General features: G+C 73.6%; 48 protein-coding genes, 6 pseudogenes and 1 riboswitch (1 of these 55 only partly in view). Of the genes and pseudogenes, 19 read left to right on the plus strand and 35 right to left on the minus strand.

Annotation, left to right across the window (positions count from 1 at the left end; all coding sequences use genetic code 11):
- Positions 1-148: 148 nt before the first annotated feature.
- The 5 genes from ACH4DX_RS20410 to ACH4DX_RS20430 all read right to left on the minus strand — a co-directional run bounded on the left by ACH4DX_RS20410 (position 149) and on the right by ACH4DX_RS20430 (position 5,307).
- On the minus strand, positions 149-1,426 hold the full coding sequence (locus ACH4DX_RS20410; protein ID WP_398156232.1) for a phytase: 1,278 nt from the start codon (positions 1,424-1,426) through the stop codon (positions 149-151).
- Between the two features lie 241 nt (positions 1,427-1,667).
- Entirely contained in the window at positions 1,668-1,838 is a 171-nt protein-coding gene (locus tag ACH4DX_RS20415; RefSeq protein ID WP_398156136.1) for a hypothetical protein, read from the minus strand.
- A gap of 205 nt (positions 1,839-2,043) precedes the next feature.
- Positions 2,044-2,931: a hypothetical protein gene (locus ACH4DX_RS20420; RefSeq protein WP_398122944.1), complete on the minus strand. Its 888-nt coding sequence runs from the start codon at positions 2,929-2,931 to the stop codon at positions 2,044-2,046.
- Positions 2,915-3,820, minus strand: coding sequence for a sigma-70 family RNA polymerase sigma factor (locus tag ACH4DX_RS20425; protein WP_398122945.1), 906 nt, complete (start codon positions 3,818-3,820; stop codon positions 2,915-2,917). Before ACH4DX_RS20425 ends, ACH4DX_RS20420 begins: the two co-directional genes overlap by 17 nt.
- Before the next feature lie 623 nt (positions 3,821-4,443).
- Complete coding sequence (locus ACH4DX_RS20430) at positions 4,444-5,307, minus strand: hypothetical protein (RefSeq protein WP_398156137.1); 864 nt, start codon at positions 5,305-5,307, stop codon at positions 4,444-4,446.
- A gap of 771 nt (positions 5,308-6,078) precedes the next feature.
- On the opposite strand from ACH4DX_RS20430, the gene ACH4DX_RS20435 reads away from it, so the two are divergent.
- Both ACH4DX_RS20435 and ACH4DX_RS20440 read left to right on the plus strand, forming a co-directional pair.
- Complete coding sequence (locus ACH4DX_RS20435; RefSeq protein WP_398156138.1) at positions 6,079-6,333, plus strand: hypothetical protein; 255 nt, start codon at positions 6,079-6,081, stop codon at positions 6,331-6,333.
- A 3-nt stretch (positions 6,334-6,336) separates the two neighbouring features.
- Positions 6,337-6,714, plus strand: coding sequence for a toxin Doc (locus ACH4DX_RS20440; RefSeq protein ID WP_398156139.1), 378 nt, complete (start codon positions 6,337-6,339; stop codon positions 6,712-6,714).
- Positions 6,715-6,771: 57 nt separating this feature from the next.
- On the opposite strand, the gene ACH4DX_RS20445 is transcribed toward ACH4DX_RS20440, so the two are convergent.
- The 16 genes and pseudogenes from ACH4DX_RS20445 to ACH4DX_RS20520 all read right to left on the minus strand — a co-directional run.
- Complete coding sequence (locus ACH4DX_RS20445) at positions 6,772-7,908, minus strand: serine hydrolase domain-containing protein (protein WP_398156140.1); 1,137 nt, start codon at positions 7,906-7,908, stop codon at positions 6,772-6,774.
- Positions 7,905-8,837 (minus strand): DUF6895 family protein, encoded by a 933-nt coding sequence (locus ACH4DX_RS20450; RefSeq protein ID WP_398156141.1) that lies wholly within the window; start codon positions 8,835-8,837, stop codon positions 7,905-7,907. The genes ACH4DX_RS20445 and ACH4DX_RS20450 overlap by 4 nt, the downstream gene beginning before the upstream one ends.
- Complete coding sequence (locus ACH4DX_RS20455; protein WP_398156142.1) at positions 8,834-9,697, minus strand: hypothetical protein; 864 nt, start codon at positions 9,695-9,697, stop codon at positions 8,834-8,836. Before ACH4DX_RS20455 ends, ACH4DX_RS20450 begins: the two co-directional genes overlap by 4 nt.
- Complete coding sequence (locus ACH4DX_RS20460; protein WP_398122952.1) at positions 9,694-9,876, minus strand: hypothetical protein; 183 nt, start codon at positions 9,874-9,876, stop codon at positions 9,694-9,696. Before ACH4DX_RS20460 ends, ACH4DX_RS20455 begins: the two co-directional genes overlap by 4 nt.
- A 197-nt stretch (positions 9,877-10,073) precedes the next feature.
- Positions 10,074-10,949: an energy-coupling factor ABC transporter ATP-binding protein gene (locus ACH4DX_RS20465; protein WP_398156143.1), complete on the minus strand. Its 876-nt coding sequence runs from the start codon at positions 10,947-10,949 to the stop codon at positions 10,074-10,076.
- Entirely contained in the window at positions 10,946-11,695 is a 750-nt protein-coding gene (gene cbiQ, locus ACH4DX_RS20470) for a cobalt ECF transporter T component CbiQ (RefSeq protein WP_398156144.1), read from the minus strand. Before cbiQ ends, ACH4DX_RS20465 begins: the two co-directional genes overlap by 4 nt.
- Positions 11,696-11,701: 6 nt before the next feature.
- Positions 11,702-12,079 (minus strand): energy-coupling factor ABC transporter substrate-binding protein, encoded by a 378-nt coding sequence (locus ACH4DX_RS20475; RefSeq protein WP_398122955.1) that lies wholly within the window; start codon positions 12,077-12,079, stop codon positions 11,702-11,704.
- Positions 12,080-12,240: 161 nt separating this feature from the next.
- Positions 12,241-12,909: pseudogene (locus ACH4DX_RS20480) on the minus strand (energy-coupling factor ABC transporter permease); the annotation flags it as partial.
- A 29-nt stretch (positions 12,910-12,938) separates the two neighbouring features.
- Positions 12,939-13,120: riboswitch (cobalamin riboswitch) on the minus strand.
- Positions 13,121-13,278: 158 nt separating this feature from the next.
- Entirely contained in the window at positions 13,279-13,953 is a 675-nt protein-coding gene (locus tag ACH4DX_RS20485; RefSeq protein ID WP_398123019.1) for a GntR family transcriptional regulator, read from the minus strand.
- A 195-nt stretch (positions 13,954-14,148) separates the two neighbouring features.
- Positions 14,149-14,544, minus strand: a pseudogene (locus ACH4DX_RS20490) (aldehyde dehydrogenase family protein); the annotation flags it as partial.
- An 8-nt stretch (positions 14,545-14,552) separates the two neighbouring features.
- Positions 14,553-15,557: a proline racemase family protein gene (locus ACH4DX_RS20495; RefSeq protein ID WP_398156145.1), complete on the minus strand. Its 1,005-nt coding sequence runs from the start codon at positions 15,555-15,557 to the stop codon at positions 14,553-14,555.
- Between the two features lies 1 nt (position 15,558).
- Positions 15,559-16,500, minus strand: coding sequence for a dihydrodipicolinate synthase family protein (locus tag ACH4DX_RS20500; protein ID WP_398156146.1), 942 nt, complete (start codon positions 16,498-16,500; stop codon positions 15,559-15,561).
- A 275-nt stretch (positions 16,501-16,775) separates the two neighbouring features.
- The gene (locus tag ACH4DX_RS20505) at positions 16,776-18,362 is read right to left on the minus strand and encodes an FAD-dependent oxidoreductase (RefSeq protein WP_398156147.1); all 1,587 of its coding nucleotides are present in this window, start codon (positions 18,360-18,362) and stop codon (positions 16,776-16,778) included.
- Complete coding sequence (locus ACH4DX_RS20510; protein WP_398156148.1) at positions 18,343-18,663, minus strand: (2Fe-2S)-binding protein; 321 nt, start codon at positions 18,661-18,663, stop codon at positions 18,343-18,345. Before ACH4DX_RS20510 ends, ACH4DX_RS20505 begins: the two co-directional genes overlap by 20 nt.
- 735 nt (positions 18,664-19,398) lie before the next feature.
- Positions 19,399-20,562: an NAD(P)/FAD-dependent oxidoreductase gene (locus ACH4DX_RS20515; RefSeq protein WP_398156149.1), complete on the minus strand. Its 1,164-nt coding sequence runs from the start codon at positions 20,560-20,562 to the stop codon at positions 19,399-19,401.
- Positions 20,563-20,640: 78 nt separating this feature from the next.
- Positions 20,641-21,162 (minus strand): annotated as a pseudogene (locus ACH4DX_RS20520) (M24 family metallopeptidase); the annotation flags it as partial.
- A 456-nt stretch (positions 21,163-21,618) separates the two neighbouring features.
- On the opposite strand from ACH4DX_RS20520, the gene ACH4DX_RS20525 reads away from it, so the two are divergent.
- Positions 21,619-24,009, plus strand: coding sequence for a collagenase (locus ACH4DX_RS20525; RefSeq protein ID WP_398156150.1), 2,391 nt, complete (start codon positions 21,619-21,621; stop codon positions 24,007-24,009).
- A gap of 48 nt (positions 24,010-24,057) precedes the next feature.
- On the opposite strand, the gene ACH4DX_RS20530 is transcribed toward ACH4DX_RS20525, so the two are convergent.
- The 6 genes from ACH4DX_RS20530 to ACH4DX_RS20555 all read right to left on the minus strand — a co-directional run bounded on the left by ACH4DX_RS20530 (position 24,058) and on the right by ACH4DX_RS20555 (position 30,215).
- Entirely contained in the window at positions 24,058-25,278 is a 1,221-nt protein-coding gene (locus tag ACH4DX_RS20530) for a glycosyltransferase (RefSeq protein WP_398156233.1), read from the minus strand.
- A 144-nt stretch (positions 25,279-25,422) separates the two neighbouring features.
- The gene (locus tag ACH4DX_RS20535) at positions 25,423-25,659 is read right to left on the minus strand and encodes a phosphopantetheine-binding protein (RefSeq protein WP_398156151.1); all 237 of its coding nucleotides are present in this window, start codon (positions 25,657-25,659) and stop codon (positions 25,423-25,425) included.
- A gap of 5 nt (positions 25,660-25,664) precedes the next feature.
- The gene (locus ACH4DX_RS20540; RefSeq protein ID WP_398156152.1) at positions 25,665-26,297 is read right to left on the minus strand and encodes an isochorismatase family protein; all 633 of its coding nucleotides are present in this window, start codon (positions 26,295-26,297) and stop codon (positions 25,665-25,667) included.
- A gap of 26 nt (positions 26,298-26,323) precedes the next feature.
- On the minus strand, positions 26,324-28,027 hold the full coding sequence (locus ACH4DX_RS20545) for a (2,3-dihydroxybenzoyl)adenylate synthase (RefSeq protein ID WP_398156153.1): 1,704 nt from the start codon (positions 28,025-28,027) through the stop codon (positions 26,324-26,326).
- Positions 28,024-29,232 carry an isochorismate synthase DhbC gene (dhbC, locus tag ACH4DX_RS20550; RefSeq protein ID WP_398156154.1) on the minus strand — a complete coding sequence of 403 codons (1,209 nt, stop codon included), beginning with the start codon at positions 29,230-29,232 and terminating at the stop codon, positions 28,024-28,026. The genes ACH4DX_RS20545 and dhbC overlap by 4 nt, the downstream gene beginning before the upstream one ends.
- Before the next feature lie 125 nt (positions 29,233-29,357).
- Complete coding sequence (locus ACH4DX_RS20555) at positions 29,358-30,215, minus strand: 2,3-dihydro-2,3-dihydroxybenzoate dehydrogenase (RefSeq protein WP_398156155.1); 858 nt, start codon at positions 30,213-30,215, stop codon at positions 29,358-29,360.
- A 393-nt stretch (positions 30,216-30,608) separates the two neighbouring features.
- Between ACH4DX_RS20555 and ACH4DX_RS20560 the strand changes: the two are divergent.
- Positions 30,609-31,507 (plus strand): annotated as a pseudogene (locus tag ACH4DX_RS20560) (FecCD family ABC transporter permease); the annotation flags it as partial.
- A pseudogene (locus ACH4DX_RS20565) lies at positions 31,487-31,981 on the plus strand (cation diffusion facilitator family transporter); the annotation flags it as partial. The pseudogenes ACH4DX_RS20560 and ACH4DX_RS20565, both read left to right, overlap by 21 nt.
- 119 nt (positions 31,982-32,100) lie before the next feature.
- Here the strand turns inward: ACH4DX_RS20565 and ACH4DX_RS20570 are convergent.
- Positions 32,101-33,633: an aspartate aminotransferase family protein gene (locus ACH4DX_RS20570; protein ID WP_398156156.1), complete on the minus strand. Its 1,533-nt coding sequence runs from the start codon at positions 33,631-33,633 to the stop codon at positions 32,101-32,103.
- 87 nt (positions 33,634-33,720) lie between these two features.
- On the opposite strand from ACH4DX_RS20570, the gene ACH4DX_RS20575 reads away from it, so the two are divergent.
- Positions 33,721-34,641: a LysR substrate-binding domain-containing protein gene (locus ACH4DX_RS20575; RefSeq protein ID WP_398156157.1), complete on the plus strand. Its 921-nt coding sequence runs from the start codon at positions 33,721-33,723 to the stop codon at positions 34,639-34,641.
- Between the two features lie 113 nt (positions 34,642-34,754).
- Positions 34,755-35,396 (plus strand): annotated as a pseudogene (locus ACH4DX_RS20580) (ABC transporter ATP-binding protein); the annotation flags it as partial.
- On the opposite strand, the gene ACH4DX_RS20585 reads toward ACH4DX_RS20580, so the two are convergent.
- Complete coding sequence (locus ACH4DX_RS20585) at positions 35,389-36,357, minus strand: alpha/beta hydrolase family protein (protein ID WP_398156234.1); 969 nt, start codon at positions 36,355-36,357, stop codon at positions 35,389-35,391. The pseudogene ACH4DX_RS20580 and the gene ACH4DX_RS20585 overlap by 8 nt on opposite strands.
- A gap of 394 nt (positions 36,358-36,751) precedes the next feature.
- On the opposite strand from ACH4DX_RS20585, the gene ACH4DX_RS20590 reads away from it, so the two are divergent.
- Positions 36,752-37,354 (plus strand): TetR/AcrR family transcriptional regulator, encoded by a 603-nt coding sequence (locus ACH4DX_RS20590; RefSeq protein ID WP_398156235.1) that lies wholly within the window; start codon positions 36,752-36,754, stop codon positions 37,352-37,354.
- Positions 37,351-38,229: a fructosamine kinase family protein gene (locus ACH4DX_RS20595; RefSeq protein ID WP_398156158.1), complete on the plus strand. Its 879-nt coding sequence runs from the start codon at positions 37,351-37,353 to the stop codon at positions 38,227-38,229. Before ACH4DX_RS20590 ends, ACH4DX_RS20595 begins: the two co-directional genes overlap by 4 nt.
- A 19-nt stretch (positions 38,230-38,248) precedes the next feature.
- Here ACH4DX_RS20595 and bla read toward each other — a convergent pair whose 3' ends face one another.
- A complete protein-coding gene (bla, locus tag ACH4DX_RS20600; RefSeq protein ID WP_398156159.1) occupies positions 38,249-39,259 on the minus strand; it encodes a class A beta-lactamase in 1,011 nt (336 codons plus the stop codon).
- A 172-nt stretch (positions 39,260-39,431) separates the two neighbouring features.
- On the opposite strand from bla, the gene ACH4DX_RS20605 reads away from it, so the two are divergent.
- On the plus strand, positions 39,432-40,331 hold the full coding sequence (locus tag ACH4DX_RS20605; RefSeq protein WP_398156160.1) for a LysR family transcriptional regulator: 900 nt from the start codon (positions 39,432-39,434) through the stop codon (positions 40,329-40,331).
- Positions 40,328-41,230 carry a serine hydrolase gene (locus ACH4DX_RS20610; protein ID WP_398122975.1) on the plus strand — a complete coding sequence of 301 codons (903 nt, stop codon included), beginning with the start codon at positions 40,328-40,330 and terminating at the stop codon, positions 41,228-41,230. The genes ACH4DX_RS20605 and ACH4DX_RS20610 overlap by 4 nt, the downstream gene beginning before the upstream one ends.
- On the opposite strand, the gene ACH4DX_RS20615 is transcribed toward ACH4DX_RS20610, so the two are convergent.
- Positions 41,227-42,030 (minus strand): PIG-L deacetylase family protein, encoded by an 804-nt coding sequence (locus ACH4DX_RS20615; RefSeq protein ID WP_398156161.1) that lies wholly within the window; start codon positions 42,028-42,030, stop codon positions 41,227-41,229. The two genes, ACH4DX_RS20610 and ACH4DX_RS20615, sit on opposite strands and share 4 nt — an antisense overlap.
- 33 nt (positions 42,031-42,063) lie before the next feature.
- Positions 42,064-42,432 carry a hypothetical protein gene (locus ACH4DX_RS20620; protein ID WP_398122977.1) on the minus strand — a complete coding sequence of 123 codons (369 nt, stop codon included), beginning with the start codon at positions 42,430-42,432 and terminating at the stop codon, positions 42,064-42,066.
- Between the two features lie 300 nt (positions 42,433-42,732).
- Here ACH4DX_RS20620 and ACH4DX_RS20625 point away from each other — a divergent pair, with 300 nt between their 5' ends.
- The 5 genes from ACH4DX_RS20625 (at position 42,733) to ACH4DX_RS20645 (ending at position 49,308) form a co-directional block, all read left to right on the plus strand.
- Complete coding sequence (locus ACH4DX_RS20625; RefSeq protein WP_398156162.1) at positions 42,733-44,139, plus strand: family 43 glycosylhydrolase; 1,407 nt, start codon at positions 42,733-42,735, stop codon at positions 44,137-44,139.
- A gap of 284 nt (positions 44,140-44,423) precedes the next feature.
- Positions 44,424-45,836, plus strand: a complete 1,413-nt coding sequence (locus ACH4DX_RS20630; RefSeq protein ID WP_398122979.1) for a family 2B encapsulin nanocompartment shell protein — start codon at positions 44,424-44,426, stop codon at positions 45,834-45,836.
- 35 nt (positions 45,837-45,871) lie between these two features.
- A complete protein-coding gene (locus ACH4DX_RS20635) occupies positions 45,872-47,296 on the plus strand; it encodes a family 2 encapsulin nanocompartment cargo protein terpene cyclase (protein WP_398156163.1) in 1,425 nt (474 codons plus the stop codon).
- Between the two features lie 5 nt (positions 47,297-47,301).
- Entirely contained in the window at positions 47,302-48,201 is a 900-nt protein-coding gene (locus ACH4DX_RS20640) for a geranyl diphosphate 2-C-methyltransferase (RefSeq protein WP_398122981.1), read from the plus strand.
- A 111-nt stretch (positions 48,202-48,312) separates the two neighbouring features.
- Positions 48,313-49,308: a helix-turn-helix domain-containing protein gene (locus ACH4DX_RS20645; RefSeq protein WP_398156164.1), complete on the plus strand. Its 996-nt coding sequence runs from the start codon at positions 48,313-48,315 to the stop codon at positions 49,306-49,308.
- A gap of 35 nt (positions 49,309-49,343) precedes the next feature.
- On the opposite strand, the gene helR is transcribed toward ACH4DX_RS20645, so the two are convergent.
- Positions 49,344-51,548, minus strand: a complete 2,205-nt coding sequence (helR, locus tag ACH4DX_RS20650; protein ID WP_398156165.1) for an RNA polymerase recycling motor ATPase HelR — start codon at positions 51,546-51,548, stop codon at positions 49,344-49,346.
- Between the two features lie 278 nt (positions 51,549-51,826).
- Here helR and ACH4DX_RS20655 point away from each other — a divergent pair, with 278 nt between their 5' ends.
- Positions 51,827-52,015, plus strand: a complete 189-nt coding sequence (locus ACH4DX_RS20655) for a DUF4236 domain-containing protein (protein WP_398156236.1) — start codon at positions 51,827-51,829, stop codon at positions 52,013-52,015.
- 42 nt (positions 52,016-52,057) lie between these two features.
- Here ACH4DX_RS20655 and ACH4DX_RS20660 read toward each other — a convergent pair whose 3' ends face one another.
- Entirely contained in the window at positions 52,058-53,515 is a 1,458-nt protein-coding gene (locus ACH4DX_RS20660; RefSeq protein WP_398156166.1) for a glycoside hydrolase family 5 protein, read from the minus strand.
- A gap of 471 nt (positions 53,516-53,986) precedes the next feature.
- Here ACH4DX_RS20660 and ACH4DX_RS20665 point away from each other — a divergent pair, with 471 nt between their 5' ends.
- Together ACH4DX_RS20665 and ACH4DX_RS20670 are read left to right on the plus strand one after the other, a co-directional pair.
- On the plus strand, positions 53,987-56,083 hold the full coding sequence (locus ACH4DX_RS20665) for a hypothetical protein (RefSeq protein ID WP_398156167.1): 2,097 nt from the start codon (positions 53,987-53,989) through the stop codon (positions 56,081-56,083).
- A 41-nt stretch (positions 56,084-56,124) separates the two neighbouring features.
- Positions 56,125-56,550 carry a hypothetical protein gene (locus ACH4DX_RS20670; RefSeq protein ID WP_398156168.1) on the plus strand — a complete coding sequence of 142 codons (426 nt, stop codon included), beginning with the start codon at positions 56,125-56,127 and terminating at the stop codon, positions 56,548-56,550.
- A 130-nt stretch (positions 56,551-56,680) separates the two neighbouring features.
- Here the strand turns inward: ACH4DX_RS20670 and ACH4DX_RS20675 are convergent, their stop codons facing one another.
- Positions 56,681-56,710, minus strand: the end of a protein-coding gene (locus tag ACH4DX_RS20675; protein WP_398122987.1) for an NUDIX domain-containing protein. It continues 438 nt past the right edge of the window; only the last 30 of its 468 coding nucleotides appear in the window; the start codon falls outside the window, past its right edge — the gene reads right to left on this strand; its stop codon occupies positions 56,681-56,683.

The following is a 56,710-nucleotide window of genomic DNA, read 5'->3' on the forward strand; positions in this document are numbered from 1 at the left end:
TTCAACGATAGCCTTACCCGGTCGGGTTTGCGGCGCCCCACCGCCTGACCCCGCGGGCCCCGGCCCGTTCCCGCGGGGCGCCGGCGGCCGCCCGCGCCGGGAGGCCGCCGGCGCCCCTCACCACGGTGACGGCGCGGGCGCGACGCGCTCAGTCCTGGAGCGCGTCGAGCACGTCGTCGAGCCGCACGAACTTGAAGTTCGTGGCCTCCCTGCCCCCGTCCCGGGGCGTCTCGTCGCCGTCCTGGACGACGAGGAGTCCGTGCGGGTAGGCGGCACCGAGCGGGGCGTTGAGCGCGGCGGCGCCGTCGCACTCCTGCGAGCCGTCGAGGGTCGCGGAGGCTGCGGTGACGCGGAAGCCGCCCTCGTACTCGTTGTCGTCGCCGCGTTCCCTGTCGTACGCGGCGAAGGTGTCGTCGCCCTGGCTGGAGGCGAGGACGTAGCCGTCCCCGTCCGGTTCGGTGACCAGGGTGAGGCCCTCGACGTCGGCGGCAAGCCGCTTGCCGCCGAAGCCGGGGTCGGCGCCCGGCGCGCACTCGTCGGTCTCCTCGTCGTAGGTGCCCGGTATGCCGTACTCACGCACCTTGTCCACGAGTTCCGGGCTGCCGGTGAGGTCGGCGCGCAGCCGCCAGATGCCGACGTCCTCCTGGCCCGCGTACAGCGTGCCGTCGGCGGGGTCCACGACCATGCCCTCGACCTGCGGCAGTTGGCCCGGTTCCGCGCACGGCGTCCAGGAGGTGCCGTCGGGAAGGCGGAAGGACGACGGCAGGTCCAGGGTGCGGAGCTTGCGGTAGCCGACGGTGCCCGACCGGCCCGGCAGGATCTCCAGGAGGGCGATGCGGGTCTGCTCGCGCCTGCTCACGAGCGCATACGAGCGGCCGGTGGCGCGGTCGGTCCAGGTGGCGAGCCCATAGGCGGTGCGCTGCTCGTTGATCTCGTCCTGGCTGCCGGAGAAGACGGGGGCGGCGGCGGGGTCCGTGACGTCGGTGAGCGGGCCGCCGGGACGGTCGGGGTCGATGCGGTAGAAGCGCAGCCGGTCGTTCCCGCGGTCGCTGGTCACCGCGAGGTCGGCGCGGCCGGAGGCGAGCTTGAGCCCGTGCACGAGGTCGACGTTGTTGAACCGCCCGGGGGCGTCGCCGGGGGTGGGGCCCGCGGGGGCCGGGACCGACTGGATCTGCCGCGCGCCGAGGTCGTACACGCGAAGGCCCCCCTCCTTGGCCGTGGCGACGACCAGGCTGCGGCCCGGCTGCGCGGCGTTGCGCCAGATCGCCGGGTCGTCGGCGTCGGCGTTGCCGCCCGCCTCGTCGTCGTACAGCGGCTGCGTCTCGGCCCGGGGCGTCAGGGCGGGCAGCTCGCGGGGCGCGTGGGCCTGCGCGGGTGCGGTCGCGAGGGGTGCGGCCAGGGCTGCCGCGAGGGCGAGGACGCTCAGGCTCCGGGTCTGGCGCCGGCTGTGTGAGTGGTTGCGGCTGTGGGAGTAGCTCCGGCTGCGGGTCTTGGGCACGTGGGACTCCTGGGGTTCGACGAGGCACCCGTGGGTGGGTGCGCACGGTCGTACGTGCTTAGCAATGTTCTCTGAACTCCGGGTGTCAGGCCGAGACTGCGGGATGATCTGCGGTGTGGGGGGTGACGCCGCACGATCGCTGGGGCTGCCGGAACGAGTGGTGTGCTCCTCACAGGAGGCGCTCCAGGACGAAGAAGCCGAGGCCGACGATCCCACTGCCGATCCCGTAGCAGGCGCCTCGTATCAGGTGCGCGAGGGCCGTGCGGCGTCGTCGAATCGAAGGTGTCGCGGTGTCGGTGTCCGCCTGTGCGGCAAGGGGACTGGAGACAGGGTTGTTCATGGACGTGTCCTTAAATTTGAGCGTCTTCGATGGGGAGTCCGCTCGGCCGACGACCTCGGAACCGGCGGCCGAGTGACGGACTCCCCCTCTTTCTCCTTCGTCCGTCATGTAGCGACGGAGTGACGCGCGGTCCGGCTGCGCCTCACTGGCGTGGGACGCACACGCGATCCACTGCACGCGCGCCTGGCCTTCGTCCACCCGAAGGTCAGCACGCGTCGCACGTCTTGAGGTTGTACTCGACGGTGTAGGCGCGATTGTTACGCCCGCGCGGCCGGTAGGTGGGGTGGCGCTGCCAGGGCCCGGGGCGCCAGGCCGTTGACTGCGCGGGCCGGGCGGGAAGGCCGTGATGGGCGGCGGTCTCCGGCGCCGGGGCGGTCAGGCGTCGGATACGTTCCCCGAAGTCGTGCAAGGGGAGGGGGAGTTCGAGGTCGTCGTCGACGAAGCGAACCGCGAGGGCTGTGAGCTCCATGACGGTCACGACGGTTGGTGGCCAGGACCGCCGCGAGGACTTCGTGGTCGCCTTGAGGATGTTGAGCATGCGCAGCGTTGCCGACACGCTGACCCTGGGGGGTTCGATGGGCCATTCCAGCTTCAGCAGCGGCCGTCCGCGGTCGGAGCGGACCTCTGGTTCCGGTTGGCTGTCGTGACCGCCGGCGGGCAGCGAGGCATCAGGGGTCTGCTGCTTCCACCAGGCAGCTTCGTTGGCCTCGCCCAGGGACAAGTGGTGCAGGTAGAGGCAGTAGGCAGCCGCGGCGGCCGAGGTCTCTCCGGCGCCCGCGGCATACTGCCACAGGAAGCGGGCGGTGTGCGCGCTGTTGCTGAGCTCCAGCATGCAGCCGAGGACGAGCGCGCCCGCCGGGGTGGGCAGGGTGTCGGTGAGGAAGTCGCCCACGCAGCTCAGGGGCGTGGCGGTCACGACTGCTTCGCACAGGACCCGCAGGTCCCGGTCGGCCGCCTGGCGCAGTGGGTCGACCGCGGCATCGGCGGCCGCCGGGGTGAGGTGCGGCGTCGGTTGTGGCGGTGCCGCGTCGTGCGGGGTGGTGTCGTCGAGCATCAAGGCGCCCGCGAGCAACTCGTCAATCGGTGAGGTCACCGGGGTGTCCCTCCTGGGTGGTGGAGCGGAGCATGGCCGTCAGGTGGCGTTTGGCGTGCCGGTCTGCCGCGCGGACGGTTGCGCTGGGGATGCCCAGCACGTCGGCGACGTCGCTGTCCTGCATCCCGCGCAGGTGCAGCAGCACGGTGACGTCGAGGTGGAGGTCGGGCAGGCGGCGGATGGCGTCGAAGAGGTCGAGGGTCTGGCACAGCTGGGCGATCGGGTCGGTGGCCTGGGATTGGGCGCGGGTGAGGAGGGCGGCCTCCGCGAGTGCCGGGTGACCGTCGTAGTGCGGAGTGCGCTCCATGACGGTCTGGCGCAGGAGCTTCCACGCGAGCTGTTCGGGGCGCTCGCTGGCCAGCGCGTCCTGCCACAGGATCAGCAGCAGGAACAGGGCGTCCTCGACGGACTGCCTGGCCTCACCGGGCCGGCGCAGGAACGTGGCCGCGTAGGCCAGGTAGCGCGTGCGGTAGGTGTCGCGGAAGGCCAGGTAGTCCAGGGAGGGTCGGCTGAACAGGACGTCGTTTCCCCGCTCCTTGGAGAGCGCCTTGTGGATCCAGCTGATGCGCTTGTCGGCCTCCTGGGCGGCGCGCACCCACTGGGCGCGGATCCTGGTGAGCGCCGGGTCGGGGAGTCGCAGGGCGACCAGGAGGTCCCGGGTGATCTCCCATCGGGGGTAGCGGCCGACGGCCCGCAGCAGTTCGGAGATCTTCGAGCGGGGTCGGTTCGCTTCCTTTTGCAGCTGGCTGAAGGTCAGGCCGCTGTCGTAGTAGGCGTCACGCAGCGATTCCAGCCAGGCCCGGTGGGCAGGTTTGGTGCCTTCGGCGATCGGGCCCAGCTTGCGGCCGGGCCGCGGGCGTGCGCCTTTCGGAGGAGGCTGCGCGCTCACCGAGCCTCCTCCCCCGAGGCCTCCCAAAAGGCCGGGAGGGCGCCGCAGCGCACGGTCAGCGGTTCGACGGCCCTACGCTCCCCCGGCGTCGCCGCCGACACTCGTGGCGGCCGCTGCGCGTGACGGTCCCCATAAGGAGCGCCGTAAGGCGCTGTCGTGCGGGCGGGGGCGTGCGGAGGCCGGGCAGATATTCCGGCCATCCGCAGGTGTGTCTGTCGCCTGGACATCAGGCTCCTTCGTCGTCAACGTCATCGTCGTGCTCCTGTCCATGGATCAGCTCCTGCGGCACTTGCCGGCGCCCCCGCCCCTCAGGAACCGCAAGCCAGCATGGGTCGCCCCTCCCCCTGTTGGCGAGACGAACGATCAGTTCGGGAACATTGCGGGCGACGTCCAATCGGCCACATGTGCGCAAGGTGGCCCGGAAGAAGCAAAGTTCCTGTTCCCCTTGCGCGATGGGCAGCGGGCGCGCGGTAATAGACACGGCGTCAGCTTCGTTGCTGCACCTGTCCTGGATCAGGGCCTTCCCGTTGCCGCGGGAAGGCTGCCCCACCCGAACCCCACCCGGCACTGCTCAGGCGGCACCGGTGCGAGCGATGCTCAGGCGGCACCGGTGTAGGTGACGGTCAAGCGGTACCGGTGTAGGTGATGCTCAGCGCGCCGTTGCCGGAGCGTACGCCGGTGTCGAAGACGGTTCCGGCCGGGCCGTGTCCGCTGCCTCCGCCGCCACCACCGGAGTCCTCGTGGTACCCGAAGCCGTACGAGATGGTGCCGCCTCCCCCACCTCCGCCGTACCAGCCGCCGCCTCCCCCACCTCCGCCGACGCCGTGGAAGCCGCGGTTGGACCACGGGCTGCCGCCTTCGCCGCCTCCGCCGTACCGGCCACCGCCTCCGTCGCCCTGGCCGTCTTCGTCGTCGTCGAAGCCGGTGCCCGCGGCCCCGCCCGCACCGGCGTTCCCGGCGCCGCCGCCGATGGCCCTGTTGGTCCCGTCGGCCCCGGCCGTGCCGCTGGTGCCGCCTCCGCTGCCGCCCGGCGGGATGACGGTGTCTCTGCTGCCGATCCGGTTGCCGCCACCTCCGCCGCCTCCGGCCACCAGCAGCCGGTCGCCCAGGCCGTTGCCGCCGGTGCGCACGTCCGACGCGCCCCCTCCGGCGCCCCCGTCGAGGTAGGAGCTCGCGCCGCGGCCGGCGGTCCCCGCCCCGCCGTAGCCGCCGGTGCCGCCGACGTTGACTTGCAGGGTCTGCCCCGGCGTGACCGTCAGGTCGGCCCTGGCCCGTCCGCCCAGACCGCCCGCGCCGCCGTCCGAGCGCCCGTCCTGCCCCTGGGCGCCGAAGGCGTCCACGCTGAGGGTTCTCACCCCGGCAGGCACAACGAAGGACTGGGCGCCGCCGGTGTAGGAGAAGTTCACGGTCGTGGCGGCCTGAGCCTGCGGCGCGAGCGCGATCAGGCCCGCACCGGCCAGCGCGAGCGCCGTCGTGGCGGTCAGCAACCGCCCGGCCGGTCGACCGAGCGGACCGCCCCGGCGCGGTCTCGCCGACGCTCCGCCGTCCCTTGCGTCCGCTCTCGCGGGAACACGGATGTGTGACATGGAGATTCCCCTCTCCGCCCGGCGCCGCCCCGGCAGCCCCGCCGGTCGGGACTGGCTCAGCGAGGCACGACGCCGCAGCCCGGACACACGCCCGCCCACATACCGGGCGTGCGGCACGACGATCCGCTCGGACCCCGCGGACCCGCGCGAGCACCCGGCGCACCCGCGCGAGCACCGCACGGCCTCGGCCCCCGGTGCGCCGTCGTCGACGGCCGCAGCCTCGCACCCGATACCGGTCGCCACCACGTACCGAAGCGGCCAACCCCCGAGGTCGCCGCATCCGCCGCCACGACCAGCCAGGACGCCCGGCGGCAGGTCCACCACCACCCCGGCCCCCGCGCTCCTGCCGCCCCCACCACCGGTGCCCCAGCCGCTCAGCCCCGCCCCACTGGCCAGAACCCGCCCGGTGTCGGCCGGCGGCGGGAGACGGCGAAGGACGCAAGGACCACGACGCCTACGCACCAGGAGCCAACCGGCCCCGCAAGCGGACGACGAGCCGCATCGCGCAGGCCCGGCGCGGGCCCGCCCCGCGCTCCGACGCAGAAGCTTCCCGGCTCGCCCAGCTCGGGCCTCGCGCAGCGTGGCGCCGCGATCTTCCTGACCGGGCATCTGTCCGTACGCGTGCCGCCGGGCTCCCGCCCTCTGTATGGCACGTGCCGTACAGTGGGGCGTATGGGTGAGAAGACAGAGAAGATCACCATCCGGGTGAGCCCGGAGACGGCCGAGCGGCTCAAGCTCCGTGCCGAGGCGGAGCGGACGACGGTCACGGCACTGCTCACGGAAGCTGCGGAGCGTGACCCGCGTCTGGAACTGGCGGCGGCCCGCTTCCGGGAGCTGATGAAGTCCGGCCTGGTCGAGGAGTTCGCGGCCGCCTTTCCCGACGAGGAACCCGACGCCGCTGACCGCTCCGGGTCGAAGGCCGCCTGAGCGATGCCGCCCGAGCTCTACGTCGACGTGGCGTGGCTCCTGGAGCAGCAGGCCGAGTTCCTTCCCAAGGCCCTCGACGTGAGCGACTTCTCGGGTCTGGTCGCCGCGGTGGCCCGCCACAAGGTCAACACGCCCAAGCTCGGGTACCTGCCCGACGCTTCGTGGCGTGCGGCCGCGCTGTTCCACGAGATCGTCAGTGTCCGCCCGCTGCCCGCGCGCAACCCCACCTTCGCCGCCCTCGTGGCGATCGCCTACATGCAGGCTTCCGGCGAGGGACTCGCCGAGCCCTACGGCGGCTTCATCGAACTCGCCCACGAGGTACGGGCCGGCCGAGCGGACGTGTTCACCTGCGCCGAACGGATCCGCCACTGGCGTGTCTGATCACGCCCGGTTCGGCATCCCCGCCTTCCATTGACCCGCGCGATAAGGGGCGGGGGCCTACGTATGGGGCCCCGGGTGCGCGCCGGGAGAGGATGCGGCCGCGGTGTCCTTCGCCAGGGTCCACAGCGCGAGGTACGCGCGCTGGATGAAGGCGCCGCTGCGTGCGGGGTGCGTGTTGGCCAGCGCGGCGAGTGCCACGTCCGTCTGCGGGCTGAAGCCGGCGAAGGTGGTGAAACCCCTGGTGCCGCCGGAGTGGTGGTAGAGGTCGCGGCCGGGCAGGGGGCGGATGTTCCAGACCAGGGCGATGCGGTCGCCCGTGCGGGGCAGGGCGATCCGGGGGATGGTGACGTCGGCGAGTGCGGTGCGCAGGGTGCGGGGGACGCCGGGTGGCACCGCGGCGGGGTCGAGGAGGGCGTCCAGGGTCGTGAGCAGGTCGCGGGCGCTCGACCGGCTCGCTCCCGCGCCGGGCAGCGCGGGGATCTCCCAGGCGGGGCGCGCCCTGCGGTGCCAGTACCCGGTGGCCTGCGGCCGGTCCGCGGCGCAGTCGGTGCGGGTCAGGCCGAGCGGGTCGAGTACGCGGTCGGCGAGCAGCCTGCCGTAGGCGCCGTCGCCCGGGCCGTCGGCGGCGCGGGTGAGCAGGTCGGCCAGGAGTCCGACGCCGAAGTTGGAGTAGTGCACGCGGGTGCCGGGGGCCGTTCGGGGGCGGGTGCGGGCCAGGGCGCGGTAGAGGTCGTCGGCGGAGTAAGGGGCGTAGGGGTTGCTGAACCAGGTGGGCATGCCGCGGCGCCTCAGGCCGGACGGCAGGCGGGGCAGGCCCGAGGTGTGGGTGGCCAGGTGGAGGAGGGTGATGGGGGCGCCGCGGGGGCGTGGGGCCGCGGCCCTCGGCAGGAAACGGGTGACCGGGTCGTCGTAGGCCACCTCACCGCGCGCGACCATCTCGGCGAGGAGCAGCGCGGTGAACGTCTTGGTGAGGGAGCCGATCTCGAAGCGCGTGTCGGGGTCGGCAGGCACACCGCCGCGCAGCGCCGTGTCGCCGGTGGCGAGGACGACGCGTGCGGAACCGCACCGGGCGGAGAAGGCCACGGCGCTCGCCCCGGGTGCGGCGGCACGCAGGTCTCCGAGCAGGCCGTCCGCCCAGGCGGGGTCGCCTGGGCCCGCGCCCGCCGCCCCGGGACGCTCCCCGTGCGCGCTCACAGGCGTCGCGCCGTGTCGCCCAGGGTGCGGGACACCGCCAGGGTGCCCGCGACGGCGGCGACGACGGCGGTGTGCTGGTGGTCGGTGAAGCGCTCGTCGGGGTCGTCGGGGACCGGGTCGCCGTCGCGCGGGACCAGGCCGTCCGCGTGCTGCGCCCCGGCGAGGCGCTCCCAGTCCGCGGACGTGCAGTACGGCTGCGGCAGGCAACAGCCGACGATCATCAGTTCGGCCACCAGGTCCCACTGCTCGATCTCGGCCCAGATGTCGATCCACACCGGCAACCAGGTGCTCACGTAGTCGGCGAGGTCCTCGGGCAGGCCGGACGGGCGGGCGCCCCAGTCGGTGAGGTGGAAGACCGTGTGGGTGACGCAGTAGCCGGTCATCCAGTCGATGAGCCAGGGCTCCGGGGTCGCCCCGAGCCACGTCGCCCGGGTCAGTGCCGCCCAGTCGTAGGCACGCCCGCCCCGGTCGAGGCCCACGACGCGGGCGGCGTTGGCGACGGCGAGCCGACGGTTGGGCACGCTCTCGGCACTGCGGACGGAACGCAGCGCGCTGGTGTGGGCGAGCAGGACGTCGAGCGCTTCGTGGCGCAGGCCGGTGCGCGCGAACGGGGCGTACGACTCCAGCGGGTCGGTCATCAGCGAGAACCGCAGCTGCCGTTCGTACAGCATGTCGCCCTCGCGGAACTGCCGCCAGCAGAAGTCCACCAGCTCGCGGGCCAGGCGCAGTTCGGTGCTGCCCGCGACCGCCTCCCGCAGCACGATCGAGGCGGCGAGCGCGGTCTCGCCCAGGGGTTTGTAGACGCCGTTGGGGTCACCGAGCTCCGCGGTGACGTCGGCGGGCAGGGCGCCGCGCTCGCGGTGGGCGTGCAGCCAGGCCAGGGCCCGCGTGCTCACCTCGTGCGCGGTGCGCGTCACGGATGACGTCATGCGTCCTCCACTGCGAGCAGCCGCCGGGCGATGGCGACGTCGAGGGCCAGGCGGGGGCCGCCGCCGTGCAGGCCGAGGTGTACGACCAGGGGCACCGGGTCCAGAGGCAGGCGCCGGCCCTCCGCGGCCAGCAGGGCGAGCCAGCGCGCGATGCGGGCGGCGGTGGGGAAGTCCCGGCGCAGCACGGCGCGTGTGGCACCTCGCGCGAGGGCCAGCGGCGCGGCGCGAGCCGTGGTGTGCACGGGCCCGTCGAGTCCGGGCAGGGCGAGCGGGGAGAGCTGCCCCATGCGCACGGACCAGGTCTGCCAGGTGGCGTCGGGCACGGAAGCGCCGGTGGGACCCACGCCCGCGCCGTCCGCTTCCTCCGGCTCGGGAGCCACGCCTGGCTGCGGGGCGAGCGCGCCGCCGATGTCGGTGGCGAGGGCGGATTCGGGGCCCCCGTCGTCGGCGGAGGGACCGTCCGCCGCCGCACCGGCGGTGTGGGGTCCGCTCGTCCCCGTACCCGCGAACCGGGCGAGCAGCGCCGCCGTGGCCCAGTCCCGCCAGGCGGCGAGCCAGGGCTCGGCGGGCCCTTCCGGGGGCGGGGGCGGCGTGCTGACCGGGGGCGGGAACACCGCGAAGGACTGGGCGACGGCCGCCGCGTCCGCCGGCTGGAACGCCGCGTCGGCCAGGAGACAGGGGGCGAAGAGGTCGGCGCCGACGATCCGGACGGCGGCCAGCGCCGCCTTGGGGTCGTCCGCCTGTTCGACATGGTCGGCGACCATGGCAGTGCCCCCGACGCCACGCAGGGCGTCGAGGGCACGGAGAGCCAGGTCAGCCGCCGACGCGGCATACGCGGCCTGCGACCGATCGGGACTCACTTGCCCTTCGGCTCCTTCGGCTGCTTCGGCGAAAGGAGTGCCGCGAGCAGCAGTGTCGCATCGGCCTCCGGCGCGTACGTCGGCGCATCGCTCAGAACCGCCTCGGGCTCCACCATGGCCGTACTGAGCGCCGATGTGTCCGTCGGAGTGATCAGAAGCGGTGTGTGCTGAGCAAGCATCAGTGCCTCCTCATATAGACGTCGCCACTCTGTCCAGTGGCGCCCACCCTCGGACCAGTCTAGGGCAATTAGTCACTATTGTCTGTTTAGTTGTGGACTGCGCACGGATCGGACGCCCCATGGCGTCGGCGTCAGGGGATGGAGTGCGACCGCGTCAGCGCCCGCGCACCAGGCACCGCGCACCCCCCGGGGGCACCTCACCCCCCGGGCACCGTCCGCGCGGCGAGCGCCGCCAGCTCGTCCGGAGTGCGGGGCCCCGCGTCCGACCCCGTCAGGAGCCCCCGCGCCCGCAGCAGCTCCGCCACGGCGATCCCCCACGGCAGGCCGAGACCCGCCCCGGCCAGGAGGTCGCGCCGGGCCAGCATCTCCGCCACCGGCCCCGTGCGCACCCCCTCGGGGGTGAGCAGCGCCGCGTCGTCGGCCCAGCGCAGGGCGAGGTCCACGTCGTGGGTCGCCATGAGCACGGTCGTCCCCCTGTCCCGCAGCCGCCCGAGGGTGGCGAGGAGACGCTCCTGGCCGTCGGGGTCGAGTCCCGCGGTGGGCTCGTCGAGGATCAGTACGCGGGGCCGCATCGCCACGGCCCCGGCGATGGCGGTCCGCTTGCGCTGGCCGTAGGAGAGCAGATGGGTGGGGCGGTCGGCCAGCTCGCCGATGTCGAGCGCGGCCAGCGCCTCGGCGACACGGGAGCGGACCTCGGCGTCGGGCAGACCGAGGTTCAGCGGCCCGAAGGACACGTCCTGGGCGACGGAGGCCGCGAAGAGCTGGTCGTCCGGGTCCTGCACGACCAGCTGCACCGTGGTGCGCAGCCGGGTCAGGCCCTTGCGGTCGTAGCGTACGGGGGCGCCCTCGACGCCGAGGGTGCCCGCGTCCGGGCGCAGACCGCCGCTGAGCAGCCGCATCAGGGTCGTCTTGCCGCTGCCGTTGCGCCCGAGCAGCGCGACGGCACGCCCCTCGACGACGTCGAAGTCCAGACCGCTGAGCACCGTGGGCCCGTCCTCGTACGCGTAGGACGCGCCGCGCAGCGCGACCAGGGGCGGGGCAGCCCCGTGCGGAGCGGCGCCCGGCTCGCTCATGGCAGAAACCTTTCCAGTACGAGGGTGAGGGCCACCACGCCGGTGAGGAGCGCCGCGCTCGCCACCACGAAGCCCCGCGAGACGCGGACCTCGGGCACGAGCACGCGCAGCGTCCCGTCGTAGCCGCGTCCGGCGAGCCCGGCCTGGAGCCTGCTCGCCCGGTCGAAGGCGCGCACGAACGCGGTGGCGCCGAGACCGGCGAGGGAGCGCCAGGCCGCTGCCCGGGTGGTGTGGCCGAGCCGGGCGGCCTGGGCCTGCCGGACGCGGCTCATGGAGTCCAGGAGCATGAAGCTCATCCGGTACGTCACCAGGGCGACGTCCACCACCGGCGCCGGCACGCCCGCCCCGACCAGGCGGGGCAGCAGGTCCGACATCGGTGTGGTGAACGCGAAGAGCAGCACGCCGAGCGAGGCCGCCGACGTCCGCAGGAGCAGGCCGCCCGCCCGTGCGGGGCCGCCGTCGGCGAACGTGACGACCCCTCCGGGCCCGCCGATCTGCACGAGCAGGGTCAGGGCGCCGGTGACGCAGAACGCGAGCGGTACGCGGTAGGCGCGCCACAGTTGGCGGGCCCCCACGCCCGCCGGGCCGAGCAGCAGCGTGAGCGCGACGGCAAGCACGAGGGCGGCGCCCGGCCAGGGCGGCAGGGAGATGGCGAGGACCGTGAGGCCGAGGCCGAGGACGGCCTTGTCCACGGGGTGGCGGCGGCGCCAGCGACTGCTGTGCGCCGCCGCGTCGATGGGGAGCACTCCGGGTCAGACCCGCTCGGTCCGGGGACGGGCGTCCTCCGCTTCGGTGGCGCTCCCCGCGGGGGCGGCCTCCTGTGCCGGCGCGCGCTCGGCGCCCTGGCGGCGGCCCCTGCGCAGCCCGAAGTAGTACGCGAGCACACCCGCGCCGATGGCTGCCTGGAGGGCGAAGAGCGCGGACTCGACCTCGCCGGACGGCGGTTCGTACAGCGGTGTGAACCACGGCTCGTAGTCCGGCTCGATCTCGGTGATCGCCGTCTCCGCCTGGGCGTCGGCGCCCGCGAACGGCTCGTCCTTGTGGTCGCCGAGACCGAGGGCCAGGGGCAGCACCGCGAGGGCGACGACGATGACGACGAGCAGAATATTGATCTTCGTGTTCCGGTTCATCAGGCGCTCGCCCCCGTCTCGGACTTCGCCGAGATCTCCGGGTTCTCCGGGTTCACCGGATTCTCCGGGCTCTCGGACGTCATCGGCTTCTCCGGCTTCTCCGGCTTTTCCATCATCACCGGCTTCTCGGAGGTCCCGTACCGATCCGTACGCAACCCCTGCTGCTTGCTCTGCACGAGCACGCCGAGCCGCGTCAGGTCGCCCTTGCTGGACTGCACGAGCAGGCGCATCACCAGGACGGTGAGCAGGCCCTCGCTGACGGCGAGGGGAAGCTGTGTCACGGCGAAGATGCCGCCGAACTTGCCGAGGGCGCCGAGGAAGCCGCTGCCCGGGTCGGGGAAGGCCAGGGAGAGCTGGACACTGGTGACGCAGTACGTCGACAGGTCGGCGACGAACGCACCGGAGAACACGGCGACCATGAGCGGCACTTCGTACCGTTTGAGGAGTTTGTAGGCGGCGTATCCGGCCCAGGGCCCGACGATCGCCATCGAGAAGACGTTGGCGCCCAGGGTGGTGAGCCCGCCGTGGGCGAGCAGCAGGGCCTGGAAGAGCAGCGTGATGGTGCCGAGCAACGCCATGATCGGCGGCCGGAACAGGATGGCCCCGAGGCCCGTTCCCGTCGGATGCGAGCAACTGCCCGTCACGGACGGAATCTTCAGGGCGGACAGAACGAACGTGAAGGCACCGGAGGCCCCCAGGAGCAGTGTGCTCTCCGGGTGTTCCTTGACCTCACGGGTGAGCGAGCGGACTCCGTGGACGACGAACGGCGCGGACGCTACGCCCCAGGCGATCGCGTGCGCCGGTGGGAGGAAACCCTCGGCTATGTGCATGGCTCAGCAGACCCTCTCCAGCACCTCGTGGATGGACAACGCGCCTTGGCCGGTCTCCTGGCTGACGGGTCGTACCGACCGGCTCCGCCTTCCCGGGCGCGTGTGCGCCCAGTGGCTGCCGTGAGGCTGGAGCCGGACTTCCCGATCACAGTGGCGAGGGCCGCACCGGCATCACACCGATTTCCCGTTCACCAAGGCGTGGTGACATTAGTGCGCGACAGAGACGTCTGACAACTGCGAGCCGGTGGCAGTAGGGGTGCGCGCACGCGCGCGTCAGCTTCGCGTACGCCCCTGGTCACGCCGTGTCCGCCGGGTTCGGGGGATGCTGCGGACTCGGCGGGCTCGACGGGTGCGAGGGGCTCGGCGGGTTCAGCGGCGGACCGCGTCCTTGGCCCATAGGGAGCGCACATGTCCCAGGTGCCGCAGCATGCACTTCTCGGCCCGCTTGGCCTCGCCCGCGATCATCAGGTCGAGCAGTTCGATGTGCTCCTCGGCGGACGGGATCAGACGGTCGCCCTCGTCCAGGGCGGTCAGGCCGTACAGACGGGAGCGCTTGCGCAGATCACCGACGGTCTCCACGAGCCGGTCGTTGCCGCCGAGGGCGAGCAGCGAGAGGTGGAAGCGGCGGTCGGCCTCCAGATAGCCGATGAGGTCGTGCTCGCGGGCGGCCCGTACGATCTCCTCGGCGACCGGTCGCAGCGCCCTCAGGTCCTCGCGGGCGGCGCTGCGCGTGATCCTGCCGACCATCGGCACCTCGATGAGCATGCGGATCTCCGAGTACTGGTCGAGGTCGCGTTCGTCGACCTCGGTGACGCGGAAACCCTTGTTCCTGACGGGCTCGACCAAGCCCTCGCGGGCGAGGTCGAGCATGGCCTCGCGCACGGGCGTCGCGGAGATGCCGAAGTCCTCGGCGAGGCCGGGCGCGGAGTACACCTGCCCGGGCTGGAGTTCGCCGGAGATCAGCGCGGCGCGCAGGGCGTGTGCCACCTGGTCGCGCAGGCGCTCCCGGGTGGTGATGAGGTTGCGCTGCTTGAGGTGCCCCATGCCCGTGGTGTTCCCTTCGTGCCCCGCGTCCCCGTGGCCGAGGGGATCACCAGCGTACAATGTCACGTTGCCTTACCGGGCTCCTGTGTCAGGTCCGCCTCGCGTGCCGGGCCCAGGGTGTAGGTGCGCTCGGAGGTAGAGAACTCCAGGGCGGCGCGGCCCTGTTCGCGGGGGCCGTGTCCTGACTCCTTAGTGGGGGGTGACGAGCCCGGCGACCCCGTGCGGGCGGCGTCGGGTGAGCAGCGGCCCGGTCCCGGCGGCCGGGTCGTGGACGGTACCGGTCGGCTCGTAGGGCGCCTGGGCGTAGTACCGCCGGATCGCGGCGGTACGGGCGACCTCGGCGCGGGCCTCGGTGACGGGCTTGCCCACTTCGCGCACGGCGAGGTCGGCGAGTTCACCGGCGGCCGCCTCGACGGCGGCGGCGACAGCGGTGAGCGCGGCGGAGCGGGCCGCGGCACCCTCGCGGTGCCGGCCGGGCTGTGCGTCGCGGGCGCGCTCGACGGTGTCGACGGCGGCGAACGCCCCCGGGGCGGGGGTCTGGACGAGAAGGTCTTCGGGGTCGGCCGGGTTGCGTGATTCCACCAGGGCCACGGTCGCGGTCACAGGAGGAAACCTCCGGGGAAGGGGTCGTCGGGGTCGAGGAAGTACTGGGCGGTGCCGGTGATCCAGGCGCGGCCCGTGATGCGCGGTACGACGGCCGGCACCCCGGCGACCTCGGTCGTCCCGGTGAGGCGGCCGGTGAACCGGGTGCCGATGAAGGACTCGTTGACGAAGTCCTGGTTCAGGGGCAGCTCGCCGCGGGCGTGCAGCTGCGCCATCCGCGCGGAGGTGCCGGTGCCGCACGGGGACCTGTCGAACCAGCCGGGGTGGATCGCCATGGCGTGCCGGGAGTGCCGGGCGTCGGAGCCGGGGGCGGCCAGATAGACGTGCTTGAGCCCGGCGATGTCGGGCCGCTCGGGGTGGACGGGGCGTCCGGGGGACGCGTTGACCGCCTCCATGAGGGAGAGTCCGGCCGCGAGCAGCTCGTTCTTGCGGGCGCGGTCGAACGGCAGGCCCAGCGCGTCGAGGTGCACGAACGCGTAGAAGTTCCCGCCGAACGCCAGGTCGTAGGTGACCGTGCCGTACCCCGGCACCCGCACCTTGTGGTCGAGGCCCGCGCAGAAGGCGGGCACGTTGGTGAGGGTGGCCGTCCTCGCGGCGCCGTCCTCGACCCGTACGTCGACGCGGACGAGGCCTGCGGGCGTGTCCAGGCGGACGGTGGTGACCGGTTCGGTGACGGCGACCATGCCGGTCTCGACCAGGACGGTGGCCACGCCCAGGGTGCCGTGCCCGCACATCGGGAGCAGGCCGGAGACCTCGATGTACAGCACGCCGTAGTCGGCGTCGGGGCGGGTGGGCGGCTGGAGGACGGCGCCGCTCATGGCGGCGTGTCCGCGCGGCTCGTACATGAGCAGGGTGCGCAGGTCGTCCCGGTGCTCGATGAAGTGCAGGCGGCGCTCGGCCATGGTGGCGCCGGGGAGCACCCCGACGCCGCCGGTGATGACGCGCGTGGGCATGCCCTCGGTGTGCGAGTCGACGGCGTGGTAGACGTGGCGGGTACGCATGTCAGCGGTGCCCTTCGGCCAGGGCCTTCTCGGTGGCCGAGCGGACGGTTGACTCCGCCGTTCCCGTGAGCGGGGAGCGGGGCGGGCGGCTCGGGCCGCCGCGCCGTCCCACGATGTCCATGGACAGCTTGATCGCCTGCACGAACTCCGTCCTGGAGTCCCACCGCAGCAGCGGGTGCAGGGACCTGTACAGCGGCAGGGCCCGCTTCAGGTCACCGTCGACTGCCGCGTGGTACAGCTCGGCGCAAGCTACGGGGAACGCGTTCGGATATCCGGCGATCCAGCCGACGGCACCGGCGACGGCGAGTTCCAGGAGTACGTCGTCGGCGCCGATCAACAGGTCGAGGTCCGGGGCGAGTTCGGCGATCTCGTACGCCCGGCGCACGTCGCCGCTGAACTCCTTGACGGCCACGATGCTGCCGTCGGTGTGCAGCCGGGCGAGCAGGTCGGGGGTGAGGTCCACCTTCGTGTCGAAGGGGTTGTTGTAGCCGACGACCGGCACGCCTGCCCGGGCGACCTCGGCGTAGTGGGACCGGACGGCCCCGGCGTCCGCCCGGAAGGTGTTCGGCGGCAGCAACAGGACGCTGCCGCAGCCCTCTTCAGCCGCGTGCTCGGCCCAGCGGCGTGCCTCCGCGCTGCCGTACGCGCCGACTCCTGGCATCACCCGGGCGCCGTCACCGGCCGCCTCGACGGCGGTGCGCACGACGCGGGCGCGCTCCTCGTCGGTCAGGGTCTGGTACTCGCCGAGCGAGCCGTTGGGGACGACGCCGTCGCAGCCGCCGTCGATGAGCCCGCGGACGTGCTCGGCGTAGGCGTCGTGGTCCACGGAGAGGTCGGCGCGCAGCGGCAGCGCGGTGGCGACCATGATGCCGCGCCAGGGGCGGTCGGGCTGCCAGGTGGCCCCGGGGGTGGCGTGACCGTCGGGGGTGGCGTGGGTGGTCATGAAGGTCCCTTCGGGGGGTGCGGTCTGTGGGGCGTGGTTCGTGGGAGGCGAGGGGGAGTTGTCTTTGGGGCGTGAGCGGAGGCACGTGGTCTGTGGGGCATGAGCGGGTGGGGCATGAGCGGGTGGGGCGCGATCTGTGGGGCATGAGCGGTGGAGCGGCAGCGATGGAGCGCGACCTGTGGGACGTGACCTGTGGAGCAAAGGCGGTAGAGCGGGGCCGCGGGGTCGGTGGGGTGCTGTCTGGGTGGCGGGCATGGTGCGGCGGGGTCTGGCACTCACCTCGGGTGGGGTTCGTCCTCGGCCGGTGGTTCGTCGGGGTGCAGGGCCGCGAGTGCCGCCAGTGACACCGGGACGGCCAGCGGGCGGCGTTCCGGTGCGGGTGTCGGCGCCTCGCCCGTGCTCTCCGTCCCTGCGGGGGATGCGAGGCAGGCCACGGCCGCCCCGCACATCCGGCCCTGGCACCAGCCCATGCCTGCGCGGGTGAGGAGCTTGACGGTACGGGCGTCACGGGCGCCGTAGTCGCGGACGGCCTCGCGGACGGCGCCCGCGGTGACCTCCTCGCAGCGGCACACGTCGGTCGCGTCGTCCAGCCACTCGGTCCAGCCGCGTCCTGGGGCGTGCGCGCGGGCCATGGCGGTCGCGAAGGCCCGCATCCGGGCACGGCCGCGCCGCAGCGCGCGGGCGCGGCTCCCACGGACGAGGGTCTCCCGTCCGCGTAGCCGGGCGGCCACGGCGATCCCCGCCAGCTCCCCCTCCACCCGCGCGAGTCGGGCGCCGCCGACACCCCCGGTCTCACCCGCCGCCCACAGCCCGCGTACCGAGGTCTCCTGGAGCGCGTCGAGGACGAGGGCGTGCGCGCCGTCCTCCGTGCGCCGGGTCGCGCAGCCGACTCCGATGGCGAGCTCGATCTGCGGGACCAGTCCGTGCCCCACGGCAAGCGCGTCGCAGTCGATCCGCCCGGCCGTCCCGGGCAGCGGCCGCCAGTCGCGGTCCAGGCGGCAGACCGTCACGCCCTCCACCCGGTCGCGGCCGTGGACTTCGGTGACCGCGCTGCGGGTACGCAGCGGGATCCGGTGCCGCAGCAGGGCCGTGCCGTACGTCGCGGCCTCGGCGAACTTGCGGGGGTTCGCGGCGAGCGCCGCGGGGTCCTGGGCGTAGCGGAGGTAGCCGGAGGCCTCCACGACGGCGGGTACGCGGGCGCCCGCGGCGGCGAGCGAGGCCGCGACGGCGGGCAGGAGGGGGCCGCTGCCCGCCACCACGATCCGCCGCCCCGGCAGCGCGAGGCCGGACTTCAGCATGGCCTGGGCGCCGCCCGCGCCCACCACGCCCGGCAGCGTCCAGCCGGGGAAGGGCAGTTGCCGTTCGCCGGCGCCGGTGGCGAGCAGGACCGCGCGGGCCCGTACGCACACGGGTCGCTCGTCGTCGCCGTCCGCGCCGGTGACGGCGTGCACGGCCCACAGCTCCGCGTCGCGCGCGAGTGCCCACACGTGGTGCCCGGCGAGGTGGACGACGCCGCCGGCCGCCAGCTCGCGGCGGAGCCGGGCGAAGGCGCCCCAGTCGTGGTGCAGGGCCTCGGGCCTGCGGGCGCCGAGGGCGGGGGCGGGGTGCCGGTAGAACTGGCCGCCGACCTCTCCGGAGGAGTCCAGCAGGGCGACGGAGAGCCCGAGCCGATCGGCGACGACGGCACCCGCGAGCCCGGCCGATCCGGCGCCGATCACTGCCAGGTCGTAGCGCACGGCGCGGGTGTCACCGGGCGCCACACCTTCGGCGGCGTCGCACGGCACCGAGCGCTCGTCGGGCGCCGGGGCGTCGGCGCCGTCGCGCGGTACGGCGCGGGCCTCCTCAGACGGCGAGTCCGGCATGCCCCTCCCCCTCCTGCGTCGTGATCGCGTCGCCGGGCCGGGCGGGTACGAGGCACGCCCTGCGGTTGGGGCGACCGTTGATGGTCGCGAGGCAGTCGAAGCACTGCCCCATGCCGCAGAAGGCACCGCGCGGCCGGCCGCCGACCCGGGTGGTGCGCCAGGCGAGGACACCGCCGGACCAGAGGACGGCGGCGACGGACTGCCCGGGCAGCGCGCTGAGCGTCCGGCCGTCGAAGGTGATCTCGAAGGCGGTCTCGGTGGCCGCGCCGACGAGAGCGGCGGGGCTGCGGTGACGCGTCATGACGCGGTTCCTTCCGGAGGTGGTGGCCGGTACGGGGTCCGGGCCGGGCCCGGGGGCGGGCGCGTGGTCGGCGCGCGTCGGGGTAGGTACGGGGTCCGGGGCGGGCACAGGTAGCGGGGCTGCCCGCCGGGCAACGCCCCTGCGGGACGAGGACCAGGAACGGACGCGCGATCGGCGCGCGTCAGGGACAGGTCCGGGCTCCAGGGCGGACACAGGTAGCGGGGCTGCCCGCCGCGCAACGCACCTCCGGGACGAAGACCAGGAACGGGCACGCGATCGGCGCGCGTCAGGGACAGGTCCGGGCTCCAGGGCAGGCACAGGGATCGCAGCTGCCCGCCGGGCAACGCACCTCCGGGACGAGGACCGGGAACGGGGCCGGGGCAGGCGCCGGGGCCAGGGCAGAGGCAGACCCGCTCGGGGGCGTCAGCGGGTGTCCGGGACCAAGACAGGGACCGGAAGCAGACCCGCTCGCGGGCAGCGAGCGCACGGGACCGGGAGCGGGCCAGCTCGGCGGTGTCAGCAAGCGGCCGGGAGAAGGAGCGGACTCGCTCGCCCTCACCGAACACCCGAGGCAGAAAGCCAACCCACTCACCCCCACCAAGCACCCGAGGCAGAAAGCCAACCCACTCACCCCCACCAAGCACCCGAGGCAGAAAGCCGACCCACTCACCCCCACCGAACACCCGAGGCAGGGACGCGGACGCGGACACGCACCGGCAGCGGGCCCGCCCCGCGTCAGTGCGGGGCATCGAACCGCTCCGGCCGGAACAGCCGCATGTCGGCCGCGGCCAGGGGCGGCTCGTCGCCCGCCACCAGTGCCGCGATCAGCGCCCCCGTGGCCGGGGCGAGCCCGATCCCCGCCCCTTCGTGGCCGCAGGCATGCAGCAGCCCGGGTGCCCGCGGATCGGCCCCGACGGCGGGCAGGTGGTCGGGCAGGTAGGGACGGAAGCCCGCGTACGTCCGCAGCACCCGTACGCGGGCGAGCACGGGGAACAGTCGTGCCGCCCCCCGCGCGAGGCGGCCGAGCACCTCCGTGGAGAGGGTGCGGTCGAAGCCGACGCGCTCCCTGCTGGCGCCGATCAGGACCGGCCCCGCCGGGGTGCCCTCGACGACCGGTGACGTCTGGAGGGCGGCCGACCCGGAGGCCACGTCCGCGACGTAGTCCGCCGCGTACACCTTGCGGCGCACCACCCGCGGCAGCGGCTCGGTGACGAGCACGAAGCCCCGTCGCGGCTGCACCGGCAGGGACACCCCGGCGACGCGGGCGAACTCGCCGCCCCAGGTCCCGGCGGCGTTCACGACGTGCGGGGCGTGCAGCTCACCCGCCGGTGTCCGCACCCCGCGCACGGTGCCGTCGGCGCGCGTAAGGACGCCCACGACCTCTTCGCCGAGCCGCAGACGCACCCGGTTCCCCGCGGCGCGCAGCAGGTGGGCGGCGGCGAGGGCGGGCTGGACCTGGGCGTCCTGCGGGTAGTGGTAGCCGCCGACGAGGCCGGGTGCGAGGTGCGGCTCCAGGTCGTGGAGCCGTTCCCCCGTCACCTCCTGTGCGCGCACGCCTGCCTGCTCCTGCCGGTGGGCGAAGTCGCGCAGGGCGGACAGGCCGGTCTCCCCCGAGGCGACGATGAGGCCGCCCTTCGCCTCGTACTCGATACGGTCGGGCAGGACGTCCGCGAGCTCCCGCCACAAGCGGCCCGACAGCAGGGCAAGGCGGAGCTCGAGGCCCGGCTCCTTGTCGGAGACCAGGAGGTTGCCCTCACCGGCACCGGTAGTGCCGCCCGCGACCGGGCCGCGGTCCACCACCGTGACGTCGAGGCCGCGCCGGGCGGCGTAGTGGGCACAGGCGGCGCCGACCACTCCGGCGCCGACGACGATGAGATCCGATGAGCTCCTCATGGGCACCTCAGTAATATTTCACATGGCACATGGCTTGCCAAGGGATCTCGCACGCGCCTCCTACTCCGACCGTCATCTCCCGCCTCAGAAAGGCGAGTTGCCGCGCCTCTCTACCAACTCCCCCATCCACGCCTCGATCCCGTCGGGCGTCCGCGGCAGCGCGCCGGACAACAGTCGCGCCCCCTCGGGGGTGATCACCAGGTCGTCCTCGACGCGTACGCCGATGCCCCGCAGCTCGACGGGCAGCGTCTCGTCGTCGGGCTGTAGATACAGGCCGGGCTCGACGGTGAGCACCTGGCCCGCTTCGAGGACCCCGTCGAGGTAGGCGTCCGCCCGGGCCTGGGCGCGGTCGTGCACGTCGAGCCCGAGCATGTGCCCGCTGCCGCACAGGGTGTAGCGCCGGTGCGCCTCCGCGTCGGGACTCTTCAACACACCCCACCCGGTGAGCCCTTCCGCGATCACACGCGTCGCCGCGCGGTGGAAGTCCCGGAAGGGCGCGCCCGGCCGCAGTGCGGCGATGCCCGCTTCCTGGGCGGCGAGGACGAGTTCGTACACCTGTCGCTGCACCGGTGTGAAGCGGCCGGACAGCGGCAGGGTGCGGGTGATGTGCTGTGCGGGCGGAAGCGGTGGTCGCAGTCGTTGGAGCGCACGCACAGCTCACCGGCGGGGACGAGGACGCGCTCGCCGGGGAAGCGGGCGGAGAGTCGGGCGCGGCGAGCGGGGGTGAGGGCGGCGGCGGGCAGCCGGATGTCGCCGGGCAGCGGGGTCGGCGCCCAGTTCCGGGCCATGGACTCCTCGAACTCCTTGGACGTGGGCAGGTCGTGGCTGACAGTGCAGGGAGCGGCGACGGATTCCTTCACGGGGGCTCCTTCGGGCACATTCCTGGGCGCCAAGGGGTTGTCAGTGCAATTTCACATTACTACGTTACGCATCACATGACGGGGTGGTCACTGAGCTGACGGTCTCTCATATCGCCCCGTAGCAAGGCGGGTTGTTCCACGTGCCACAACATCAAGGCGTATTCGGTACGCCTTGCTCCTCCCCCACACTCAGGAGTGATCGGTGTCCCAGCCGAAGAAGCCCTCGAGAACCCTGTGCGGATCGCTGCTCACCGCCGCCACGGCCGCGGTGCTCTGTGTCACGGCCACCGAGGCCGGTCTCACGGCGGCACAGGCGTCCGCGGCACCGGAGGCGGTGTCGGCGCCGGCCGTCCCCGCGCCGGTGCCGAGGCCCGCCGCGGCCCCCGGCCCGAACCCGCACGACGCGGTGGACCGCAGGGCCACGGCACCCGCGCCCGCGACCCGCGCCCTCCCGGCACCCGGCGGCCTCACGGACGGCCGTGTTCCCGGCCCCCGCACCCGCGCCCCCGAAGCCGCCGACGGCGAGGAGGTGCCGCGCGCCACCCTCGGCGGGACGGCCGTGCCCTGCACCCTCGACGGCATCAAGGGTCTCTCGCCGGAGCGGTTCGCCGACTTCCTCGCCGCCGACGAGGTCACCGCGGACGGCTGCCTGCGGACGCTGATCTGGACCTGGGACCAGCGCCTCGCACCCGTCATGTCACGGGCCCACATCCAGGCCGTCGCCCACCGCGCTAACCGGCTCGCCGCCGGACACGACGGAAGGAACGGCACCCATCTCCTGGAGATGTTCACCTACCTCCACGCCGTCGCCTACCACGCCTTCTCGCACGACGAGGTCGACCTCGCCGACCCCGCGACCCTGGCCGCCGTGCGCGGGTCCCTCGACGCGTTCGGCGCGGCCGCCCGCTCCTTCGACGTCACCCGCAGCAACGCCGAGACCCTGCGCGAAGTCCTCACCGCCGCCGGCGCCGAGGGCCTGCGCCAGCACCAGCTGCCGTTGGCCGAGCGGGTCCTGGCCACCATGGACGCCGCCCACCCGGACACCGCGAAGGACGCCTCCTGGGGCGGTGCGGCCCTCGCCGCGCTCACCCTCAACTACCTGGGCGTCCACCCCGGCAACCAGGACGCCGCGTTCCGCGCCGCCGTGGCGGCCTCCCCCTCCTACCGCGCCGCCTTCAAGGCGTTCGCGGGCCACACCCATCTGAAGGGCTCGACCAATGCCTGGGTGGTGCGGGACGCGCTCAGTGAGTACGGGCGCATGGGCCAGATCGACGCCCTCCGCGGTGAGATCGTCGCGGGGCTCGGCCCGCTCCTCGCCACCACGGCCCGCAACTTCGGCGAGCTGAGCGCCCCCTGGGCGAAGGTCGCGACCTGGCTGAACGAGTTCGAGGCCTGCGCGCCGCACCGGGTGTGCAGGACGGACATCGAGAAGCGCCTCTTCCCGCACACCTACACGTACGGCAAGGAGGCAGCGAACGACCTGCGCGTGCGCAGCAGCCTGTCCCGGAGCACCGTCGACCAGCTCTACTACGCGAGCGCCCAGGTCAAGGCGCAGTTCCACCGCGTGCTCGGCACCCTCCGACCCCTGCCGGGCGACACCAACTCCACGCTCGGCGTCGTCCTGTACGCCTCCCGCGCCGAGTACGAGAACTTCCAGCCGCTCCTGACGGGTCTGAGCACCGACAACGGCGGCATGTACATCGAGAAGGGCGCCACGTTCTACACCTATCAGCGGCGCGTCCCGCAGGACTCCTCGCTCACGCTGGAGGAGCTGTTCCGGCACGAGTACACGCACTACCTCAACGGCCGCTGGGCGGTGCCCGGTTCCTTCGGTGAAGGCCCCTGGTACGAGCGCGACCGGACCACGGCGATGGACGAGGGCACCGCGGAGTTCTTCGACGGTGCCACGCGCGACGACGGGATCAAGGTCCGCAAGTCCCTGGTCAAGGGCATCATCGCCGACACCGCGGACGGCGGCCCGCGCATGACGGTCGACCGGCTCCTGCACGCCACGTACGACGGCGACGGGTTCCGCTTCTACGACTACGCGGGCACGTTCTTCACGTTCCTGTGGACGGAGCGGCCCGCCCTGCTGAAGGAGATGTACGGTCATCTGCGCGCCGACGACCCGGCGGCCTTCGACGCCTGGCGCGAGCGGCTCGGCAAGGACGCGGGCCTCCAGCGCGCGTACGACGCGTTCCTCGACGCACAGATCGCCCAGGTCGACGACCTGTTCGTGCCCGACACCTCGTACACCCCGCTGGACGAGCTGCGCGACACGTCCGCCGACCAGGTCCGCGCCTCCTTCACCGCCACGACCGGCATCACGCCCGAGTGCGCCGCCACCGGGTCGCAGGACCGTCCCCGCTTCGCGTGCGACGGCCGGATCACCGCGAACCTCAGCGACTCCGGGAGCCCCGACCGGGTCTTCAAGGACATGTCCGAGACGGTGGACCACTTCATCCTCGACCGGGCCGCGAAGGGTACCAACAACCTGACCGACATGAACTGCTCGTTCGGCACGGTGGACATCTGGACGGACGGACGGGCGGGAACGTCCGCCTTCAGCTGCGAGGGCCCGCTGCGCCGCTGACGCGCCGACCGGTACCCGGTACGCGCCGTCACCGTGGACGCGCGTGCCTCAGCAGGCCGCGAGGGCCGCCGCCACCGGGGCGACCGCGTCCTCGGTCGAGATGCGGTTCGCCAGGGCGCGGGCGCGGGCCCGGTAGGAGGGGTCCTTGGTGGCATCGACCAGCGCGGCGGTGAGGCGGGCCGTGGTCAGGCGGCGCAGGGGCAGCGCGCACGGGGCGGTGCCGAGGGCGGTGAGCCGGGCGGCCCAGAACATCTCGTCGAACTGGATGGGCACCGGCACGGCGGGGACACCGGCGCGCAGCCCGGCGGCGGTCGTGCCGGCCCCCGCGTGGTGCACCACGGCCGCCGTGCGGGGGAACAGCAGGCGGTGGGGCACGTCGCCGATGGTGAGGACGTCGTCGCCGGATGCGGACAGTCCGGCCCAGCCCCGCTGGATCACACCGCGCAGGCCGGCGGCGCGCAGCGCGCCCACCACCTGGCCGCAGAGGCGGTCGGGGTCGGGGACGGTGGCGCTGCCGAGGCCGACGTACACCGGCGGCGGGCCCGCGGCGAGGAAGTCCTCCAGGTCGGCGGGCAGCCGGCCGGTGTCGTGCGGCCACCAGTAGCCCACGACGTCGAGGCCGGGGCGCCAGTCGTGGGGGCGGGGCACGACGTGCGGGCTGAAGCCGTGCAGGACCGGCCACCGCCGGTCCTCGTGGGCGCGGCGCGACGCCGCGAGGGTACGGGGCTGGAGGCCGAGCTGCTTCCTCAGGTCACGGGCGGTGTCGTGGAAGATCCGCTCGACGACGGTGAGGACCCCGTGCCCCGCGAGGCGGTTGCCGGTGGGGCCCAGGGAACGCGTCCCCGCCATGGGGGGCGGGAAGGCGCCGGTGGGGTAGAAGGGCTGGAGGTTCACGCCGACGCTGGGGAGGCCGAGGCCTTCGGCGATGGTGCAGCCGAGCGGCGCCACCGCTCCGGACAGCACGAGCGCGTCGCTGTCCCCGGCCGCGTCCAGCAGACCCGGTGCCAACTCCGCCGCCGCGTCCTTGGCCATCGCCATGACGCGCAGCAGCTTGCCGGGGCCCGTACGGCTGCGGTGCAGACCCTGCCCCCGTCGTGAGTGCAGCTCCGCCCGCGGGTCGACGGGCAGGGCGTGGAAGCGGACGCCGGAGCCCGCCGTCAGCTCCGCGAACCTCCCGTGCGTCACCAGGGTCACCTCGTGCCCCGCCGCGACGAGCCCGGCCCCGAGCCCGGTGAAGGGGGCCACGTCACCCCGTGAACCGGCAGTCATGATCGCTACACGCACGGTGCCCAGTATGGCGACACCGGCGCCGCGGGGTGGCGGGAACCGCGGAGCTGGCCGGACCGCCTCGCCCCCGGGACGGCGGGAGCCGCCCCGGGGTGGCCCGCGACCGGGGAGGGAGCTGTGCCCCCGTCAGGCGGTGAGCCCGAGCAGCGCCGCCCACGCGGCCACGGCGGGCCGCTCGGCGAGGTCGGTGAGGGCCACCTCCACGCCGTACGTCTCGCGCCGGCCGCCGACCAGTGTCATCAGCCGTACGGAGTCGAGGCCGTGGTCGCCGAGGTGCTCGTCGAGAGGGACGTCGACGGGCTCCTCGCCGAGCACGTCGGCGACGTCCTCGCGCAACTGCTCCAGAGTCAGGGTCTGGCTCACGGTCGTCAGTGCCCCTCGAGGACGGTGTCGGTGGTGGTGACCACGGCGCAGCGTCCCGCGGCCCAGCGCAGCGCCATCGCGTGGTCGTCGGCGGAGAAGTCCGCCACGGCGTCGGCCACGACGAACGCCTTCAGGTCCCGCATCCAGGCGTCGGCCGCGGTCATCAGGACGCCGATGTGGGCGTAGATCCCCGTGATCACCAGCTGGTCGCGGCCGAGGTCGCGCAGGTGCTCCTCCAGGTCCGTGCGCACGAACCCGCTGTACTTCCACTTCGTCAGGACCTTGTCCCCGGGTCCGGGGGCGACGGCGTCCGCGATGGCCGCGGCGTGCGCGTCGTCCGGCAGCCCGGAGCCCCAGAAGTCCTGCTGGAGGCCGCGCTGTTCGGACGTCTGGCCGCCGGGCTGCGCGGTGTAGAGCACCGGGATGCCGAGGGCGGCCGCACGCTCCTTGAGGGCGCGTACGTTGGCGAGGAGCTCCGGTACGGGCGCCGCGTCGGCCTCGTACGCGGACAGGAAGTAGTTCTGGAGGTCGTGCACGAGGAGCACGGCGCGTGCCGGGTCGACCGTCCAGTCGACGCGGTTGCGGGGCAGCTCGGCGGCGGTGGGCAGGGGGTAGGAGCTGATGGCGGGCAGGGCCATGGCGCTGGGCTCTCCGTTCGGGTGGGTCAGGGGGTGCGGGGGGCGTCGGACTCGGCGGCGGTGGCCGTGGCGGGGGCGGGGGTCGTGGCGGTGGCGGTGGCGGCTGAGCGGAGGTCCTTCTTGGAGATCTTGCCGACGCCCGTCTGCGGGAAGGCGTCCACGAACTCCACGCGGTCGGGGACCTTGTAGGCGGCGAGGCCCCGTTCGCGCACGAAGCGCTTTACGGCGACGGGCCTGAGCGGCTCCGCGCCGGTCCGCAGGATCACATAGGCGCAGGTGCGTTCGCCGAGGTAGGGGTCCGGTTCGCCGACGACGTTGGCGTCGTGGACGGCGGGGTGGGCCAGGAGGTGGTTCTCGATCTCCTCGGCGGCGATCTTCTCCCCGCCGCGGTTGATCTGGTCCTTGGCCCGGCCCTCGACGACCAGGTGGCCGGTGGGGGTGAGCCGGACGATGTCGCCGGTGCGGTAGAAGCCGTCGGCGGTGAAGGAGCGCGCGTTGTGCTCGGGGGCCCTCCAGTAGCCGCGGATGGTGTAGGGGCCGCGGGTGAGGAGGTGGCCGGTGGAGCCGGCGGGCAGGTCGTTGTCCTCGTCGTCGACGACGCGTATCTCGTCGTCCGGCGAGATGGGCCTGCCCTGGGTGGTGACGACGGTCTCCTCGGGGTCGTCGAGCCGGGTGTAGTTGACGAGCCCCTCGGCCATGCCGAACACCTGCTGGAGCGTGCAGCCGAGCGCGGGCCCGACCCGGCGCGCCGCCTCCTCGCTGAACTTGGCGCCGCCCACGAGCAGGACCTGGAGGCTGCCGAGGTCGTGCGCCGTCGTCGCGGCGGCCTCGGTCCACACCAGGGCGAGCGGCGGCACGAGTCCGGTGATCGTCACGCCTTCGCGCTCGATCAGGGGGAACGCGGTCTCGGGGCCGGGCCGCGGGCAGAGCACGACCCTGGCGCCCGCGTACAGCGCGCCGAGGGTGCCGGGCGAGGACAGCGGGAAGTTGTGGGCGGCGGGCAGCGCGCACAGATAGACGCTGTCCTCGTCGACGCCGCACAGGTCGTTGGAACCCCACAGCGAGTACATGTAGTCGTCGTGGGTGCGCGGGATGAGCTTGGGCACGCCGGTGGAGCCGCCCGACAGTTGCAGGAAGGCGAGGTCGTGCGGGGCGGGACCCGGCAGGTCCACGGGCTCGGCGGTGACGTCGGACAGCGCCTCGAACTCCCCCGGGTCGCCCTGGGCCACCCACACGTGCCGCAGGGTGGGTACCTCGGCGCGCACCCGGGCGGCCAGGACGCGGTAGTCGTGACCGCCGTGTTCGGCGGCGACGACGTAGGCGGCGGCCTCGGTGAACCGGCAGAAATAGGTGATCTCCGTCTCGCGGTGGGCCGGCAGCGCGAACACCGGCAGCGCCCCGATCCGGAACAGGGCGAAGATCACCTCGAAGAACTCGGCGATGTTGGGGAGTTGTACGACGACGCGGTCGCCCGCGCTGATGCCGCGCGCGCTCATCCCGGCGGCGAGCCGGTCGGCGCGGTCGTCGAGTTCGCCGTAGGTCAAGCGGCGGTCGGTCGCGGGGTCGACGATCGCGACGCGCCCGGGGTGGGCCGCCGCGCGCTCGCGCAGCATGCCGCCGAACGTCTCGCCGCGCCACCAGCCCGCGGCGCGGTAGCGCTCGGCGAACTCCGCCGGCCAGGTCGGGGTGCCGTCCGGGCCGGTGGCGGGGGCGGTGGGGGCGGCGCTCACAGCTCGGCCCCCACGGCGGCGAGGAAGGTACGGAACTTGGCGGCGGTCTCCGCCGTCTCGGCCTCCGGCTCGGAGGCGGCCACGACGCCCGCGCCCGCGTACAGGCGCAGCGAGTTCGACTCGGCCTCCGCGCAGCGGATGGTGACGACCCACTCGCCGTCGCCCGACGCGTCGCCCCAGCCGACCATGCCGGTGAAGAAGCCGCGGTCGAAGGGCTCGCTGTCGCGGATGACGTCGCGTGCCGTCGCGGTCGGGGTGCCGCACACGGCCGGGGTGGGGTGCAGGGCGCAGGCCAGTTCGAGCGCGGAGGCGCCGGGGCCGGCGAGGGTGCCGGTGACGGTGGTGGACAGGTGCCACATGGCCGCGGTGCGGATCAGCGTGGGCTTGGCGGGGACGGTCAGGTCCGTGCAGTGCGGGGCGAGCGCCTGGTGGACGGCGTCGACGACGACGGCGTGCTCGTGCAGGTCCTTGGACGACTGGAGCAGCGCCGCGGCCCTGCGCACGTCCTCGGCGAGGTCGTCGCTGCGCGGGACGGAGCCGGCGAGGGGGTTGGCGAGCACGCGCCGGCCGCGGCGGGAGACCAGGAGTTCGGGGCTGGCGCCGATGAGGGTCCTGCCGGGTCCCGTGGGCAGGGCGAAGGTGTAGCCGCCGGGGTCGCGGCGGGCCAGGCGCTGGAGCATGGCGGGGACGTCGAGGGGTTCGGCGCAGTCGAGTTCGAGGGTGCGGGCGAGCACGACCTTGCTGAACTCCCCGCGCCACATGCGCTCGATGGCGGCGGCCACGGACGCGCCGTACACCTCGGGGGCCGGAACCTGCCGGATGCGCCAGTCGGCGCCCGCCGGTGCCTCGGCGGGCAGCGCGATCAGCGGGTCCGCGACCAGGGGCGGTGCGTCGCGCAGCGACTGCGGCACCGCGAGTGCCGCCGGTGCGCTCTGGTCGAACGGCACGGCACCGACGACGACCGGGGACGCGGCTCCGTCGGCGCGCGCCCGGTCGAGCGTCTCGGCGACGCGTGCCGCCAAGGATCTCTCGTCGTGCGGTACTTCGCTGTGCACTCCCCGGCCGAGCAGGGTGCGGGTGGGCGTGCCGAGGAAGCGCTCGCCCGGACGGTAGTCGGCGAGGAGCGCGGTCGCCGCGCCGATGGCGGGGTGGGCCGGATCGGCGAGGGCGGGGACGTGCGGGGCGACATCGGGTGCCGTCGACACCGGGGGCTCCGTTTCTCTCCCGGTCCGTGCTCCGCGGGGAGGCACGGCCGCGAGTGCGGGGGTGGGTGGGGTGCACGTGCGGCCTGTCGGGTGCGGGCCGGGTGCAAAGGGGAGGGCGCGGGGCGTCACCGCAGGGTGGCGCCGCCGTCGACGTACAGCTCCTGCATGGTGATGTGCCGCGCCCGGTCGGAGGCGAGGAACAGGACCGCCTCGGCGATGTCGTCGGGGGCGGCGATGCGGCCGAGGGGGATGCCGGTGCGGAAGGAGGCGGGGTCGCCGTCGATGACGCGCTGCGGGGCGGTGGCGTCGGTCCACAGGGCGCGTTGCATCGCGGTGTCGGTGGAGCCGGGGGCGACGACGTTGCAGCGTACGCCGCTGCGGGCGAGTTCGAGTCCCAGGCACTTGGTGTACATGGCCGCGGCCGCCTTGGACGCGGCGTACGCGGCCATGCCGGTGCGGGGCACGCCTGCGGCGTTGGAGCCGACGGTGACGATGCTGCCGCGGCCGCGCGCGGTCATGCGGGCCGCGACCGCGCGGGAGGCGTGGAAGACGCCGGTGGTGTTCACGGCGAAGGTGTCGGCCCAGTCCTCGTCGGTGAGTTCGGCGGCGGGTCCGGGCCGGAGGATTCCGGCCACGTTGACGAGGATGTCGAGCGGGCCGTGCGTGCGCTCGACGTCGTCCACGACGGTGTCGACCGTCGTGGCGTCGGTGACGTCCATGACGTGTGCGGTGATGGTGCCCGGTGGACCCGCGTCGTGCGGTGCCGGGTCCTCGGGACGGTCTGCGGCGCCCCGGCCGGGGCCGCCCTCGGGGCCGCGGGTGATGCGGTCGAGGGCTTCGGCGGTGCGGTCGGTGGCCACGACGTGCGCCCCCTCGGCGGCGAGCCGCTGTGCCACGGCCGCGCCGATGCCCTGCCCGGCTCCGGTGACCAGGGCCGTTCTCCCGGCCAGTTCCACGCCGGTGCCGGATATGTGTGCGGACATGAGCAGCTCCCCCTCGCTATTAGGTAAGCCTAACCTAAACCAAACCCGCCATGATCCTCTACAGCCCCTGGAGGATGTTGTGTTTGGTCAGGCAACCTCACCTCATGCGGTCGCAGCACACGGGTACACCGCAGCTCACCGTCGAAGGGGACCCGTCCGCCGGGCAGTTGACCGACCCACCCCCGCGAGAGCGCGATTCGGCCAACTCCACCTCGCCCCCTGCTCCGGCTACTTCGGCGTACGTTCAGGACGCCGACCGGCGTACGTTCAGGACGCCGACCGGCGTACGTTCAGGACGCCGACCGGCGTACGTTCAGGACGCCGACCGGCGGGCGGTCAGGACGCCGACCGGCGGGCGGTCAGGACGCCGACCGGCGGGCGGTCCGCGTCCGGATCGCCGTACTCGCCGTGCTTCTCCTCGTGCTCGGCGCCGTGTAGCTGTCCGTCGGCGCCGGTGAGGTGGGGGCGTCGGGCGCGCTCGACCATCTCCTCGACCGCGGCGGCGCCCGCGCGGGCTCCCGACTCGCCCTGGTCATCGGCGACCTGCGGCTGCCCCGCGCCCTGACCGCCGTCCTGGTCGGCACCGCCCTCGGTGTCGCCGGGTGCCTGCTCCAGGCCGTCACCCGCAACCCGCTCGCCGAGACCGGGCTGCTCGGTGTGAACGCGGGCACCTCCCTCGGCGTGGTCGGCGGCATCGCCCTGCTCGGGCTCGACTCCGGATTCGCCTATCTGGTCTGCGCGTTCACCGGGGCCGTGGCCGCCAGCGCCCTGCTACTCCTGATCGCGGGGCGGGGCGGTAGCTCGCCGATGCGCCTGGTGCTCGCGGGCTCGGCGCTCGGTGCCACCTTCGGCGGGCTCACCACCGTGATCGTGATGAACTCCGCCGAGCCCTACGACCGCTTCCGGTTCTGGGTGCTCGGCTCGCTCGCGGGCGTCGAGGGGTACGGGGAACTGGCGCGGCTCGCACCGGTCGTCGGCGTCGGACTCCTCGTCGCCGCGCCGGTCGTCCGCCCGCTGTCGGCGCCCGCCCTCGGCGACGACCTGGTCCGCAGCCTCGGCCACCGCCCGTCCCGCACGCGTACCGTCGTCGCCCTCGCCGTCACCCTGCTCACCGCCGCCGCCGTGGCGCTCGCGGGCCCTCCTTCCTCGGCCTGGTCGCGGGCTTCGCGGCCCGCGGCCTCGCGGGCCCGCGGCTGCCCGCCCGCCTCGTGCTCGCCGGGCTCGTCGGCACCGCTGTCCTCACCGCCGCGGCCGTCGCCGCCCGGGGGGTGGTGTCCCGCCCCTTCGAGGCTGGGCACGAGCCGGACCGGCGCGGCGGGTGGTGGGCGTGGCTGCGGCACCGGCTCGGGCACCTGGTCGTCCCGCACCGTCACGATGCCATGGACAAGGTCGACGCGGAGGGGGAGACCTCGCGCGAGGGGCTGCGCACGCTGTGGCTGTCCCTGGCGGTCCTGGGTGCGACGACCGCCGTCCAAGCGGTGATCGTCGCCCTGTGGGGTTCGGTCGCGCTCCTCGGCGACACGATCCACAACGCGGCCGACGCGCTGACCGCGATCCCCCTGGGCATCGCCTTCGTCCTCGGGCGGCGGGTGGCCAACCGCCGCTACACCTACGGCTACGGCCGCGCGGAGGACCTGGCGGGGATCGCGGTCGTCCTGACCATCGCGGCCTCCTGCGCCCTGGCCGCGTACGCCGCTCTCGACCGCACCCTCAACCCCCGTGACGTCAGCCACGTGTGGGCGGTGGCCGTCGCGGCGGTGGTCGGGAGCGGACCGGCGCCGTCCGCGGCGCACTCGACGGCGGCTGACCCATACGCGTCACGACGCCACCCCCTGCCCCCGGGCATTGGGCACCGGGACCCGGGACCCGGGACCCGGGACCCGACTCAGAGCGCCGCGCCGCTCTCCCCGATCGCCTGGTCCAGGATCGTCAGGCCGAGCGAGAGTTCCTCCTCGGTGGCCGTCAGCGGCGGTGCCATCCGCAGCACCCCGCCCATGCCGGTGAGCTGGACGATGTTCATGTGCAGGCCGAGGTCGAGGCAGCGCTGGGTGACGCGCGCGCCGAGATCGCTCGAACCGCGCCCGGCCTCCCCGTCGACGACGAGTTCGAGACCGGCGAGCAGGCCGCGGCCGCGGACGTCACCGACGACCTCGTGCCGTCCCGCGATCTCGTCGAGGCCCCGGCGCAGGAACGTGCCGAGGGACCGGGCGCGTTCGTCGAGCCTTTCGCGCTCCAGGACGTCGAGGACGGTGTTGCCGACCGCGGCGACGAGCGGGTCCGCGGCGTGCGTGGTGAAGAAGAGGAACCCGCGCTCGTACGCCTCCTGCTCGATCTCGGCGCTGGTGACGACCGCCGCGAGGGGCAGCCCGGCACCGAGGGTCTTGGAGAGCGTGAGGATGTCGGGCACGACGCCCTCGCGCTGGAGGGCGTACCAGGTCCCGGTGCGGCACAGACCGGTCTGGGCCTCGTCGAAGATCAGGAGCATGCCGCGCTCCCGGCACTTCTCCTTGAGTGCGGCGAAGTACCCGGCCGGGGGCTCGATGATGCCGCCGGAGCTGAGGATCGGCTCGACGAGGCACGCGGCGAGGCTGCCGGTCGACTGCGCGTCGATGAGGTCGAAGGCGAAGTCGAGCTGACGGCGCCAGTCGAGGGCGCCGTCGGGCGTGGTGAAGTCGGGCCGGTAGGCGTTGGGGACCGGGATGGCGAAGTTGCCGGGCGCGCCGGGGCCGTAGCCCTTGCGGCCCGCGCTGTACGTGGCGGACGCGGCGGCCTGCGTCATGCCGTGCCAGGACCGGGCGAACGAGACGATCTCGTGCTTGCCGGTGACGAGCTTGGCCATGCGGACGGCGGCCTCGTTGGACTCGGCGCCGGTCGTCAGGAGCAGGGCCTTCTCCAGCGGCGCGGGCAGCGTCTCGGCGAGCCGCCGGGCGAGGTCCACCACGGGGCGGCTGAGCATGCCGCTGAAGAGGTGGTCGAGGCTCGCGATCTGCCGCTGGACGGTGTTGACGATCTCCGGGTGGGAGTGGCCGAGGATGGCGCTCATCTGCCCGGACGTGAAGTCGAGGAGTTTACGGCCGCCCGCGGTGTACACGAAGCTGCCCGCGGCGCGCTCGATGATCTCGGGGGTGAACTCGGGTCCGTAGCGGACGAGGTGCCGCTCGGCGTCTGCCCAGAAGGCGTCGTCGGACGCCTGCCCCGCCCCGGCGGACGGCCGGGCGGTCCCTGCGTTCGGCTGAGCGGTCCCTGCGGGCGGACGGGCGGTCCCTGCCGCCCCCCAGGCGGTGTCACCGGACGGGGCGGTGCCGGACGGGGCCTCGCTGGGCGGAGCATCGCTGCACGAAGCAGCGGCGGACGGGGCAGCGGCGGAGGCGGACTGGCCAGCGGAGGTGGAAGGGGCAGTGGTGTGCGAAGCAGCCATGCAGCCGACCGTAGGGCGCCTCCGAGCGACACGTCCATCTCACGATTCCGGCTTTCCTGTTCGGCAGAACCGCACAAGAATGGGGGCATGATGAATCCCTGGAGGCTGCGGCTGCTGAGTCGGCTCGACACGCTCGGTACGGTGCGGGCGGTCGCCCAGGCCAGCAATCTGAGCGCGTCCAGCGTGTCCCAGCAGCTGGCCGTCCTGGAGGCCGAGACCCGTACCCAGCTCCTGGAACGCTCGGGACGGCGGGTGCGGCTGACCTCCGCGGGGCTGATCCTGGCGCGGCGCGCGCGGGCGATCCTCGACCACATGGAGGGCGTCGAGGCCGAGCTGCGCGGATTCGGCGAGGAACCGGCGGGCCTCGTGCGCCTCGGGGCGTTCCAGAGCGCGATCCACACCATGGCCGTGCCCGCGGTGACCCGTCTCGCCCGCGAGTATCCGCACCTGGACGTGCAGTTGCTGCAACTGGAGCCGCACGAGAGCGTGCCCGCGCTGCGCGGCGGCGACGCGGACATCATCATCACGACCACGGACTTCGACGAGCTGCCCCTCGGCCCCGACGTCGACTTCGTACCGCTGGCCACGGACTCGATCCTGCTGGTGGTGCCGCACGGCCATCCGGCGGCCGGGCGCGGCGCCGTGGACCTCGCGCACTACGCGGACGAGGCGTGGGCGTTCGACATGCCGCAGTCCTACATGGCGAACCTCGCGCTGCGCCTGTGCCGCCAGTCCCGGTTCGAGCCGCGGGTGGTGTGCCGCTTCAGCAACTACATGCTGGCCCTGCAACACGTCGAGGCCGGGCTCTCGATCACGCTCCTGCCCGACCTCGCTGTCGACCGCCGCTACCGCGTCGCCACCAGTGAGCTGGCGAGTCCCCTGACGCGTACGATCACGGCGGCCGTCCGCCGCGGCTCTCCCCCGCGCGCGGCGGTACGGGTCGTGCTCGACGCCCTGCGCCACGGCCCGCAGCTGCTGCCGCCGTCGCCGTCGCCCGAGCACGGGTGAGCGGTGGCGCGTCCGGGTAAGGCCGGTCGCCGGTCCCGTGCCGTCGGCCCGTGCGCTTCCGGGGCCATCCGATGCCGACCGGCGTGAGCAGGCCACCGGCGAGGCCCTGCACCGTGGCCCGGCTCCACGAACCCACCTCGGGACGGGTCCTGGCAGGGGACACCGACGTGTGGCGGATGCGCCGGCGGGAAGCGGCGCACCGCATCGCCCTGCTCCCCCAGTCCCCGCAGGCGCCGGAGGTCGTCTCCGTGGCGGGCCTTGTGCGGTACGGCCGCCGTCCGCACCAGAGCCTGCTCCGCCAGTGGTCACGCGACGACGAGCGGGCGGTCACCGAGGCGCTCGCCGACCGCCGGTACGACCGCGCTCGCCGACCGCCGGCTCGACGAACTCTCCGGCGGCCAGCGCCAACGCTGCCGGCTCGCCATGGCGCCGCGCAGGAGACCCCCGTCGTCCTGCTCGACGAGCCCACGAGCGCGCTGGACATCGGCCACGCGGTGAAGGTCCTCGAGCTCGTGCGCGCCGTCGCGGCGGGCGGCCGTACGGTCGTGATGGTCGTGCACGACCTGGCCGCCGCGGCGCGCTACGCCGACACGGTCGTGGCGATGCGGGACGGTCGCGTCGTCGCCTCCGGACCGCCGCGCGAGACCATCGACCCCGCGCTGGTACGCGAGTTGCACGGCATCGACACCGAGATCCTCTTCGCGTCGTCCGACGGCGCGCCCGTGGTGGTGCCCACCGCCGCGCCGCTCACTTGACCTCGACGCGCCCCTGCGGCTCGGGGTCGGCGGCCAGGGCGGCTCGGGCCGCCCGCCAGGCCGCGCCCCCGTCCTCCTCGGAGCGCAGCCGGCTGCGGAGGTAGGCCCAGGTGAGCCGCTGGACCGCCGCCACGCGCGCCGGGTTCTCGTCCGTGGTCTCTGCGACGTCGTACCCGGAGACGCCGCCGAGGCCGTGCTCGCCCCCGAACAGGGTGAGCAGGGCCTTGGGGCCGGGGGCCAGGGTGTAGGGGTCGGCGTGCCAGTCGGCACCCCTGACCGTCAGATGGGCCGATTCGTCCTTGTCACCGGCGACCACGAGCGTGGGCGTCGTCATCGCGGAGAAGTCCGGCGCGCCCATGAAGCCGAAGTTCCGCGCCGCGAACTCGCTCAGCGCGGCTCCGCCCCTGCCCGGCGCGGCGAGCAGCACACCCGCCGTGATCCGGGGTTCGCTCAGGTCCACCTCCCTCCCGCTGTCCGGGTCGGTGAGGCGGGCGCCGAGGAGCAGGCTCGCGGTGTGCCCGCCCATCGAGTGTCCGGCCACGGCGATGCTGCCGTGGTCCAGGCGCCCGCGGAGCTGCGGGACGGCGTCCTCGATCGCGTCCAGCCGGTCGACGATGTGCCGCATGTCCTCCGCCCGCGACCGCCAGTACAGCGGTGCGCCGGGGGTGTCGGCGGGCAGGCTCAGCGTGCGCGAACTCAAGTGTGTGGGCTGGATGACGACGAAGCCGCGCGCCGCCCAGTAGTCGACGAGGGGCGCGTAGCCGTACAGGGAGGAGAGGTGGCCGGAGTGGCCCTGGCCGTGCGAGAGGAGGACGACCGGAAGGTCGCCGCCGGTCACCGGCGCGGAGACCCGCACCTCCAGGTCGACGGCGCGGCCGGGTACGGGCAGGACCACCGGGGTGACGGCGAGGACCGGTACGGGCGAACCCAGGGCGCCGTACGCGCCGATGGATTCGCCGATGGATTCGGCGGTGGATCCGGCAGTGGATCCGGCAGTGGATCCGGCGGTGGATCCATTACTGGGACCACTGGTGGATCCGCTGACGGATCCGCCGACAGACCCGCTGGCAGATCCGCTGGCAGATCCGCTGGCAGATCCGCCGGAGGTGGGCGTGTGCGTGCTCATGGTGTTTCGTGTCCCTTTCGAGTGCCGCTGCTGCCGGGCGCGTGCGGCGGACGGCGAGCAGGCAGGGGGAGCGAGCAGATACGGGAGCGAGCAAGTACGGCGAAGAGCGCCCGGATTCGACTATGCTCGAAGCGGAGCGTTGTTCCGATTACGATACGGAGCACTGTTCCGCTTTGTCAACGATCACCGGAAGGAGAGCCTGGTGCCCGATCCGAACCCGTCCGCGGCGGTGCCCGACACGAACCGCTCCGCCAAGGGGCCGGGCCGAAGCAAGCGGGCCGACGCGCAGCGCAACGAGCAGACCCTGCTCACCGCCGCCGCCGCGGTGTTCGTCACCTCCGGCGTCGACGCGCCCATCCGCAGGATCGCCGCCGAGGCGGGGGTGGGGATGGGGACGATCTACCGCCACTTCCCCACGCGTGCGGATCTCGTCGCCGCCGTCTACCGCCACCAGGTCGAGGCCTGCGCCGAGGCGGGACCGCGCCTCCTGGACAGCGCGGGCTCCCCCTTCACGGCACTGAGCGAGTGGGCGGACCTCTTCGTCGACTTCCTGGTCACCAAGCACGGACTCGCCAACGCGATGCAGTCGGACAGCAGCGGCTTCGACGCGCTGCACGCCTACTTCCTCGACCGTCTCGTGCCCGTCTGCGAGCAGCTCCTCGACGCCGCGGCCGAGGCGGGGGAGATCAGCCCCGGCACCCGCGCGTACGAACTGATGCGAGGCATCGGCAACCTCTGCGTCGGGCGTGACAGCGACCCGCGCTACGACCCACGCCGCCTCGTCGACCTGCTCCTCAAGGGCCTCCTGCGACCGCCCTCCACCCCCGCATGACCTCCCGCCCCACAGACGCCGAGGGCCCGGGCGCGGCGGCGTCCCGCCTCACCGGCCTCCCCGTCACCTCCGCGCGCCCGCTCTCCGGGGCCGTCACCGAAGTCACCCTCGACGGCGGCCGTGTGGTGGTCGTCAAGCACGACGACGCGCCCGGCGCGGTGCGGGCCGAGGCGGCGGGGCTGCGCTGGCTCACCGCCGCCGGGACGGTGCGCGTGCCCGAGGTGCACGGCCACGACGGGCACTGGCTGGTGACCGACCGGGTGCCCCGGGGCCGGGCGACCCCGGACGCGGCGGTACGGTTCGGCCGGGACCTCGCCGCCCTGCACGCCTCCGGTGCGCCCGCGTTCGGCGCCGCGCCGCCGGGCGGACCCGAGGACGCGTACATCGGGCGCGCCCCCATGCGCAACGTTCCCGGCGGCGACTGGCCGGGCTGTTACGCGGAGCACCGGGTGCTCCCCTATCTGCGCCGCGCGGTCGACGAGGGCCTGCTGCGGCCCGGCGAAGCAGCCCTCGTCGAGGGCGTCTGCGCGCGCCTCCCCGACCTCGCGGGGCCCGCCGAAGCGCCCGCACGACTGCACGGGGACCTGTGGAGCGGCAATGTCCTGTGGGGCTCCGACGGGCACGTACGCCTGATCGACCCGGCCGCCCACGGCGGCCACCGCGAGACCGACCTCGCGATGCTCCGCCTCTTCGGCTGCCCCCACCTCGACCGCGTCCTGGGCGGCTACCAGGAGGGGGCACCGCTCGCCGACGGCTGGCAGGACCGCGTCGGGGTGCACCAGCTCTTCCCCCTCCTCGTGCACACGGTGCTCTTCGGCCGGGGCTACGCCGAGCAGGCCGTGGCGGCCGCGCGGTCGGCCGCGGCGGCGGGGTGAGACGCAGCGGACTCGCAGGCTACGGCAGGGTGTCGGCGACCACGGACGCCGCTTCGGCGATCAGCCGGTCGTCGGGCTCGGCGTCCTTGTCGGCGCGGTGCGAGAGGATCGCCACGACGAGCGGGGCGGCGTCCGGGCGCCACACGACGGCGATGTCGTTGCGGGCGCCGTAGTAGGTGCCGGTCCCCGTCTTGTCCCCGACCACCCAGGTCTTGGGCACCCCGGCCCTGATGACGTTGTCCCCGGTGGTGTTGGTCTTCAGCCACCGGGCGAGCAGCGCCCGCCCGGGCTCGGTGAGGACGTCGCCGAGCACATACGCGCGGAGGTCCTTCGCCAGGGCGCGCGGTGTGCTCGTGTCCCGCTTCTCGCCCGGGACCCACCGGCTCAGGAAGGGCTCGACGCGCTCCACCCGGGTCACGTGGTCACCGAGTTCCTCCAGGTCGGCGTCGAGGCCCTTCGGCCCGCCCAGCTCGTCGAACAGGAGGTTGGCCGCGGTGTTGTCGCTGTAGCGGACGGCCGCGTCGCACAGGGCGCGCAGGCTCATGCCCGTGTCGACGTGCTTCTCGGTCACGGGCGAGTGGGTGATCAGATCCTCCTTGGAGTACTTCACCACCTTGTCCATCCCCGCAGGGGAGTTCTTGCGCAGCACGGCACCGGCGGCGAGCGCCTTGAACGTGGAGTTGTACGCGAAGCGCCGGCCGTCGTTGTAGGCCACCTCGCGTCCGGTGCCGGTGTCGACGGCGTACACACCGAGCCGTGCGTCGAACTTGCGCTCCAGTTCCTTGAACGCGCGGGTGTACGGCTTCTTGGCCGTCGCCGGCCGCTCGGAGACGTTCGAGGTCCTCGTCGCACCCGTGGTCCCCGACGTCCCCGAGGTTCCCGAAGCTGCCGAAGTGCCTGAGCCCGCCCCGCCGGGCGACTTCGGGGACGACGACGCAGGGGACTCGTCCTGGCCGCAGGCCACGAGCGGCACGAGGGCGAGTGCGGTGAGCGCGCCGACGACGGCACGCCGGGCATGGGTGTACTGCATGGTCCAAACCTCCAGGGCGCCCCGTTCCCGGGGCACAGGGGGACGGCGCGGCACGGCCCGTCCCGGTGCGGTGATCAGTGCCGCACCCACCCTCGCCGCGGGGCGGTCATGCGGTCCAATACGCCAACGCGCGGTTTCATGCTGTTCCGGCATAGGGCGTAGGGTGCGGGCTGTGGATCTCGTAGGGGCGTGTCGCGCGTTCGTCAGCGTCAGTGAGCGCGGCAGCTTCACCGTCGGCGCGGCGGCCGCCCGGATGTCCCAGCCGGTGGCGAGCCGTCGGGTGGCGGCCCTGGAGGAGCGCTTCGGCGAGCCGCTGTTCGAGCGGACCTCGCGCCGTGCGGTCCTGACCCCCTTCGGCCGGGACCTGCTGCCGACGGCCAGGCAGCTGGTGCGGGCGGCCGACGTGCTGCTGCACGAGGCGGAGGCCGTCAGGCACAAGCCGTGGCGGCTCGCGGTGCCCGGCATCTGCTCCACGGCCGCCCTCGCCCGCCTCGTCGCCGACGCGCGCGGACAGGGCGTCACGCTCGACCTGCGCGAGGAGGATCCCGCACGGCGCAGGGAACTCCTCGACGCCCAGCAGGTGCGGGCCGCCCTGCTCGCGGTGCCCGCGGACGAGGCCTCCTGGTCCGTGCCGCTCGGTCTCGCGACCGCACGGGATCCCGGCGTGCAGCGCGTGTACGTGGAGACGCTGCGGCTGCGCCGCGGGTCCAGAGGACCGGCCCGGCGCATCTGGATCCAGCCGGAGGACGACGTACCGCACATCCGGGACCCCCTGACCCGGCTGCGCGACGCGCTCGGCCTGCGCCCCGCCCAACTCGTCGCCGCCGAGCAGCTGACGACCGCGGCGGCGGACGTCCTGTGCGGCGACGATCTGCTGCTGTGCTCCCGCGCGCAGGCCGCGGAGCTCGGTCTGGTCTGGCGGCCCGTCGGCGAACTCACGATCGACCGGGGCTTCGCCCTCGCCGCCGCCGCCGACGGAAACCCCCGGCACCTGCGGGCGCGGCTCGGCGAGGCCATCGCCCGCTGCCTCGGCGCGGACACCCGGGCGACCGCAGCGGAAGGGGCCGTGTGACCACGGAAGCGCTGCTGCGCGAGCTGCGCGCCGAGCTGCGCGACGGCGGCCTGCGCTGCTGTGTCCTCGTACGCGATCTGGGGTCGGGCGACGAGATCGGCCTCGAACCCGACACCCTGCTGCCCATGGCGTCGCTGGTCAAGATTCCGCTGGCCCTCGCGACGGTGGAGCGCATCCGGCGTGGCGAGATCGACGGGGCGACCGCTCTCGACGTGCGGCCCGGCAGGATCACCACACCCGGGCCCACGGGCGTGAGCCGCTTCCGCCACCCCGCCCGCATAGCCATCGACGACCTGCTGTACCTGAGTACGTCGGTCAGCGACAACTCGGCGGGCGACGCGCTGTTCGACCTCACCCCGCCCGCGCGGGTGGCCGCCATCGTCGACGGGTTCGGGCTGCGCGGCTTCACCGTCAGGCACGGTCTGCGCGCCCTGGCCGACACTCCGACGGAGCGATTCACCGCCGAGCAGGTCCACCTCGCGCACTCCCTGGCCATCGACGCGGGCACCAGCGGGCGCGGCCACCGGATCCCGCAGCTCGACACCACGCGCGCCAACACCGGCAGCGCCAGGGCGTGCGTCGAACTGCTGGAGGCCCTGTGGACCCCCTCGAAGATCCCCACGGAGGTGGCCGCGCGGGTCCGGGAACTGATGGCCCACAACCTCATCCGGCACCGCCTGACACCGGACTTCAGTTCCGACGCCACCACCTGGTCGTCCAAGACCGGCACCCTGCTCAACCTCCGCCACGAGATCGGCGTCGTCGAGCACGCCGACGGCCAGGCCTTCGCCGTCGCCGTGCTCACCGAGTCCCTGGTCCCCGCGGGCACCCAGTTCGGCGCGGACGCCCTCATGGCGCATGTGGCCCGCACCTTGCGGGACCATCTGCGGCAGCTCTAGGGCGCGGCCGTCCCCGGCGGCCGGGCGGTCGCGGTCAGCTCCGTGCGGACGTCCTTCGCCGGGCCCGGGGCTCTGGGGGCGAGGTCCTGGCGGATGTACCACTCGGTGCCGAGCAGGCGCTCGCGTGACCGCGGCGGCAGCTCGGCGATCAGTCCCGGCACGGCTCCGCGAGCCACCTCGGTGCGGTGCGCGAGGACGGCGGCGGTCTTCCGCTCCAGCCAGGGCCGGACGTCGACAACCGTCGTGACCAGGTCGTCGGGGACGCTGTACACCGTCTCGTGCGCGCCGACCACCTCCGCCAGCGCCGACACCGCCGAGTGCGGGTGCGTGGCCAGATAGAGGGCGCTCGGCTGCCAGGGGTCACCGGCCTCGGGGAAGAGCCGCCCGAGCCCGGCCGCCTGGGCGGCGAGCACGGCCACGCGGTGGGTGTGCACGTGGTCGGCGTGCCCGGAGAGACCGCCGTAGGCGTCGTGCGTGACCATGACCTCCGGGCGGAACTCCCTGATGTGTGCCACCAGTCGCCGCACCGCGTCGTCCAGGGGCGCGTCGCAGAACCGTGCGCCGTCCGGTGCCGACCGCGGTACGCGGGCGTCGGCGTAGCCGAGCATCCGCGGCGGCCCCGCGCCGAGGATCCGCAGCGCGTCGGCCAGCTCGGCGGCGCGCGGGGAGTCCGCGGCCCACGTCGCCGTGACGACCGCGGTGCGCGCGCCCGCGGCCGCGTGGCGGGCGAGCACCCCGCCCGCCGACAGCGACTCGTCGTCGGGGTGTGCGAAGACCGCCAGCAGGCTCGGCACAGGCACGGGCGGGCCACCTTCCAGCGACGGACAGTCGGATCATAGCCCCCGGGCACCGGCTTCGACGGGCAGCCGCCCGGTGTCGAAGAGGCATCCGTGCGGCTCCTCCTGGAGCGGCACCACGGCCCGCACCGCGCCGAACGCCGCCGATGTGGCCCGCCGGGCGATCTCCGAGGTGGTGCCGTCCGCCTCGGTCCACTGACAGGTCTGCGCACGGTAGTCGTCGACGGCGGCCTCGACGGCCTTGGTCATGCGCCGGTGCAGCACGATCTCGCGGTCGGCGGCGGGGCGGGCGTACAACGCGCGTATCGCGGCGCGGAGTTCGGCGGCTTCGTCGGGCAGCAGGGTGCCGCTCTCGCAGCGGTCGACGAGGAGGAGCAGCTGGCGGAGAGCGTAGGGCTCGTTCATGGGTCGCCTCCTGAGGGGTGGGCCCGGCCGGGCGGGCCGCCGAGACTTTCGCCCGCGGTCGCGGTGCGAGGCGAGCGTGATCACCGCATACCCGCCGCACGCATCTTCCCACCCCTTTCGAGTGATCTTCCGTCAGGACGTTCGGACACCGAGGGTGCCGGGGAGCCGACGCGGTGGTGTCCCGGTGGCCCGCGGCGCGTTGATCGGACGACACTGCCGACTCGTCCCCTGTGCGGACCGGTTCGCGGACCGGCCCGCGCCCCCGGGCTTCCGCGGCCGGCGCCGCGGGAAGGAACCCCCATGCGACGTCGCGTCGCAGCCTGCGGACTCACCGCCGCGGCCCTGATCCTGATCCTGATCCTCGGCCGGGCCCAGGCCGGCCCCCACGCCCCGGCCGCGCCCTCCCCGGCGGCACCAGCCCCCGCACCGACGGCGGCACACCCCGCCGACGGCCCCGTGCTCGCCCGGAACTTCCCCGATCCCGACATCGTGAAGGTCGGCCGCACCTACCACGCGTACGCCACCAACGGCGCCGGACAGCACGTCCAGCACGCCACGTCCGCCGACCTCACCCACTGGCGCACCGACAGCACCGACGTCCTGCCCGCACTCGGCGCCTGGGCCGTGCCCGACCGCGGTCTGGTGTGGGCGCCGGAGGTGTACGACAACGGAGCCGGTTTCACCCTGCACTACACGGCCCGCGACCGCGCTAGCGACCGGCAGTGCATCGGCGTCGCGCTCTCGCAGTCGCCGGAGGGACCGTTCCGGCCGGTCGGCGCGGGACCGCTGATCTGCCCGGCCGCGGCGGGCGGCGCCATCGACGCGGCCTCGTACACGGAGAACGGCCGGCGGTACGTGCTGTGGAAGAACGACGGCAACTGCTGCGGCCTCGGCGCCGACACCTGGCTGCACCTCCAGCCGACGTCGTGGGACGGCACCCGCCTCACGGGCGGCGCCACCCGGCTCGTCAAGCAGGACAGGGAGTGGGAGGACCCGCTGGTGGAGGCGCCCACGCTGGTCCGGCGCGGGGGCCGGTACGTCCTGTTCTACTCCGCGCACTTCTACAGCCGCGACCAGTACCGCACCGGGTACGCGGTCGCCGAACGGCTCACCGGCCCGTACACCAAGGCCGCCGGGCCGCTGCTGACGACGGACAGCTTCGCGGGAGCGGTCCGCGGGCCCGGCGGCCAGGACGTGGTGACGGGTCCCGACGGCCGTGACCGCATCGTCTTCCACGGCTGGAACGCCGACTACACGCAGCGGTTCCTGTACGCCGCCGACCTCGGCTTCGCGGACGGCAGGCCGGTGGTGCGCGGCAGCAAGAGCTTCTACGAGGCAGAGGACGCCCGTGTCCTGAACGCGGCCGTCCGGGAGGCACCCCTCGCTTCGGGCGGCAGGGCGGTGGGCGGGATCGACCACGCCGACAGCCACGTCGAGTTCAGGGTCTTCGCCGCGTCCGCGGGCGCGCACACACTGTTCGTGCGCTACGGCAATGGCTCCCTGGACGGCGCGGGCGCCCCGGTCCCCGCCGCGCACCGGCTGACGGTGAACGGCACCGCGGCGGGCGTCGTCCCCTACCCGCACACCGGCTGGGACCGCTGGCGGTCGACGGCCGGAACTCCCCTGGTGCTGCGGGCGGGTTGGAACACGGTCCGCCTGTCCAAGGACGCGTACTACGCCGAACTGGACGGCGTGGACGTGGCCTGAGAGGCAGGACGGATCCGTCAGGCACGGGCGGGCCCGAGGTGATCTCGGCTGGAAACCGTCGGCACGCGGGCAAACATCGTTCGGGCACGATCATCGTATCGAGTTAATGTCGGCCGCTTTCCTTGGTCCGGCGGCCGGAGCGGCCACTAGGGTTCCTGTGAATCTGAACGGATTCCCCTCCCTATGCGCCCATATCTCCTTCACCCCTGCCCGCCTCTATTTCTTCCGTTGCCGGTGACGTCCACGTACACGCGTCACTCCCCTGAGCAAGGAGAGCTCGCCCGATGACTGTTGACTCGAGCCCGGAGACACAAGCGGAACTGCCGCGGCAGAAAAGCCTGGGCACGGCGGCCGCCCGCAATCTCGCAAGCACGACCAAGTCCGCCCCGCAGATGCAGGAGATCACCTCTCGCTGGCTGCTGCGGATGCTCCCCTGGGTGGAGACCAAGGGCGGGGTCTACCGGGTGAACCGCCGCCTGAGCTACACCGTCGGCGACGGCACCGTGGACTTCGTCCAGGACGGCGCCGACGTCCGGGTGATCCCCCGCGAACTCGGTGAACTGGCGCTGCTGCGCGGCTTCGACGACGTGGAGGTGCTGACCGCCATCGCCGACCGGTGCGTGCAGCGCGACGTCCGCGCCGGTGAGACGCTGGCCGAGCGCGGGGCGCCCGCGGAGCACCTGCATCTGATCGCCCACGGCCGCGTCAACCAGACCACGGCCGGACCCTACGGCGACGAGGTGGCCCTGGACGTACTCGCCGACGGCGACGGATTCGGCGAGCACGCCCTCCTGGACGAGGACGCCCGCTGGGACCACACGGCCACCGCGGAGACCGCGGGCACCCTGCTGACCCTGTCCCGCGCCGACTTCGCGGCCGTGGTGTCGGCGTCGCCCGCCCTGCGGGCCCATCTCGAAGAGCTGAGGTCGCGCTCCCGGCGGCGGCAGAACCACCGCGGCGAGGCGGAGATCGCCATGTCGGCGGGCCACACCGGTGAGCACGAACTGCCCGGCGCGTTCGTGGACTACGAACTGAATCCGCGGGAGTACGAACTCTCCGCGGCGCAGACCGTCCTGCGGATCCACACCAGGGTCTCCGACCTCTACAACGGCCCGATGAACCAGACGAAGGAGCAACTGCGCCTCACCATCGAGGCGTTGCGCGAACGCCAGGAGCACGAGCTGGTCAACAACCGGGAGTTCGGCCTGCTGCACAACGCCGACTTCAAACAGCGCATCCAGCCGCACTCGGGACCGCCGACCCCCGACGACCTGGACGAACTGCTCTGCCGCCGCCGCGGCTCCAAGTTCTTCCTCGCGCACCCCAGGACGATCGCGGCGATCGGGCGCGAGCTCAACTCCCGCGGGATCTACCCCGACCACGTCGACCTCGGCGGCCAGCAGGTCCCTGCCTGGCGCGGGGTCCCGATCCTGCCCTGCAACAAGATCCCCATCACCGAGGAGAAGACCAGCTCGATCCTGTGCATGCGTACGGGCGAGGACAACCAGGGCGTCATCGGCCTGCACCAGACCGGCCTGCCCGACGAGTACGAACCGGGCCTGTCGGTGCGCTTCATGGGCCTCAACGAACAGGCGATCACCTCCTACCTCGTGAGCACCTACTACTCCGCCGCGATCCTCGTGCCGGACGCGGTCGGCGTCCTGGAGAACGTGCAGATCGCCCGCTGGGGCAGGTAGTGGACCCGGTCGCCCGCTCCGCCGAGGAGCCCCGGATGCCCGCCGCGCCCGAGCCTGCACCCGTGCACGCTCCGACACCCGCCGCGCACGCGCCGACGCCTGCGCACGCGCCCGAGCCGACACCTCCGCAGTCGAGCGTGCCCGATGCGGTTTCCCGCTTCGGAGCACACGTCCTCGCCGAAGCCGCGGCCCGTGCCTGCGACATCAAGGCCGTCTTCGGCGTTCCGTCCGGCACGCCCTCGCCGCCCGCCCCGCCCTCCGTCGCTGCTCCGCCCCCCGTCGGCGTCCCGCCCGCCCCCGGTGCCGCACCCGTCATCGACGTCCCGTCGTCGTCCGTCGCGGCTCCCGCGCCGGACGCCGGCCTCTCCCGGATCCTGCGAGGCCCGAGCGGTCTGGGCACCGCGGGCCTGCGCCTGGCCCCGCGGGCGGAGCCGGAGACGCCCGCTCCGCCACCGGAGCAGCCACGGCAGCACGAGGCGGAGGGTACGCCGATCCCCGGCCTCTACCACCACCCGGTGCCCGAACCCGACCCGGTGCGGGTCGAGGAGGTCAGCCGCAGGATCAAGGCCTGGGCCATCGACGAGGTCTCCCTGTATCCCGACGACTGGGAGGAGGAGTTCGACGGCTTCTTGGTCGGCCGCTACATGGTCGCCTGCCATCCGGACGCCCCCAGCGTCGACCACCTGATGATCGCCACCCGTCTGATGGTGGCCGAGAACGCGGTCGACGACTGCTACTGCGAGGACCACGGAGGCTCCCCCGACGGCCTCGGAGAACGCCTTCTCCTCGCGCACACCGCCCTCGACCCGCTGTACACCACCCAGGAGTACCAGCCGCACTGGGCGCAGTCCCTGCACGCGGACGCTCCCCGACGTGCCTACCGCTCCGCCATGGAGTACTTCGTCCAGGTGGGCAGCCCCTCCCAGGCCGACCGGTTCCGGCACGACATGGCCCGGCTGCACATGGGGTATCTCGCAGAGGCCGCCTGGGCCCAGCTGGACCGCGTGCCGGAGGTGTGGGAGTACCTGGCGATGCGCCAGTTCAACAACTTCCGCCCCTGCCCGACCATCACCGACACCGTCGGCGGCTACGAACTCCCGGCGGACCTGCACGCCCAGCCCGCCATGCAGAGGGTCATCGCGCTCGCGAGCAACGCGACGACCATCGTGAACGACCTGTACTCGTACACCAAGGAACTCCATTCCCCCGGCAGGCACCTGAACCTGCCCGTCGTGATCGCCGACCGCGAGGGCCTCTCGGAACGGGACGCCTATCTGAAGTCGGTCGAGGTCCATAACGAACTCATGCGCGACTTCGAGGCCGCGGCCGCGGAGCTGGCCGCCGCCTGCCCCGTGCCGAGCGCGCAGCGCTTTCTGCGCGGCGTGGCCGCCTGGGTCGACGGCAACCACTACTGGCACCGGTCCAACACCTACCGCTACAGCCTGCCCGACTTCTGGTAAGAGAAATGGATTCATCTGTGACAAGCACCGACCTCACCGCCACGTCGAGCGGCACCCCCCTGCGCATCCCCGGCCCCGCGACGCCCTACCAGGGGGACATCGCCCGCTACTGGGACGGTGAGGCCAGGCCCGTGAACCTGCGCCTGGGCGACGTCGACGGCCTCTACCACCACCACTACGGCATCGGGGACGTCGACCACTCCGCGCTCGGTGACGCCGAGGACAGCGAAAGCGAGAAGAAGCTGATCGCGGAGCTCCACCGCCTGGAGTCGGCACAGGCCGAGTTCCTCCTGGGACACCTCGGCGACATCGGGCGCGACGACACCCTGGTGGACGCCGGCTGCGGCCGCGGCGGCTCGATGGTGATGGCCCACCAGCGCTTCGGATGCAAGGTGGAAGGCGTCACGCTCTCCGCCAAGCAGGCCGCCTTCGCCAACCACCGGGCGCGCGAACTGCGCGTGCAGGACCACGTCCACGCCCGCGTCTGCAACATGCTCGCCACGCCCTTCGCGACCGGGGAGGTCGCGGCTTCGTGGAACAACGAGTCGAGCATGTACGTCGACCTGCACGACCTGTTCGCCGAGCACGCGCGCATCCTCGAGGTCGGCGGCCGCTATGTGACCATCACCGGCTGCTGGAACCCGCGGTACGGCCAGCCGTCGAAGTGGGTCTCGCAGATCAACGCGCACTTCGAGTGCAACATCCACTCGCGCCGGGAGTACCTGCGCGCCATGGCCGACAACCGCCTCGTGCCGCAGGCCGTGGTCGACCTCACCCCCGCCACCCTGCCGTACTGGGAGCTGCGGGCCACGTCCTCGCTGGTCACGGGGATCGAGGACGCGTTCATCAACTCCTACAAGGACGGGTCCTTCCAGTACGTCCTGATCGCGGCCGACCGGGTCTGACCTCCGCGCGGTCCGATCTTCTCGGAAGACCCGCACACGGGCACCTGGAGCGGGCCTCGCCCTCCAGGTGCCCCCTCTCCCGTCAAGTCGCCACACAGGGAGCCGTTCTCGATGACCGACCGCGGACGAGCGAAACACGCCGTGGCGGCGCGGCGGTTGGGCGGGGCGCTGCGTGCCCTCCAGCAGCGTTCGGGGCGCACGCTGCGGAGCCTGGAGAAGCAGGTGCGGATCAGCGACTCGTCGCTCTCGCGCTACTTCCGGGGGGACATCGTTCCGCCGTGGCCCGTGGTCCGCGACGTGTGCCGGGCGCTGGGCGGAGACCCCATCGAGTACCGGGCGCTGTGGGAAGCGGCCGACCGCAGCAGGCCGGAGCCCTTACCGGAAGTCGCCGTCGAGCGCCCGCAGCCCGCGGCCGACCCCCGGCCGCCCGCGGCCGACCGGGACGCCGGGGCTTCCCTGCGGGCCCGGCTCACCGGCCGGTGGGCCTGTGCGGCGGCCGGAGCCGTGGCCGGTCTGCTCACCGGCGTCGTCGTCACCCTGCTCGCCCTCCCCCACGACTCCCCGCCCGCCCCGCGCACCACGCCGGGCCCTTCGTCCGCCATGCCCTCGGGCCCGGTCCCCCCGCCGCGCTCCTCGCCCGGCGGCCCGCCCCTGTCCCCCGCCCACCCCGCCGACACCGTCGCCAAGGCCCCGGCCGGTGACGGCTCTGCGCACTCCGCGGGGGCGGGTGCCACAAGGCCACCCGAGGCCACCCGGATCTTCGTCAGCCGGGCCACGGGCAACTGCCTGGACGACAGCCTCGACAAGGGGCTGCGCTCCTACGCGTGCAACGGGATGCCGTACCAGTGGTGGACCGTCCGCCGGTATGCCGACGGTGCGCGTCAGCTCCGCAATCACGCCACGGGAAAGTGTCTCGACCACGACCCGGCGGACCTGCGCACCGAGCGGTGCGGGGCGGCGCCCTCCCAGAAGTGGGTGTTCGCCCCGGGGCCCGACGAGGCGGTCGGCCTCAGGAACGCGGACACCGGGAGGTGCCTGGAGGACGACGGCCGCGCCGGTCTGCGCGCGGTGCGCTGCGCGTCCACGCGACAGCAGAAGTGGGCGTGAGACGGCCCCGCACACGTCGGGGGCGGCCGGGTGGTTCAGGAGCTGGTGAGGACGACCAGTTGGCGGGTCGCCCGGGTCATCGCGACATAGCGGTCCACCGCTCCCTCGACGCCCTCGCCGAACGCCTCGGGGTCGACCAGGACGACCAGGTCGAACTCCAGCCCCTTCGAGAGGGAGGGCGTCAGCGACCGGACCCGGGAGGTCTCCTGGAACGTGGGATCGCCGATCACACAGGCGGTCCCCTCGGCGTGCGCGGCCAGCCAGGTGTCGAGGACCGACGCCAGCTCCGTGACGGAGCCGTGGACGACGGGGACGTCGCCGCTGCGGACCGACGTCGGCACGTTGGCGTCGGGGAGCGCGGCGCGGATGACCGGCTCGGCCTCCGCCATGACCTGCTCGGGCGTGCGGTAGTTGACGGTCAGGGACGCCACCTCGACGCGGTCGAGGCCGATGCGTCCGAGACGTTCCCGCCAGGACTCGGTGAACCCGTGCCTGGCCTGGGCCCGGTCCCCGACGATGGTGAAGCTCCGGGACGGGCAGCGCAGCAGCAGCATCTGCCACTCCGCGTCGGTCAGCTCCTGTGCCTCGTCCACGACGACGTGCGCGAAGGGACCGGCGAGCAGGTCCGGGTCGGCCGTGGCGAGCTCGGCCTCGTCGACGAGGCTGACCTGGGCGTCCTGGCCGCGCAGCATCGTCACGAGGCCTTCGCCGTCGTCGCCGTCGGCGCCCGAGGAGGACGCGGCGTCGATCAGGTTGTCGACGACCTGCGCCATGCGTTCGCGCTGGGCGGCGAGGACGGCCTCCTGCCTGCGCTTGCGCCGGGTCGCCTCCGGGTCGCCGAGCCGCTGCCGCGCCGCGTCCAGGAGCGGCAGGTCGGACACCGTCCAGGCCTTGGGTGCGTCCTTGCGCTGGAGTTTGCGGACCTCGCGGGTTTCGAGCCAGGGGGCGCACAGCCGCAGATAGGCGGGGACCGTCCACAGGTCGGAGACCAGGTCGGCGGCGTCGAGGAGCGGCCAGGCGCGGTGCAGGGTGTCGACCAGTTCCTCGTCGTACCGCAGCGCGGCACGGAACGCGTGGATCGGGACGTCGCCGTCGAGCTTGTCGAGGAGGATCGCGACCAGTTCCTCCCAGACCTGCTCGCGTCCCTCGTTGTGCGGTGTGCCGGGGTCCGGTGCCTCGAAGGCCTCGGCCCAGTCGTCGGCGCTCAGCCGGATGTCGCCCCAGTCGGTCGTGACCGTCATGCCCTTCGCGGGCGGCTCCTCGTAGAGGGCGACGGCCTTCTCGATCGCCTTCACCATGTCCGCGGACGACTTCAGGCGGGCGACCTCGGGGTCGTTCTCGTCCGGTGCCGTGGCGCCCTCGGCGACGAGGTCCCGCACGATGCAGGTCTGCACGCCCTCCTCGCCGAGGCTGGGCAGGACGTCGGCGACGTACGCGAGGTAGGGCCGGTGCGGGCCGACGAACAGCACGCCGCCCTTGCGGTGGCCGAGGCGGGGGTCGGAGTGCAGCAGGTAGGCGGCGCGGTGCAGGGCGACCACGGTCTTGCCCGTGCCCGGTCCGCCGTCGACGACGAGGGCGCCGCGGGAGCCCGCGCGAATGATGGCGTCCTGGTCGGACTGGATGGTGGCGAGCACGTCGCGCATCCGGGCCGACCTGCTGCTGCCCAGGCTGGCGATGAAGGCGGACTGGTCGTCGAGCGCCGTGTGCCGTTCGAGGCCCTCGGCGGTGAACACCTCGTCCCAGTAGTCGCTGATCCGGCCGCCGGTCCAGCGGTATCTGCGGCGGCTCGCCAGGCCCATCGGGTTGGCGTGGGTCGCCCCGAAGAAGGGCTCGGCCGCGGGGGAGCGCCAGTCGACGAGGAGCCGGTTCCCCTCGCTGTCGGTGAGGCCGAGCCGGCCGATGTACACGGGTTCGGGGGCGTCGGCGGTGACGATGCGCCCGAGGCACAGGTCCAGGCCGAAGCGGCGCAGGGCGCGCAGGCGGCCGGTGAGGCGGTGGACCTCCGCGTCCCGGTCCATCGCCTGCCTGCCGGTGCCGCCGGGTGCCTTGAGCTCGGCGTCCAGGCGGTCGGAAAGGTCGGTGACCGCCTGCTCGACGCTCGCCGCGACGGCTGTGAAGTGCTTCTCGTCGTCGGCGATCAGCGTCGGGTCGGCCTTGGCGGAGAGGCGGTCGGGCAGGTCGAAGACGCCGGTGTTCAAGGGGCTTGCTGACGGAAGCACGTGCACTTCAGGAGACTCCATGTCCGCAGGTTTCGGGGTGTGGCCTGCGATTTTGCGTCACGACGGGGGCCTTGCCGCAAGCCCCCCGGTGCGCTATAAGTTAAGAGTGGCAAGGAGCGGATGTTCTCCTTGCCTTTCTTCATGACCGGTTGCCTTGCGCGCTCGCGCGCTCCGGCGTGCCGGTGGGGGCCGTCGTCGATGTCGAGCCGACGCCGTACGAGGACCGGGTCGAGCCGTACGCCGGCCGCGGCGACGAGGTCGTCTGCGAGCGGGAGCACGAGGGACGCGAGGAGTCCGCGATGCCGATCCACTACCGCAAGTCGTTCCGGATCCTGCCCGGGGTCCGCCTGAACATCAACGGCCGCTCGTGGTCGATCACCCTCGGCGGCAGGCACGGCCCCCGGCACACCATCAACTCCAACGGTCGGCGCTCCTCGTCCATGGACCTGCCGGGCCCGTTCCGCTATCGCCGCAACCACCGGCGCTAGCCACACCGGCCGACGTCGACCACACCAGCCCGCCGGTCGCCGTCACGCGGCCGGTCGTACCGTCACCCGCACCTCGACGCCGCCGCCCGCCCGCACCGTGACCTGCCGCGCCGGTCCGGCGGGCACGTGCCGTGCGCTGGGCCGCGCTTTACTGCCCGGGACGGTGATCCGCCAGCCGGTGCGGCTTGGTGGCAGGGACAGCACGGTGGTGCCGGGGCGCGGGCTCGAACGGTAGGCGAGGCGGTACGTGCCGGTGCCGGGATCGTGGGTGTCGGTACGTACGGTGCCCGCGACGGCGGGGGCGTACGGGGTGACGGTGCGTTCCTTGTTGGTACGGAGACGACCGTCCCGGTCGAGGGCGCAGTAGCCGCCGCCGTAGCACCAGACGTAGGCCGCCCACCCCGAGGAGTACCGGGTGAAGGAGGCGAGGGCGTCGTCGTGGAACCTGCGCATGTTCGGCAGTCCGCTGTTCAGCGGGCCCCACTCCCCCACGACCACCGGGATCGACTGCTCGCGCGGGTAGACGGTGACGGCCTTCTCGTACGCCTCGATCCAGCCGGCGGCCGGATCGTAGTCGGCACCCGCCTCCATCGCGGTGTCGTAGAAGTGCGGCGCGTACACGACGCGTCGGTCGGCCACCCGGCCGAGTCCGGTGGGCACGCCCTCGCCGACGATCGGGGTCGGCTCGACGAACAGCCAGTTGGTGCGGTCCCGGGTGCGGATCGCGGCGGCGAGGCGCCGGTACATCGGGGTGAGCTGGGTGGCCTCGATGCGGCGGGCCGCGGTCGCCAGGTCCTCGCCCTGCCGCAGCTCCCCCATCGGCTCGTTGATCAGGTCGTAGCCGAGGACCGCGGGGTGGCCGCCGAAGCGATCGGCGAGCAGCCGCCACATGCGTGCCTGGGCTTGTTGCAGGTCCGCGTCCTCGTAGAGGTGGGTGAAGGCCCGCTGGACGGCGGGCTCGAAGTACTCCGCGAACCAGTCGTCGGGGTGCGGGGTGAACGGGAGTCCGTCGGTGCGTGTCGCCCACGCCGGTATCCCGCGGTGATCGAACGCCGGTCCGAAGACGTCCTGATGGGCGTCGATGACGACGTGGACGCGGTGGGTGCGCGCCCAGTCGAGGATCCGACGGATCTTGCGCAGATACGCCTCGCTGTACTGTCCCCGCCGGGGCTCCAGGTCGTCCCAGAAGACCAGCAGGCGGGCGAAGTTGAAGCCGTGGGCACGCAGATCGGCGAAGTGCCGCTCGGTGATCGCGACAAGGGCGTCCGGGCCGTGGTGGGTCTTGTCCTCGACGTTCCAGCCGCGCAGGGTGAGTGTGCGGCCGCGGTCGTCGGTGAGGCGGGGGACGCCGTCCGACGCGCCGGGGGCCCCGTCGGGGGTGGTACGGGTGGCTGTCCCGTCCGTCGTGGCGGCCGGGGCGGTGCCTCCGGCGAGCAGGGCGGTGACGAGGAGCGCGGTCACGGCCGCGAGGCTCGGGCGGTGCGGACGGCGCTTGCCCATGAGGGACCTCCGGCGTTCGGCGAACGGCGTTCGGTACGGCTGGCTGTGCCGACGTATGGGTGTGCGTCTAGTTGGCGGTGCTGGTGCTGTACGTGCGTGGGTCGCAGGTAGCGGTGCTGGTGCACGTGCGTGGGTCGCAGGTAGCGGTGCTTGCGTACGTGCGTAAGTCTCAGATAGCTGTGCTGGTGTACGTGCGTAAGTCTCAGATAGCTGTGCTGGTGCACGTGCGTGGGCCGCAAGTAGCTGTGCTGGCGTATGTGCGTGAGTATCAGGAATCCGTTGCAGGTGCCAGTACGCCGTCAGTGGTCACTCGCGACCCGTCGGGCGGCGCACTCCACCGACCGGGCGCGCCCTGTGCGCGCCCTTCACTGCCGTCCGCCTCGCGCTCCCCGCGGAAGGCCTGCTGAGGTGCGGCCTCGGCTGCTAGCTTCACGAACTCAACGGCGTGGCGCATCGGGGGAGGCGGCGTTGATGACCGAGGACACGCACGGTCCGCACGGACGGCTCCCGGACTCCGCCGGCACTGGGACCGCTGCCGGAGCGGCTTCGGACACGGCCGCCGATGTGGCCGAGCATCTGGCGGCGGCGATCGGTACGGACGCGTGGTCCGTCGCCCACACGGGAGTGGCCGCGCTCCTCGACCCGGGGGACGGCTCGGCGGTCGAGCGGATTCGGGCATGGACGGCTGAGGCCCAGCGGCGCGACTCCGCCGGGCGGGACGAGTTCCTCATGGACTCCGTGCCCCACGTGCGGCAGGAGCTGGCCGCCGCACTCGCCGCGCACCCGCAACAGGGCGCGCAGGCACGGCGGTTGACGGACACGGTGCATGCGCTGCTCGCGGCGGCCGACGTGACGGCCCGTACGGCGGACGTGACGCGCGGCGCGGCAAAGGCGCCTTTCGGCACAGCGGATCCGGCGCCCGACACGGTGGCGGATCCGGTGGGTGGGGCAGAGTCGGCGGGTGGGGCAGAGTCGGCGGGTACGTCCTCCACCCAGTTCGCGACCGCCGACGGGCACGGCACGGTCAACGCCGTACAGCACGGCAACATCTACCACCAGGTGGTCCTCGGGCTCGCCGAGCGGCCGCGCCGGATGAGCCGGGGCGCCGCGGGTGCGGTGGTCGGCGTCGCGGGAGCGGGGGCCGCCGTGACCGGGACGGTTGCCGCCCGGCACCTCTCGGGGGCGGAGGCCGACGGCGCGGCGGGAGATCTGCCGCAGGGGCCGCTGGCCGAACCCGCCACGCCGGCCGGAGCGCCCGGGCCACCGCCCACCGCCCCTCCTCCCCCGCCGGGACCGCCCTCCGTGGGCGCCGAAGGCGCGGTGACCGGAGGATCCGTGCCCGGCGGCGCGGTCGTCACCAAGGCCACGTCCGTGTTCGCGAAGGCGGCGGGGGTGCTGGGCGCGGGCGGCGGCGGTGTCGGCGTGCCCGCCGTACTCACCCTGGTCACCGTCGTGGTCGTCGCCGCCGCCTCCGTGAGCGTCGTCGTGTCCCTTCCCGGCCGAGGCGCCTCGTGCGACTCCGCCGTCGACGGCCGTTCGGCTCCCGCCGCGCTCGCGGAAGCGGCCCGCAGGACGGGCCTGACGAGCTACCGCTTCACCGTCCACCGGGGTACGCACCGCGTCTTGGGGGCGGCCGACCCCCGGGTGCGCTCCGCGTGGTTCACCCAGCGGGTGGGCGACGGTCCTTCCGTGGCGGGAACCATCGCGCGGGGCAGGGTCGCCCTGCCCGCGGGCACCCTGGTCCCCGCGGGGGCCGACAGGAACCTCGTGCGGTCCGACGGCGCGTTCACCGACGCCGTCGACCCCACCGCGGCCGCGCGGCTGCTGCGGTCGGTGACCGCCGCCGAGCGTGACGGGTGCGCGTTCGAGGGGACGCTGCGGCCCGCGTCCCCGCCGCCTCCGGAACCCCCGCGCCAACCGGACGCCCCTTCTCCCTCGACAACCCCACCGACACCGACCACATCGGCGGCACCAGCCACATCGGCGAGATCGGCCACATCAGCGAGGTCAGCGAGATCGGCCACATCAGCGAGATCGGCCATGTCAGCGAGGTCAGCGGCACCTTCGCCCGTCGCCTTCACCGCACGGATCGACAAGCGCGGGCGCCTCGTACGGCTCGTCGTCGACGCGGTGCCGGGGCCTGGAGGTGCCGCCGCCGTGTCGGCGCGCTACTCGCACTTCGGCCTCGCCGTCACCCCGTCCGTGCCGCCCACCCCCTCCGCGGGACCGGCGTCCTCCGCACCGGCCCCGGACGGCGCCGTGCGGCTCGACGGGCGCTGGACGGGCATCTGGTCCGTCGCCGTGGGAGGCGGCACCTTCGACGCGCGCCTGAAGGAGGACGGCGGCCGCATCACCGGCGACCTCACCGTCAACGGCATCAGCGGCTGCGACCTGGACGGAGCCCTCACCGGCAGCCTCGATGGCGACCGCATCACCTTCGGCTCCGCGGGCGGCGGCCAGTCGGCGATCGTCTTCACCGGCACCGTCCACGGCGACTCGATGAAGGGCGCATTCGCCACCGGCTGCCAGAACGCGAAGGGCGACTGGACCGCCGAGCGGGCCCCCTGAGCCCACCGGCACACGAACGCACACGTGAGGAGAGAGACCACATGAACCCCGAATGGCTGGCCGCCCTGGCCGCCGCGGGCGCCGCCGGGCTCGTCGGCGCGGCGGCGGAGGACGCCTGGCAGACCACGCGCGACCGCTTCGTGCGGCTCCTCGGCCGAGGCGACCCCGAGCAGAGCGAAAGGGCGGGGCGGCGCCTCGACGCGCTGCGGGACGTGGCGCGGCGCGCGGACGGCGGAGCCGAGTTGGCGCAGGCGCGCGGTGCCTGGCGCGTGCGGCTCCAGGACTTCCTCGCCGACCACCCGGACGCGGCAGCGGAACTCCAGGCGGCGATCGCCTCCTTCCCGCCGCCCGCACCCGCGGCGTCGACCACGTACCGGCAGTCCGGGAAGGCCGAGGGACACGGACGGGTGATCATGAATCAGCACGGCGATCTGACAGTACGGGACACGCGGGACGGGCGCGGCTGAGCCGAAGCGGACCCCGCCTCCACCCGCGCCCGAGCACGCCCCGCCCCGCTCCACCCGTACCCGCACCCGCACCCGCACCCGCACCCGCACCCGCACCCGCACCCGTAAAAACGGTCACGCGGTCACGCGGTCACGCGGTCAAGTGCGCGGCCAGCCTCTC

Origin of the sequence: Streptomyces sp. NPDC017940 (assembly GCF_044328435.1) — a bacterium.
Taxonomy (GTDB): domain Bacteria; phylum Actinomycetota; class Actinomycetes; order Streptomycetales; family Streptomycetaceae; genus Streptomyces.

Coding starts and splice junctions, on each gene's coding strand:
- ACH4DX_RS20620 (WP_398122977.1), bottom strand. CDS start 42,432: ATGAACGAGCCCTACGCTCTCCGCCAGCTGCTCCTCCTCGTCGACCGC.
- ACH4DX_RS20640 (WP_398122981.1), top strand. CDS start 47,302: ATGGATTCATCTGTGACAAGCACCGACCTCACCGCCACGTCGAGCGGC.
- ACH4DX_RS20540 (WP_398156152.1), bottom strand. CDS start 26,297: ATGGCCCTGCCCGCCATCAGCTCCTACCCCCTGCCCACCGCCGCCGAG.
- ACH4DX_RS20505 (WP_398156147.1), bottom strand. CDS start 18,362: ATGCCGGACTCGCCGTCTGAGGAGGCCCGCGCCGTACCGCGCGACGGC.
- ACH4DX_RS20440 (WP_398156139.1), top strand. CDS start 6,337: ATGCCGCCCGAGCTCTACGTCGACGTGGCGTGGCTCCTGGAGCAGCAG.
- ACH4DX_RS20670 (WP_398156168.1), top strand. CDS start 56,125: ATGAACCCCGAATGGCTGGCCGCCCTGGCCGCCGCGGGCGCCGCCGGG.
- ACH4DX_RS20485 (WP_398123019.1), bottom strand. CDS start 13,953: ATGGGGCACCTCAAGCAGCGCAACCTCATCACCACCCGGGAGCGCCTG.
- ACH4DX_RS20665 (WP_398156167.1), top strand. CDS start 53,987: ATGACCGAGGACACGCACGGTCCGCACGGACGGCTCCCGGACTCCGCC.
- ACH4DX_RS20415 (WP_398156136.1), bottom strand. CDS start 1,838: ATGAACAACCCTGTCTCCAGTCCCCTTGCCGCACAGGCGGACACCGAC.
- ACH4DX_RS20660 (WP_398156166.1), bottom strand. CDS start 53,515: ATGGGCAAGCGCCGTCCGCACCGCCCGAGCCTCGCGGCCGTGACCGCG.
- ACH4DX_RS20625 (WP_398156162.1), top strand. CDS start 42,733: ATGCGACGTCGCGTCGCAGCCTGCGGACTCACCGCCGCGGCCCTGATC.
- ACH4DX_RS20475 (WP_398122955.1), bottom strand. CDS start 12,079: ATGAACCGGAACACGAAGATCAATATTCTGCTCGTCGTCATCGTCGTC.
- ACH4DX_RS20450 (WP_398156141.1), bottom strand. CDS start 8,837: ATGACGTCATCCGTGACGCGCACCGCGCACGAGGTGAGCACGCGGGCC.
- ACH4DX_RS20630 (WP_398122979.1), top strand. CDS start 44,424: ATGACTGTTGACTCGAGCCCGGAGACACAAGCGGAACTGCCGCGGCAG.
- ACH4DX_RS20655 (WP_398156236.1), top strand. CDS start 51,827: ATGCCGATCCACTACCGCAAGTCGTTCCGGATCCTGCCCGGGGTCCGC.
- ACH4DX_RS20645 (WP_398156164.1), top strand. CDS start 48,313: ATGACCGACCGCGGACGAGCGAAACACGCCGTGGCGGCGCGGCGGTTG.
- ACH4DX_RS20510 (WP_398156148.1), bottom strand. CDS start 18,663: ATGACGCGTCACCGCAGCCCCGCCGCTCTCGTCGGCGCGGCCACCGAG.
- ACH4DX_RS20635 (WP_398156163.1), top strand. CDS start 45,872: ATGCCCGCCGCGCCCGAGCCTGCACCCGTGCACGCTCCGACACCCGCC.
- bla (WP_398156159.1), bottom strand. CDS start 39,259: ATGCAGTACACCCATGCCCGGCGTGCCGTCGTCGGCGCGCTCACCGCA.
- helR (WP_398156165.1), bottom strand. CDS start 51,548: ATGGAGTCTCCTGAAGTGCACGTGCTTCCGTCAGCAAGCCCCTTGAAC.
- ACH4DX_RS20595 (WP_398156158.1), top strand. CDS start 37,351: ATGACCTCCCGCCCCACAGACGCCGAGGGCCCGGGCGCGGCGGCGTCC.
- ACH4DX_RS20495 (WP_398156145.1), bottom strand. CDS start 15,557: ATGCGTACCCGCCACGTCTACCACGCCGTCGACTCGCACACCGAGGGC.
- ACH4DX_RS20555 (WP_398156155.1), bottom strand. CDS start 30,215: ATGTCCGCACACATATCCGGCACCGGCGTGGAACTGGCCGGGAGAACG.
- ACH4DX_RS20435 (WP_398156138.1), top strand. CDS start 6,079: ATGGGTGAGAAGACAGAGAAGATCACCATCCGGGTGAGCCCGGAGACG.
- ACH4DX_RS20500 (WP_398156146.1), bottom strand. CDS start 16,500: ATGACCACCCACGCCACCCCCGACGGTCACGCCACCCCCGGGGCCACC.
- ACH4DX_RS20465 (WP_398156143.1), bottom strand. CDS start 10,949: ATGAGCGAGCCGGGCGCCGCTCCGCACGGGGCTGCCCCGCCCCTGGTC.
- ACH4DX_RS20530 (WP_398156233.1), bottom strand. CDS start 25,278: ATGACTGCCGGTTCACGGGGTGACGTGGCCCCCTTCACCGGGCTCGGG.
- ACH4DX_RS20570 (WP_398156156.1), bottom strand. CDS start 33,633: ATGGCTGCTTCGCACACCACTGCCCCTTCCACCTCCGCTGGCCAGTCC.
- ACH4DX_RS20460 (WP_398122952.1), bottom strand. CDS start 9,876: ATGCTTGCTCAGCACACACCGCTTCTGATCACTCCGACGGACACATCG.
- ACH4DX_RS20575 (WP_398156157.1), top strand. CDS start 33,721: ATGATGAATCCCTGGAGGCTGCGGCTGCTGAGTCGGCTCGACACGCTC.